At 70.5% G+C, this 57,671-nt stretch carries 41 protein-coding genes, 1 tRNA gene and 1 pseudogene (2 of these 43 cut by a window edge); 11 read left to right on the top strand and 32 right to left on the bottom strand.

The window, feature by feature from the left end:
* The 8 genes and pseudogenes from H9Y04_RS38100 to H9Y04_RS38065 form a co-directional block, all read right to left on the bottom strand.
* Window positions 1–472 carry the 5' portion of a TetR/AcrR family transcriptional regulator gene (locus H9Y04_RS38100; RefSeq protein WP_187818782.1) on the bottom strand. The gene continues 167 nt to the left of window position 1, outside the view, so 472 of the gene's 639 nt are visible here — the first part of the coding sequence; it begins with the start codon at window positions 470–472; its stop codon lies beyond the left edge, outside the window.
* Window positions 473–777: 305 nt separating this feature from the next.
* Entirely contained in the window at window positions 778–1,644 is an 867-nt protein-coding gene (locus H9Y04_RS38095) for a cytochrome c biogenesis CcdA family protein (RefSeq protein WP_187818781.1), read from the bottom strand.
* A 7-nt stretch (window positions 1,645–1,651) separates the two neighbouring features.
* Window positions 1,652–2,230, bottom strand: a complete 579-nt coding sequence (locus H9Y04_RS38090; RefSeq protein ID WP_187818780.1) for a redoxin domain-containing protein — start codon at window positions 2,228–2,230, stop codon at window positions 1,652–1,654.
* Between the two features lie 71 nt (window positions 2,231–2,301).
* Complete coding sequence (locus tag H9Y04_RS38085; RefSeq protein WP_308801701.1) at window positions 2,302–2,865, bottom strand: S41 family peptidase; 564 nt, start codon at window positions 2,863–2,865, stop codon at window positions 2,302–2,304.
* Window positions 2,866–3,178: 313 nt separating this feature from the next.
* A pseudogene (locus H9Y04_RS38080) lies at window positions 3,179–4,472 on the bottom strand (ArsB/NhaD family transporter).
* A 269-nt stretch (window positions 4,473–4,741) separates the two neighbouring features.
* Window positions 4,742–5,797 carry a PucR family transcriptional regulator gene (locus tag H9Y04_RS38075; protein ID WP_187818779.1) on the bottom strand — a complete coding sequence of 352 codons (1,056 nt, stop codon included), beginning with the start codon at window positions 5,795–5,797 and terminating at the stop codon, window positions 4,742–4,744.
* Between the two features lie 141 nt (window positions 5,798–5,938).
* Window positions 5,939–10,858: a DNA repair ATPase gene (locus H9Y04_RS38070; protein ID WP_187818778.1), complete on the bottom strand. Its 4,920-nt coding sequence runs from the start codon at window positions 10,856–10,858 to the stop codon at window positions 5,939–5,941.
* A gap of 112 nt (window positions 10,859–10,970) precedes the next feature.
* The gene (locus H9Y04_RS38065) at window positions 10,971–13,019 is read right to left on the bottom strand and encodes an SPFH domain-containing protein (protein WP_187818777.1); all 2,049 of its coding nucleotides are present in this window, start codon (window positions 13,017–13,019) and stop codon (window positions 10,971–10,973) included.
* Between the two features lie 363 nt (window positions 13,020–13,382).
* Between H9Y04_RS38065 and H9Y04_RS38060 the strand changes: the two genes are divergently transcribed.
* The 3 genes from H9Y04_RS38060 (at window position 13,383) to H9Y04_RS38050 (ending at window position 16,658) form a co-directional block, all read left to right on the top strand.
* On the top strand, window positions 13,383–13,841 hold the full coding sequence (locus H9Y04_RS38060; RefSeq protein ID WP_187818776.1) for a CBS domain-containing protein: 459 nt from the start codon (window positions 13,383–13,385) through the stop codon (window positions 13,839–13,841).
* A gap of 176 nt (window positions 13,842–14,017) precedes the next feature.
* Window positions 14,018–14,941, top strand: a complete 924-nt coding sequence (locus H9Y04_RS38055) for a hypothetical protein (RefSeq protein ID WP_187818775.1) — start codon at window positions 14,018–14,020, stop codon at window positions 14,939–14,941.
* A 229-nt stretch (window positions 14,942–15,170) separates the two neighbouring features.
* Window positions 15,171–16,658 carry an MFS transporter gene (locus H9Y04_RS38050; RefSeq protein WP_308801726.1) on the top strand — a complete coding sequence of 496 codons (1,488 nt, stop codon included), beginning with the start codon at window positions 15,171–15,173 and terminating at the stop codon, window positions 16,656–16,658.
* A gap of 94 nt (window positions 16,659–16,752) precedes the next feature.
* Here H9Y04_RS38050 and H9Y04_RS38045 read toward each other — a convergent pair whose 3' ends face one another.
* The 4 genes from H9Y04_RS38045 to H9Y04_RS38030 all read right to left on the bottom strand — a co-directional run bounded on the left by H9Y04_RS38045 (window position 16,753) and on the right by H9Y04_RS38030 (window position 21,142).
* A complete protein-coding gene (locus tag H9Y04_RS38045) occupies window positions 16,753–18,459 on the bottom strand; it encodes a DUF4153 domain-containing protein (RefSeq protein ID WP_187818774.1) in 1,707 nt (568 codons plus the stop codon).
* Window positions 18,460–18,775: 316 nt separating this feature from the next.
* A complete protein-coding gene (locus H9Y04_RS38040; RefSeq protein ID WP_187818773.1) occupies window positions 18,776–19,699 on the bottom strand; it encodes an ADP-ribosylglycohydrolase family protein in 924 nt (307 codons plus the stop codon).
* Window positions 19,700–19,784: 85 nt separating this feature from the next.
* Window positions 19,785–20,453 carry a histidine phosphatase family protein gene (locus H9Y04_RS38035; RefSeq protein WP_187818772.1) on the bottom strand — a complete coding sequence of 223 codons (669 nt, stop codon included), beginning with the start codon at window positions 20,451–20,453 and terminating at the stop codon, window positions 19,785–19,787.
* Window positions 20,454–20,536: 83 nt separating this feature from the next.
* Window positions 20,537–21,142: a YdbC family protein gene (locus H9Y04_RS38030; RefSeq protein WP_187818771.1), complete on the bottom strand. Its 606-nt coding sequence runs from the start codon at window positions 21,140–21,142 to the stop codon at window positions 20,537–20,539.
* A 154-nt stretch (window positions 21,143–21,296) separates the two neighbouring features.
* On the opposite strand from H9Y04_RS38030, the gene H9Y04_RS38025 reads away from it, so the two are divergent.
* The 3 genes from H9Y04_RS38025 to H9Y04_RS38015 all read left to right on the top strand — a co-directional run bounded on the left by H9Y04_RS38025 (window position 21,297) and on the right by H9Y04_RS38015 (window position 23,454).
* Window positions 21,297–21,827: a TerD family protein gene (locus H9Y04_RS38025; RefSeq protein ID WP_187818770.1), complete on the top strand. Its 531-nt coding sequence runs from the start codon at window positions 21,297–21,299 to the stop codon at window positions 21,825–21,827.
* 91 nt (window positions 21,828–21,918) lie between these two features.
* On the top strand, window positions 21,919–23,292 hold the full coding sequence (locus H9Y04_RS38020) for a hypothetical protein (protein WP_214662036.1): 1,374 nt from the start codon (window positions 21,919–21,921) through the stop codon (window positions 23,290–23,292).
* Window positions 23,293–23,381: 89 nt separating this feature from the next.
* Window positions 23,382–23,454 (top strand) — tRNA-OTHER (locus tag H9Y04_RS38015).
* Window positions 23,455–23,466: 12 nt separating this feature from the next.
* On the opposite strand, the gene H9Y04_RS38010 is transcribed toward H9Y04_RS38015, so the two are convergent.
* The 3 genes from H9Y04_RS38010 to nrdR all read right to left on the bottom strand — a co-directional run bounded on the left by H9Y04_RS38010 (window position 23,467) and on the right by nrdR (window position 28,329).
* The gene (locus tag H9Y04_RS38010; protein ID WP_187818769.1) at window positions 23,467–24,504 is read right to left on the bottom strand and encodes a hypothetical protein; all 1,038 of its coding nucleotides are present in this window, start codon (window positions 24,502–24,504) and stop codon (window positions 23,467–23,469) included.
* Between the two features lie 203 nt (window positions 24,505–24,707).
* Complete coding sequence (locus tag H9Y04_RS38005) at window positions 24,708–27,602, bottom strand: vitamin B12-dependent ribonucleotide reductase (RefSeq protein ID WP_187818768.1); 2,895 nt, start codon at window positions 27,600–27,602, stop codon at window positions 24,708–24,710.
* 178 nt (window positions 27,603–27,780) lie between these two features.
* Window positions 27,781–28,329, bottom strand: coding sequence for a transcriptional regulator NrdR (nrdR, locus tag H9Y04_RS38000; protein WP_187818767.1), 549 nt, complete (start codon window positions 28,327–28,329; stop codon window positions 27,781–27,783).
* A 536-nt stretch (window positions 28,330–28,865) separates the two neighbouring features.
* On the opposite strand from nrdR, the gene lexA reads away from it, so the two are divergent.
* Window positions 28,866–29,651, top strand: a complete 786-nt coding sequence (gene lexA / locus H9Y04_RS37995; RefSeq protein WP_187818766.1) for a transcriptional repressor LexA — start codon at window positions 28,866–28,868, stop codon at window positions 29,649–29,651.
* A 458-nt stretch (window positions 29,652–30,109) separates the two neighbouring features.
* Here the strand turns inward: lexA and H9Y04_RS37990 are convergent, their stop codons facing one another.
* The 5 genes from H9Y04_RS37990 to H9Y04_RS37970 all read right to left on the bottom strand — a co-directional run bounded on the left by H9Y04_RS37990 (window position 30,110) and on the right by H9Y04_RS37970 (window position 39,753).
* Window positions 30,110–32,101 carry an ATP-dependent DNA helicase gene (locus tag H9Y04_RS37990; RefSeq protein ID WP_187818765.1) on the bottom strand — a complete coding sequence of 664 codons (1,992 nt, stop codon included), beginning with the start codon at window positions 32,099–32,101 and terminating at the stop codon, window positions 30,110–30,112.
* A gap of 61 nt (window positions 32,102–32,162) precedes the next feature.
* Window positions 32,163–33,998 (bottom strand): IucA/IucC family protein, encoded by a 1,836-nt coding sequence (locus tag H9Y04_RS37985; RefSeq protein ID WP_308801696.1) that lies wholly within the window; start codon window positions 33,996–33,998, stop codon window positions 32,163–32,165.
* A gap of 350 nt (window positions 33,999–34,348) precedes the next feature.
* Window positions 34,349–35,341: a GNAT family N-acetyltransferase gene (locus H9Y04_RS37980; protein ID WP_308801695.1), complete on the bottom strand. Its 993-nt coding sequence runs from the start codon at window positions 35,339–35,341 to the stop codon at window positions 34,349–34,351.
* 27 nt (window positions 35,342–35,368) lie between these two features.
* Window positions 35,369–37,714, bottom strand: coding sequence for an IucA/IucC family protein (locus H9Y04_RS37975; RefSeq protein ID WP_236071962.1), 2,346 nt, complete (start codon window positions 37,712–37,714; stop codon window positions 35,369–35,371).
* A gap of 488 nt (window positions 37,715–38,202) precedes the next feature.
* Entirely contained in the window at window positions 38,203–39,753 is a 1,551-nt protein-coding gene (locus H9Y04_RS37970; RefSeq protein WP_187818826.1) for a diaminobutyrate--2-oxoglutarate transaminase family protein, read from the bottom strand.
* A 452-nt stretch (window positions 39,754–40,205) separates the two neighbouring features.
* Between H9Y04_RS37970 and H9Y04_RS37965 the strand changes: the two genes are divergently transcribed.
* Window positions 40,206–41,429 carry a trypsin-like serine peptidase gene (locus H9Y04_RS37965; RefSeq protein ID WP_236071960.1) on the top strand — a complete coding sequence of 408 codons (1,224 nt, stop codon included), beginning with the start codon at window positions 40,206–40,208 and terminating at the stop codon, window positions 41,427–41,429.
* A 202-nt stretch (window positions 41,430–41,631) separates the two neighbouring features.
* On the top strand, window positions 41,632–42,822 hold the full coding sequence (locus H9Y04_RS37960) for a trypsin-like serine peptidase (protein WP_187818824.1): 1,191 nt from the start codon (window positions 41,632–41,634) through the stop codon (window positions 42,820–42,822).
* Window positions 42,823–42,884: 62 nt separating this feature from the next.
* On the opposite strand, the gene hflX is transcribed toward H9Y04_RS37960, so the two are convergent.
* The 6 genes from hflX to miaA all read right to left on the bottom strand — a co-directional run bounded on the left by hflX (window position 42,885) and on the right by miaA (window position 50,960).
* A complete protein-coding gene (gene hflX, locus H9Y04_RS37955; RefSeq protein ID WP_187818764.1) occupies window positions 42,885–44,393 on the bottom strand; it encodes a GTPase HflX in 1,509 nt (502 codons plus the stop codon).
* A 197-nt stretch (window positions 44,394–44,590) separates the two neighbouring features.
* Window positions 44,591–46,039: a M1 family metallopeptidase gene (locus H9Y04_RS37950; RefSeq protein WP_187818763.1), complete on the bottom strand. Its 1,449-nt coding sequence runs from the start codon at window positions 46,037–46,039 to the stop codon at window positions 44,591–44,593.
* A 79-nt stretch (window positions 46,040–46,118) separates the two neighbouring features.
* On the bottom strand, window positions 46,119–48,227 hold the full coding sequence (locus H9Y04_RS37945) for a RelA/SpoT family protein (protein ID WP_187818762.1): 2,109 nt from the start codon (window positions 48,225–48,227) through the stop codon (window positions 46,119–46,121).
* A 196-nt stretch (window positions 48,228–48,423) separates the two neighbouring features.
* On the bottom strand, window positions 48,424–49,287 hold the full coding sequence (gene dapF / locus H9Y04_RS37940; protein ID WP_187818761.1) for a diaminopimelate epimerase: 864 nt from the start codon (window positions 49,285–49,287) through the stop codon (window positions 48,424–48,426).
* A 116-nt stretch (window positions 49,288–49,403) separates the two neighbouring features.
* Entirely contained in the window at window positions 49,404–49,904 is a 501-nt protein-coding gene (locus H9Y04_RS37935) for a hypothetical protein (protein ID WP_187818823.1), read from the bottom strand.
* 105 nt (window positions 49,905–50,009) lie between these two features.
* Window positions 50,010–50,960 carry a tRNA (adenosine(37)-N6)-dimethylallyltransferase MiaA gene (gene miaA / locus H9Y04_RS37930; protein ID WP_187818760.1) on the bottom strand — a complete coding sequence of 317 codons (951 nt, stop codon included), beginning with the start codon at window positions 50,958–50,960 and terminating at the stop codon, window positions 50,010–50,012.
* A gap of 181 nt (window positions 50,961–51,141) precedes the next feature.
* Here miaA and H9Y04_RS37925 point away from each other — a divergent pair, with 181 nt between their 5' ends.
* Together H9Y04_RS37925 and H9Y04_RS37920 are read left to right on the top strand one after the other, a co-directional pair.
* Window positions 51,142–51,399, top strand: coding sequence for a hypothetical protein (locus H9Y04_RS37925; protein WP_187818759.1), 258 nt, complete (start codon window positions 51,142–51,144; stop codon window positions 51,397–51,399).
* A 43-nt stretch (window positions 51,400–51,442) separates the two neighbouring features.
* A complete protein-coding gene (locus H9Y04_RS37920) occupies window positions 51,443–51,769 on the top strand; it encodes an antitoxin (RefSeq protein WP_187818758.1) in 327 nt (108 codons plus the stop codon).
* 179 nt (window positions 51,770–51,948) lie between these two features.
* Here H9Y04_RS37920 and H9Y04_RS37915 read toward each other — a convergent pair whose 3' ends face one another.
* The 6 genes from H9Y04_RS37915 to H9Y04_RS37890 all read right to left on the bottom strand — a co-directional run.
* Window positions 51,949–52,650, bottom strand: a complete 702-nt coding sequence (locus tag H9Y04_RS37915) for a class III extradiol dioxygenase subunit B-like domain-containing protein (protein ID WP_187818757.1) — start codon at window positions 52,648–52,650, stop codon at window positions 51,949–51,951.
* Between the two features lie 197 nt (window positions 52,651–52,847).
* The gene (gene miaB, locus H9Y04_RS37910) at window positions 52,848–54,344 is read right to left on the bottom strand and encodes a tRNA (N6-isopentenyl adenosine(37)-C2)-methylthiotransferase MiaB (RefSeq protein WP_187818756.1); all 1,497 of its coding nucleotides are present in this window, start codon (window positions 54,342–54,344) and stop codon (window positions 52,848–52,850) included.
* Window positions 54,345–54,560: 216 nt separating this feature from the next.
* Complete coding sequence (locus tag H9Y04_RS37905) at window positions 54,561–55,496, bottom strand: amino acid ABC transporter permease (protein WP_187818755.1); 936 nt, start codon at window positions 55,494–55,496, stop codon at window positions 54,561–54,563.
* Complete coding sequence (locus H9Y04_RS37900; protein WP_187818754.1) at window positions 55,493–56,161, bottom strand: amino acid ABC transporter permease; 669 nt, start codon at window positions 56,159–56,161, stop codon at window positions 55,493–55,495. Before H9Y04_RS37900 ends, H9Y04_RS37905 begins: the two co-directional genes overlap by 4 nt.
* A 129-nt stretch (window positions 56,162–56,290) precedes the next feature.
* Complete coding sequence (locus H9Y04_RS37895; RefSeq protein ID WP_187818753.1) at window positions 56,291–57,142, bottom strand: glutamate ABC transporter substrate-binding protein; 852 nt, start codon at window positions 57,140–57,142, stop codon at window positions 56,291–56,293.
* 52 nt (window positions 57,143–57,194) lie between these two features.
* Window positions 57,195–57,671, bottom strand: partial view of an amino acid ABC transporter ATP-binding protein gene (locus tag H9Y04_RS37890; RefSeq protein ID WP_187818752.1) — the 3' portion only. It continues 300 nt past the right edge of the window; the window shows 477 of its 777 coding nt (coding positions 301–777); the start codon falls outside the window, past its right edge — the gene reads right to left on this strand; its stop codon occupies window positions 57,195–57,197.

Below are 57,671 nucleotides of genomic sequence, written 5' to 3'. Positions count from 1 at the left end.
CGCCCTGGCAGAGCACCTCGCGGATGGCCTCGATCGCGGGCTGCATCACGCGCCCGAAGATCACCGACTGGAAGCGCTCGGCCAGGCTGCCGTCGCATTCGTGAAGTACCGCGCGCAGGGCGAACCCGGGCCTCGAGTACATCGCGTCGCGCATGGCCAGGCAGAGGGTCAGGAGGTCCTCGCGGACGCTTCCGGTGTCGGGGGGCTGCGAGAGCGGGGGCATTCCGGCCTCGAGTGCGTCGGCGACCAGGTCCTCCTTGGAGGGCCAGCGCCGGTACACCGCCGCCTTGCCGGTCTGGGCGCCCGCGGCGACGCCCTCCATCGTCAGACCGTTCCAGCCGACTGTGCTGAGCTGCTCGAGCGCGGCGTCGAGGATGGCGCGTTCGAGCACGGCTCCGCGGCGGCGCGGGACCGCCACCTGGGCGGGGACGGTGGACTGGGCGGGAGCGGCCGTCCAGCGCGAAGTAGCCATGTTCATCTCTCCGTTGAGACCAGTCGCGCCGCGCCCGGTCTCAGGCGCGCCGCGCCGGAAGCGGAGCCGGCGCGTGGGGGCGCGCCGACGGGGACACTCCACTGCCGGTACAACGTGGGGTCACTCCAGCATCCCAGGCGCGCGCAAGGCCCGCGACGGGCCGAACGGGACAATCGTGCGCGGGTGTGGCGACGGGCGGTGCCCGGTGGGGCCGGCCGCGGACGTCCGGGCGGATTCGGCCTCGGAGGTCCGGGCGGATTCGGCCGCGGGTGTCCGGTCGGTTCAGCCGCGGGTGTCCGGTCGGTTCAGCCGCGACCGGAGAGGCGCTCGCGCCGGTCTCGCCTGCGCCGCCGGATCAGCAGGGCGACCAGGAGAAGGGCCGCGCAGAGCGCGGCGAGTACGGCCGGCCCCGCGGCGTCCAGGGTGTCGGCGAGGGAGCGCTGGATGCTGCCCGCCGTATCGATGACGGGGTCCGTGGTGGCGGGATCGTCCAGGGCGCGGATCTCGTACCGGCCGTAGTACGCGACGTACAGGCCGACCAGGAGGAGCAGGCCGCCCCCGAGGCGCGGGGCGATCGAGCCGAAGCGGCGCAGACCGGCGGCGGCCGTGGTGCGGGTGAGGGCCACGGTCAGGGAGGCCGCTCCGACGATCAGGCCCATCCCGGCGGCGTACGCGGCGAAGAGGGCCACGCCCTCCGCCGTCGAGCCGCTGCGGAAGGCGGAGACGACGATGGCGAGGAAGGGGGCGATGGTGCAGCCGAGCGAGGCGGTGGCGTACGCGATGCCGAACAGCATCATCGAGGGCACCGAGCGCACCACCTTCGGCGCGCGGCGGAGTTTCGGTGCGAGGGAGGGCAGTGGGCGCCCGGCCAGGATCCAGCCGCCGGCCGCGGCGATGAGCAGGCCGAAGGCGATGGTGAACCAGGGCAGGTGCTCCTGGACCTGCCCCGCGACCGGCTGCACGGCAAGGCCGAACACCGCGAACAGGGCGGCGAATCCCAGGGTCATCGCGGCGGTCGCGGCGAGCGCCCGGCCGATGGCGACCTGCCGGCTCGGGTTGTCGTCACCGAGGACAAGGAGGGAGAGATACGCGGGGAGCAGGGCGAATCCGCACGGGTTGACGGCGGCGAGCATGCCCGCGCCGAGAGCGAGGGCGAACGGAACGTCGGCCACCGCGCGGTCAGCCCGTGAGCGCGGCGAGCTTGCCGGCCAGGCCCTCGCCGCCGGGCAGGACGCCCTCGTACGTCGTCCTGCCCGACTTGTCGAGGATCACGTAGCGGCTCTGCTCGGTGACCTCGAACCGCTTCCACACCTCGCCCTTCTCGTCGGAGAGTTGGGGGAAGCCCTCGATTCCCGTGTCGGAGACGAAGGTGCGCATCGCGGCGTTCTTGTCCAGGCCCGCGACCCCGACGACATGCGCCTTGCCCGCGTACTCGGCCGCGACCTTCGCCGTCTCGGCCGCCTGGGCCTTGCACTTCGGGCACCACGGCGCCCAGAACCACAGGACGGTGGGCTTGCCGGCGAGCGTCTTGGCGTCGAACTCCTCGCCGTCCACCGTGGTCGCAGTGAAGTCCAGCGCCTCGGGCACCTGCCCGGCGTCGGACCCGTCCGTACCGGCGTCGGATGCGGTCGGCGACGGGGTGGAGGCCGGGGCCTTCGAGGACGGGGCTCGCGTCTCACCACTCGAATCGGAGCCGCACCCCACGACGGCGAGAGCGGCGGCAGCCAGAACGGCTGGGAGCAGGGTGCGAGCGCGCATGACGAATCTCCTGAGTCCGGAAGCGCTGCGAGGCTAGCCCGAACGACCCGCCCCGGCACCGGGCGGAGGCCTTACGGTTCGGTGACGTCAGGGTTCGGCTCCGCGCAAGCGGGCTGCCCGGACAGCCACTCCGTCGCCGCGTCCAGGACCGGATCGCTCTTTCGCGCACGCCCGAGGTGGTGGACCACCACTTGGTCGGGCGGAATCGGGCCGTCGTACGCACGCCCCGTACGGTCGGCGTCCTCGAACTCGGTCAGATTGAGGAGCGCCCCGTCGGAGAGGTGATGCGGCGCGTTGCCGGTGGGGACACCGGAGGTGGCCGCGCCGAAGGACCGCGTGTCGGGGCGCCCTCGGAAGGCCACCGTCACCGCCTCCCCGGAACTGCCGGTGGAAGCGCCCGTGAGCACCGCGACGGGCGCTGATCCCTTGCCTATGGGCGAGCTCGCACCCCAGCCCATGGGTGCGCCGTCCACACGAGGGCTGCCCTGTTCGACGGACCACCCGGTCTTCTTTCCGGCCGCATCGACGAACGCTCCGACGTCACCGTCCCCGAGGATCGGACCCACCACGGCGAGCATCGGCCACATGTTTCCGCCGCGGTTGCGGCGCGGGTCGATCGCCCAGCCGCAGGCCACTTGATCGCCGGATACGTGTCGGCAGGCCGCTGTGCATCGCCCGCCTCCGCGAAAGCCGCCCGCCGCACGTCGGCCCAGTCGACGTCTCTGCTGCGCAGCGCGTTCTTCTCCATGACGGTCAGGGCGGCGGACAGGTAGGACCGGGCCTCCTCGGACATGGCTGCCCCTGGAGGGGCGGAACTCCCGCCGGAGCACCCCGCGGCCCCGGCGGTGAGAACACACACCAGCCCGGCAACGCCGAAACGTAGCAAGCGCTCCCGGACCATTCGCCCTCCGCCAGGCCAGAGCTCGATCATTTGATGCCCCCTGTCTCTCACAGAGCGAAGTAGCGAAGCCACACGTAGAACGTCGAGATGCCCACCGTCACCGCGGTGACGACGAGGCCGTACTTGGTGAACTGCCAGAAGGAGATGGGCTGTCGGTTGCGTTCGGCGATGCCGAGGACGACGACGTTCGCCGAGGCGCCGATCGCCGTGGCGTTGCCGCCGAGGTCCGCGCCGATCGCAAGCGCCCACCACATGACGTGGTCTCCGCTGCTGCCCAGCGCGGAGACGAGATCGCTGGTGATGGGGGCCATGGTGGCGACGTAAGGGATGTTGTCGACGATGCCGGAGAGGCCCGCGGACGCGCCGAGCATCAGCATCGTGCCGCCGAACTCGCTGTCGCCGATGGTGTCGGCGAGCGTGCTGGAGACCTCGCCGATGACTCCGGTCTCGATCAGTCCGCCGATCATGATGAACAGGCCGGCGAAGAAGGCCAGCGTGGGCCACTCGACTTCGGCAAGGACCTCACCGGTGTCGACGGTGGAGATCGCCACGAGGAGCCCCGCACCGAGCAGCGCGACCACGCTCGGCTCGAAATGCAGCACGGGGTGCAGGACGAAACCGGCGACCACCAGGGCGAGGACGACGAGGCCCTGGACGAGGAGGCGGGGTTGCGGATCGCCTCGCGCTCCTCCAGCGCCATGACCTCCTCGGCCCGCGACTCGTCGTAGGCGATGGACTTGCGGAACCGCACGCGGCAGAGCAGGACGAGGACCACGATCAACACCGCGGACAGCGGCGCCAGATGGACCAGAAGTCGTTGAAGCTGAGCCCGGCCCGGCTCGCGATGATGATGTTCGGCGGGTCGCCGACCAGCGTGGCCATACCGCCGATGTTGGAGGCGAAGACCTCGGCGATGAGGAACGGGGCGACCGGCAGCGCCAGCCGTTCGCACACCAGGAACGTGACCGGTGCGATCAGCAGCACTGTGGTGACGTTGTCCAGAAGCGCCGAGGCGGAACCCGTGATGACGATCAGCGTGACCATCACGCGGAAGGGTTTCGCACGGGCCTTCTTCGCCGACCAGATGGCCAGGTACTCGAACATGCCCGTCTTCTTCAGCACTCCGACGATCAGAATCATGCCCAGGAGCAGGAAGACGACGTTCCAGTCGATGCCCGAATGCTCCGAGTAGAAGGCCGCCTTGTCGTCCGTGGCACCGATGGCCAGCATCAGGGCCGCGCCGCCGAGCGCGGCGGCGACGCGATGGATCTTCTCGCTGATGATCAGGGCGTATGCGCCGAGGAAGACGGCGAGCGCGGCCCAGCTCTGCCAGTTGTTCACGCTGCCCCGCCGATCTTCGTGTACGAGATCTCGGCGTGGTCGGCCATGGGCCCCACGGCGGCGACGAGCACCATGGCGTGTTCCCCCGATCGGCAAAGACAGCTGTCCCTTGATCGCCGACCAGACTTCCCGGCACGTCACGGCGGACAGTACACGTTCCGTACGCCGCGCTGACAGATCCTTGATGCGCAGCTGCGCCGCGCCTTGGCTGCCGGACCCCGGCAATCACGAATCCGCGGACGAAGAGACTGCAACCGAAGGCCCCGCCGTCAGAGCTCCTGCTCGGGCCACCGGAGCAGCCTGGCTCCGATCACCGCCGTCTGCAGCGTGTACCGGTGCTGCGGGTCCGCCGGGTTGTGACCGGTGAGCCGGTGGATGCGTTCGAGACGGTAGGTCAGCGCGCGCACGCTGAGCGAGAGCCGGCGGGCGGCCTCGGCCGCGATGCATCCGGCGTCGAAGTAGGCGCCGAGCGTGTCCAGGAGGGGTCCGGCTCCGCCGCGTGCCTGTTGCATGGGCCCGAGCGTGCTGCGCACGAGGTCGGCCATGGCCTCGCGGTCACGGGTGAGGACCGGGTAGACGAGCAGGTCGGCCGCGTGCAACACCGGCTCGTCCAGGTGCATGCGCTCGGCGAGTTCCAGGGCGTTCAGCGCCTCCTCGTAGGAGTGGACGACTCCGCCGGGACCGGGGTGCGCACGGCCGATCGCCGTGCATCCGCCGTCCGTTGCCGCGTGTGCCTGCTTGGCGAAGTAGGCGAGCACGTCCTGCTGATCGCCGGGGGCGATACAGATCAGGAGACCGTCCTTGGTGGTGAGCAGGATGCTGCGTTCCCCGAAGCGGGCGACGAGCGCGCCGTCCAGCTGCCGCGTCACCGGGTGCGTGTCGTCGTACGCGTCGGGGCCGCGGGTCACCGCGACGGCGTGCGCATGCGTGAGCACCAGGCCGAAGCGGACGGCGCGCTGGGAGAGCCGGCCCAGGTCGCTGCGGCCGTAGAGGAGATCGTCGATGAACTCCCGCCGGGCGGCTTCCTCCTGGCGTACGGCGAGGCGCTGGGCCCGCTCGTAGCCGTACATGAAGGCGTCCACGGCCTGCTCCACAGCGGCGAGGACGCTGTCGACGCCGCCCGGCCTTACCGAACGGGCCGCGGTGAGGTGCGCGAGGAGCAGCGGGCGCAGTGGTTGCCCGGACTCGGCAGCGAGCAGTCCGAGGGCGCGCCGCGACTCGAGCTCGTCCCGGGTCAGCCTGCGGCCCGTGGTGACGGCCTCGTCAAGGATCTTCGTGAAGCCCTGCAGGTACTCCCCGAGCTCCTCGCCTGCGTCGTTCGTCACCAGTTCGCCCCCACCTCATGTCGTGCGTTGACACCTTCTTAACGCATGACATGAGGGCGCGGACAGGGCCGGGTCACTGCAGGTGAGGGTGCACAGAGCGCGGAAGGTCTGCTGAGGTCGGGCAAGTCACCACGTGGGCGTTCAGTCGCCGGCCGCGTTCCGGGAGTCGTTGCGCACGGCATGCCGGGCCCGAGAGCCGGCGATCAGGTGGCGGGGGTCGGTGGCGCGGGTGATCGCGGACTCGACGGAGGCGACCCGGTCGGCGAGCAGACCGAGCGCGGCCACGGCCCGTACGAGGGGGTCCTCGTCGGAGCCGCCCATTGTCTGCGTACGGACGTAGGCGGCCTTCAGGGCTGCCCAGCGCGCCGCCTCGGCGGCGCGCTGGGTTCCGCGCAGTTCGGCGAGCTTGAGGAGGTTGGCCTCGGCTCCGGTGGTGAGGGTCTGGGCCTCCGCGGCGTAGTGGTCGGTGAGGACGGCGTCGAGTTCGGCCTCGTTCATGACGGGCTCGATCCGGGCCGCGATCCTGTTCATGTTGCGGTAGGAGCCCTGGAGTCGGAACGGCGGCTCGGTGCGCGTGGCGTCGCTCTGCGAGGCGGAGGCGATGTACGCCTCGTTCACGGCGAGCACGGTGGCGCGTGCGCTCAGGAGGTGCCGCAGGACGGCGAGGATCCGGTCGAGTTCGGCGGGTGCGTACGGGTGGCCGAGGCGGTCGCGGCGGGCCGTGGGGTCGCCCTCGGCCAGGCGCACCATGAGGTCGAGGTCCTCACGGGAGCGTCCGGCGAGCGGGGCGAGCGTCGGGTTCGAGGTGAGGGCGTTCTCGATGAAGCTGTAGGCGAAGACGTCCTCCTTGCCGGTCAGGACGTCGCCGAGGTTCCACACGTCGGCGCGGTTGGCGAGCATGTCGGGGATGCGGAAGCGCCCGCCGGACTCGGTGTACGGGTTGCCGGCCATGCAGACCGCGAAGCGCTTGCCGCGCAGGTCGAAGGTCTGCGCCCGGCCGTCCACGACTCCCTCGATCCGGCGCTGGGCGTCGCACAACGGGATGAAGCGCTGCAGGAGTTCGGGCGAGACGTGCTGGATGTCGTCCAGGTACAGGAGAGAGTTGTTGCCCGCCCGCAGCGCGAAGTTGATCTTCTCGATCTCCTGGCGTGCCGTGGCGTCGGTCGCCTCCGCGGGGTCGAGCGAGGTGACCGCGTGCCCGAGCGCGGGCCCGTCGACCTTGACCAGGACGAGTCCGAGGCGGTCGGCCACGTACTCCATGAGCGTCGTCTTGCCGTAGCCCGGGGGCGAGACGAGCAGGAGCAGTCCCCCGGTGTCGGTGCGCTTGGCGTCGCCGGTGGCGCCGATCTGCTTGGCGAGGTTGTCGCCGACGAGCGGCAAATAGACCTCGTCGATGAGGCGGTTGCGGACGAAGGAGGACATGACCTTGGGACGCAGTTCCGGCACGCGGAGCCGGGTGCGCTCGGCGGTCACGAGCTCGGCGCGGTGGCGCTGGAAGGCGCGGTACGCGGGCACATGGCGGCGGTGGAACTGCCCGGTGCGGGCAAGGAATTCGTCCAGCCGCAGGGTGAGTTCGCGCCCCTCGAGGCGCGGGTGCGTGCCGAGCAGTCCGGCCACTACGGTGGTGAGCTCGGCGTCGTGCTCGTACCGGGGCAGGCCGGGGCAGAGCTCGATGGCGACCGCCTCGTCCAGATCGCCCGCGTCGACGGTGATCCCCTGCGTGGTGGTGAAGGCGTGCAGCCAGCTGCGCAGGAGCTGCTGCCCTGCGGCCAGGTCCTCGCCGAGTGCGTCCAGGTCGGGGCGGTAGGCGCTTTCGCCCACGGTCTGACGGAACTTGTCGAGCAGGGTGCGGGCGCCGGGTCCCGCCACGAAGCCGCCGCCGGCCGCGAGCTCGTCGAGGAGGTAGGCGGCAGACAGGTCGGCTTCCCCCGATCCCGCCGCCTCCCCTATGGCTGCGGCGAGTTCCCCGCCGAGCTCGTCCATGCCCGGTGCCGTGCCGAAGGTCTCCCGTACGCGCGCGAGCGAGACCGCCCGGCGTGCCCAGGCGTCCCGCGCGCCGGCCGGTGCCTGGCGCGCCCAGAAGATCTGGGCGGTGGCGCGCGCCCGGGCCGAGTGGCGCAACAGCCCTGCCGTCGCGTGCAGTTCGAGCAGCGCGCCGAGGATCGCCGTCGCGTCATGGTCGTGCACGCCGCGCTCGTAGCCCTCGTCGTACGCGGCTTCGGCGGCCGCCCGGACCAGGGAGGGGAGGTCCGCGTCGGCGAGGGCGTCCGGGCCGTGTTCGTCGAGGAGGCGCGCGGCCAGATACTCCGCGCGGTACACGCCGGCCGTCTCGGAGACCAGTGTCTGGTCCCAGAACGGCCGGGTGTCCGCGAACGCGGGGTCGGCGACCGGGGCGCGGTAGTCGGTGCCGGTCAGCGCGAAGGCCAGGCCGTCCGCGTGCGGGACCAGGGTCAGGTCGACCGGCTGGGTGTTGACCGCGAAACGGTGGCGGCCCAGGCGGAGGGTGGCACCGCCGTCGGCGTAGAGCTCGGCGCGGTCGCGCAGGGCGCGCCCGGCGTCCTGGCGGGCGGACTTCAGGCGCCCTTCGAGCTCTTCGGCCCTTACCTGGTCCCCGAGTTCGCGCAGGTCGTCCGCGGTACGGCGGACTTTGGCGACCATCGGGTCGGAGGCGAAGTACGTGTTGACCGCGTCGGTGTCGTCGAGCGCGGACGCCCGGCGCAGGACGGTGTCGAGCACACGGGATGCCGACTCGGCGAGGCGTTCGGCGCGGCGTGCCCGTACGTCCTGGAGGGTCTGCTTGCGGCTGGAGAACGCTTCATAGATCTCGGCGCGCCGGTCGGTGAGCCGGGTCAGGAAGTCGTCGTGGTCGGCGAAGCGTGCTTCCAGGTCCTCCACGCGCAGCAGCAGCCGGGCGAGCTGCTCGTCGCACAGCTCCGGGGTGCCGGCCGCCGCGAGGGCGCCGGTGACGGCCTGGCCGAGCAGGGCGAACTCGGCGCCGAACGCGGCCCGGTCCTCCGTGCCGCTCAGCTCGCGCCGGCGCGCGTCGAGCAGGGCCCGCACCCGGTTGAAGCCGCCGAGCACGGCGCCGACGCGTTCCAGGATCGCCGTACGGACGGTCGCGTCCTGGAGGTCGAGGCCCGCGATCGTCTCGGTGAGCACCTGCAGGCCCTCGACCCGCTCGTCCAGACGCTCGCCGACCGGGGCCGCCTCGGCGACGGTGGCGACCGTCTCGGCCTCGGCGGTCAGGCGCTCGACATCGGCGTCGTAGTCGGCGAAGGCATCCGCGCCACTGAGGAAGGCGACGGCCCTGCGGGCGGTGGCGGTGAGGTCGCCCGCCACGTCCTCGGTGAGCGCGTCGATGCGCTCGGTGTCCGCGTACCGCAGCTCCTTGAGCGTGACCAAATGCCCCTGCGCCCGGCGCAGTTCGGTCAGCTGCGCCACCCACACATCGGCGCTGCGCGGAGCCTCGCCGCGGACGCGGCGCACCAGCGTGGCGATGTGCGCGGCCGCATCGGCCAGCGCTTCGGCGGCCTGCCGGCGCAGGGTCTGCACGGTCTCGAACTCGGTGACGACCTGCTCGGCCGTCGCGCGGATCTCCGCCAACGTGGCCCGCAGATCCCCGAGTTCGGCCTCGCCCAGCCAGTGGTACTGGTCCATCGCCCGGACGCAGGCGCCGACCAGCGCCTCGTACACGGCGGACGTGGGCGTGGTCTCGGTGACGCCGCGCGCGAGGGACAGGCAGTCGGAGATGCCGCGTACCAGATCGGCGTTGCCGACCCGGGCCAGCGGCCCGGTGCCGGTGGGCGTACGGGCGGCGTGCGTGTCGGAGACGTACGGGGTCGCCCAGATCTGCAGCGGGTGCACCCGCGCCGGCTCGTCGGACTCGGCCCGCAGGACCATCAGCTGCCCGTCGTCGAACAGCGCCCAGCCGTGGCAGGACAGCGGGCTCGCGACCTCCTTGCGGATCACGTTGTACGGCAGCAGCAGGCCCCGGCCCTCCACGCGCGCATGGAACGCGAAGAGCACGTCCTCGCCGTTCGGCGAGCGGACGGTCCGCTCGTACTCCAGACCTTCGGTGTCGAGGTCGAAGGTCTTCGCGGTGCCGGTCGCGGCCAGGTAGTAGCCGCCGGGGAAGACGATGCCCTGGTCCTCCGGGAGCCTGAGACAGGCCTGTCCGATGCCGTCGAGGCGTACGACCGTCCTGGTCAGGGTGTTGAAGACCAGGTGGCGGTCGTGGTCCTCCTTGTACGGGCGGATCCGCAGCAGGATCAGCGGTCCGACGCGGGCGTGGGCCACGTCGGCGTCGGCGAGCGACTGGAGCGGGTCGTTCACCGGCTCCTGGTAAATGCCCTGCCCGGTCTCGGTGTTGTTCTCGACCTTCACGGTCAGCGTGCCGCCGAGCGTCTCGACGAACACCTCGCCGCCGATGGAGATATGCGGGTGACGCCCCAGGACGTGGTCCTCACGGTCCGCGTCCGTCCATACGACGTCGTGGGCGGGCGGGAAGACATGGTCGCGCTCGCCCTGCGCGTCCAGGAAGCGTGCGCCCCCGTCGCCGTCGAGCGCCCAGCGCAGGACGCGGGTGTCGCCGGCCTTCTCGCCGGTCTGGAAGACGGCGAGCAGCTTGCCGTCCACGTGGCGCAGCTGGAGGAGGTGGGCCTGGCGGTAGTAGCGGTAGAGGGCGGCGAATTCGCGTACGAAAGCCGGGTCGTCCAGCAGACCGGGCACCGCGTCGTCGGGCAGCCGGTTCAGGTCCCGGTCGTGCAGCGCGAACACATCGCCGACCGCCGTCCCGGGCTTGAGCCCGAGGAACACGTTGTACCCGAACAGCAGGACCTCGCCGACGGCGACGATGTCCCGGGGTACGCAGGTGTGCTCGGTGCGGATCCGCTCGGTGCCGGTCAAGGCGAGCTCGCCGCTGCCGAACTCGGCCATCCGGCGCGTGTTCAACTCGCCGGCTCGGCGGGCGAGTTCGGCGGCCTGTACGCTGAGCCGGTCGCGCAGCACCTCGTACGTACCGGCGTCGACGGCGGGCTGCTGCCCGGTGCGGTCGGTGGTCATGGCGAAGGTCTCCTGAAGAGAAGTGCGGGCGTGACCGGAGCTGCCGCCCCCTGTGTACGGCAGCTACGGTCACGCCCGGGTCTGCGGCGGCACTGGATCCGAAAGAGACGCCCTAGTGGTGCGCGGTGCCGTTCAGCTGGGTGAGCGGCAGGTCGGCGAGGCCCAGCTCACCCGCCTTGTCGAGCAGTTCCTTGAGCTGCCCGGAGGCACCGCCGCCGCCCGCGTTCATGAGCTTCATCAGGAGCGCGGAGACGGTCAGGTTCTGCACGTCCTTCGTCGACACCGAGCCGAGCAGCCCCACCAGGTCCTCGGGAAAGCTCGCGGAGCCGTCCAGCCAGGGACCGGCCAGGGCCTGCGCGGTCTGCGAGTTCTGCACGAACCCGTCGACGCTCCTGCCCAGGGCGATCGAGCCGACGAGCCGGTCGAAGAACATCGACTCACCGCCGACGATGTTGATGTCGGCGCTCTCCAGACCCGTCGCGAGCACCGTGGCCTGGGCCTCGGCGACCTGGCGCTGCACATCGAGCCCCGCCAGGCGGATGTCCTTCTCCGCTTCGAGCCGCAGGCGGTACTCCTCGTGTGTACGGGAGGCCTCGTCCAGGGCCGCCATCGCCGCGGCCTTGTCGGTCAGACCCGCCGCCTCGGCCTTCAGCTTCGCCTCGATGCCCTCGGCCTCGGCACGCATCCGGGCTTCGACGCCCTCGGCGTCGGCACGCATCCGGGCCTCGGTGGCCGCGGCCTCGGCACGCCCTGCCTTCTCGATCGCGTCCGCTTCCTTCTCCCGCACCTGTACGGCGGCGAGCCCGGCCGCGGCCGACTCGGCCTGGATGCCCTCGGCGAGCCGGATCTTGGCGCGTGCGTCCAGATCCGCGGCCTTCACGCGGGCCTCGGCGAGCGTGACCTCCTCGGCGGCGCGGTGCGTGGCCGCCGCCTCGGCCGCCTCCGCGGCCTTGATGTCCTTGACCAACTTCTCCTGCGCCTCGGCCTCCGCCGCGATGATCACGGCCTGCCGCTGCCGCTCGGCCTCCTCGACGGCCCGCAGCTTCAGAATCGACTCCTCCTGCTCGGCGACCGTACGGTCCACCGCCACACGCTCCCGTACGACCTCGGCGATCTCCCGCTTCTCCGCCTCGACTTCCTTGTCGGCGGAGATCCGGGTCAGCGCGGTCTCCCGCTCGCGGGCGATGACTTCGAGCATGCGGTCCTTCTCGATGCGCTCGCTCTCGATGGCGATCACGCGCTCGCGGTTCTTCGCGGCGACCGCGACCTCACGCGCCTGGTTCTCCCGCTGCACACCGAGCTGCTGCTCGGTCTGGAGGAACGCGCTCTGCGAGCGCAGCCGCTCCTCCTCCATCACCCGGGCCGTCTCGGCCTCCTCGCGGGCCCGTACGGTCTCGATCTCCCGGCGCTGTTTGATCTCGGCGTCGGCCTGGCGGCGCTCCAGCTCCAGGATGGCCTCGCGGGCGTCGACGTTCTGCCGGGTGATCTCCTTCTCCTCGTGCCGCTGGTACTCGTTGGTACGCACGTGCTCGATCGCCGTCAGCTCGGTGATCTTCCGGATGCCCTGTGCATCAAGGATGTTGGAGGCGTCGAGGTGGGTGAGCGGGGTCTGCTCCAGATAGTCGATCGCCGCGTCCTCGAGGCTGTAGCCGTTGAGGTCGATGCCGATCAACTCGATGATTTTGAACCGGAGTTCCTCGCGCTTGGTGTAGAGATCGGTGAAGTCCATCTGCTTGCCGACGGTCTTCAGGGCCTCGGAGAACTTGGCGCTGAACAGCTCCTGCAGCGTGTTCTGGTCGCTGGCCCGGGTGGTGCCGATGGCCTGCGCCACGCGGATCACGTCCTCGGCGGTCTTGTTGACCCGTACGAAGAAGGTGATCCGGATGTCGGCGCGGATGTTGTCACGGCAGATCAGACCGTCACGGCCGGTCCTGCTGATCTCGATGGTCTTCACCGAGATGTCCATGACCTCGGCCTTGTGCAGCACGGGCAGTACGACCTGACCCGTGAAGGTCACATCGACCTTCCGCATCCTGGAGACGATCAGAGCCTTGCCCTGCTCCACCTTGCGGAACAGGCGCGTGACGATCAACAGCAGCAGTACGGCGACGAGCAGGACGGCGGCGACGGTCACGCCGATGCCCAGGGTCATGGCATCCATGTGAAGACCTCGAGTGATTCGGAGCGAAAGGATCGGTGAAAGGACCGGAATCCCGTGAGGACGCGGGGACGGCGGACCGGCCGCTCGCGTGCTTGTCTCGTACTTCCGTAACCCGGCATCCGGGGCGCCCCCGTTTCCCCGGCAGGGGCATCGTGGCAGCGAAGGAGTGGCGCTCGCATTGCCGGAATCCGGCAGCGTTTAACGCGTCTTTGATGCCGCTCTGCTGCACAGGATCACGAGGGGGCCGCGCCCCGACTGCGCCGGCGCTCCCCTTGCGTACATTCCGCGTCAATGGGCTGGCCTGCACCCTTGAGGTGGTCGACCCTGGACCAGGAAGCACTTCGGCAGCGACGGGAACCCGCAATGCGCGCACGCGATCTGGCAGTGGACTACGAGTCGGTCGGCGTGGACGACGACGCCCTGCAGGCGGCCCGGTTGATGGCCGAGCACAAGCTGCCCGGCCTGCTCGTGCTGGGCCCCGGGTCCGAGCCGAAGGCGATCCTGCCCGCCTCTCAGCTGGTCAAAGTCCTCGTCCCCGGCTACGTGCTGGAGGACCCGACCCTTGCCGCGGTAGTCGACGAGAAGCATGCCGACCGGCTGTGCCAGGCGCTCAGAGGGCGCACCGTGGGCGACTGCCTGCCCAAGGACGCACCGCCGCCGCCCGTGGCCGCACCCGATGACACCGCGCTCGAGGTTGCCGCGCTCATGGCCGGCGTCCGCAGCCCTCTGGTCGCGGTGGGGGAACGCGACAAGGACGGGCTGCGACTGCTCGGTGTCATCACCGCCGCTCATCTCCTCAGCCGCCTCCTGGAGGTCGACTGAACACCCCTGGTGCACAGGGCGGTTCGTTCCGTGACGCCTCAGCGCGCTCAACACCCTGTGGTCCGGGCATGCCCTGTGCAACGATGCTTCGGGGAACGTGCGACATGACGGACGTTCCTGGCGCGCCGGGAAGTCTGGTCGGCACCTGAACGACTCATGTCACCACAGGAGTTCAGATGACCGCTGCCGAACTCGCCCGCGCCTGCCAGACCGTGGAGGCCGACTGCGACGCGGTGGTCGCGGCAAGGCTGCTCTCCGTCAGCCCGGAGCCCTATCTCGTCGTGGTCGACAGCGGCGGCGAGCCGTTCGCGCTGGCCCTCGCCGAGGAGGTGCTGCGCCGCCTGGTTCCGGACTCGCTCGCCACGCACGGCGGGCTCGTCTCGCTGTCCGGGCCGTTCGCGCAGGCGCATCTCGCCAAGAGCCTCGGCGGCAGGACTGTGCAGGATCTGCTGCCCGAGATGCCGGAACCGCCCTGCGTCGCCCCGGACACCCTCATCTCCCAGCTCTACGTACGCCTCACGCGTTCCCACAGCCCAGCGGCGGTCGTCGTGGACCGGCGCGATGCCAGACCGCGGGTGCTGGGCATCGTGGCCGTGCAGAGGATGCTCCGCCGGCTGCTCGACCAGCCGGCGCCCGACCGGCACGCTCTGCACGACTCCGCGTCGGCCGTGCTCACCGCGTCACGTCTCCTGGTCGCCGTCTCGGCCCAGTCCCTCGCCTCGGTGGAGGAGACGCTCACCATGCTCCAGTTCCGCATGATGGTCCTGCTGCGCGTCGACAGCGATCTCACCCCGTCCCGTGCCGCCGCCCTTCTGGGGGTCGACCAGCGCGCGGCAGAGCGCATGGCCTCGGCCTTGCGCACCATGGGACTGCTGTCGCACCGGCACGGCGGCGAGGACGGCGAGAGCGTGCTGACTCTGTCCCACCGAGGGCAGGACCTCGTCCACGACGTGACACGGCGCCGCATGCAGGCCATCACCCGCATCGTCGAGTCCATGCCCGTCGCCGAGCGCGCGACGCTGGTGAACGCCCTGCGGTCCTTCACACGAGCGGGCGGAGAGCCGTCGGTGGAGCTCCTCGCCACCCAGCCGGAACCCTGACCGGCGCCGGTGCCCCAGTCGAGCGCCGCCCCCCCTCCGAGGCCCCAACTTGCCAAGAATTTCCTTGTGTTCAAGAGCTGACGCTCGCTAGGGTCCCGCCTAGTGAACGCTGCCGTTCACTAGACAGCCTCTGGGGGAGCAACCCGTGACACAGCCAGACGAGGACGTACGCGTCGTCGAGCCGGATCCGAAGGGCGAAGCGGCTGCGGCCCGCTCCCCGCATGCCGGAATTGCCCTGTTCATCATCGCGGCCTGTCAGCTGATGGTCGTGCTCGATGCCACCATCGTGAATATCGCGCTGCCGCACATCCAGGACGCGCTCAAGTTCTCGACCACCGACCTGACCTGGGTGGTCAGCGCCTACACCCTGACCTTCGGCGGTCTGCTGCTGCTCGGCGGCCGCGCGGGCGACATCCTGGGCCGGCGCCGGGTGTTCATGTTCGGCATCATCCTGTTCACGTTCGCCTCGCTGGTCGGCGGTTTCGCGCAGGAGCCCTGGCAGCTGCTCGCGGCCCGTGCGCTGCAGGGCGTCGGCGGTGCGATCGCCTCGCCCACCTCGCTCGCGCTGATCACCTCCACGTTCCCCGAAGGCCCCGAGCGCAACAAGGCGTTCGGTGTCTTCGCCGCGGTCTCCGCGGGCGGTGGCGCGGTCGGTCTGCTCGCCGGCGGCATGCTCACCGAGTGGCTCGACTGGCGCTGGGTGCTCTTCGTCAACGTGCCGATCGGTGTGCTGATCGCGGTGCTCACCCCGAAGTACATCCAGGAGTCCGAGCGCCACCCCGGCCGCTTCGACATCGCCGGCGCGATCACCTCGACCCTCGGAATGGCCGCGCTCGTCTACGGCTTCATCCGCGCGGCGGGCGACGGCTGGAAGGACGGCGTGACGATCGCCTCGTTCGGCGCGGCCGTCGTCCTGCTCGCGGTCTTCATCTTCATCGAGACCAAGGCCAAGGACCCGATCACCCCGCTGAAGATGTTCCGCGACCGCAACCGCTCGGGCACGTATGTGATCATGCTCAGCCTCGCCGCGGCGATGTTCGGCATGTTCTTCTACATCGTGCTCTTCGTGCAGAACGTGCTCGGGGACACCCCCATCGAGGCCGGTCTGAAGTTCCTGCCGGTGACGGTGGCGATCGTGTTCGGCGCGGGTCTGTCGCAGGCGCTGCTGCCCAAGCTGGGCCCGAAGCCGTTCATGGTGGTCGGCTCGTCGTTCGTGATCGCGGGCCTGGCCTGGCTGACCCTGATCGACACCAGCAGCTCGTATCTCGGCGGCGTCCTCGGCCCGATGCTGCTCTTCGGCTTCGGTATGGGCCTCAACTTCGTCACCCTGACCCTCACCGCGGTCTCCGGCGTCGCCCAGCACGAGGCGGGCGCGGCCTCCGGCCTGCTCAACGCCACGCAGCAGGTGGGCGGTTCACTCGGCCTCGCGATCCTCACCACCGTCTTCGGCACCGCGAGCCGCGACGAGGCGAAGGTCCAGGTCGCCGACTTCATGGCGAACGCGACGCCCGAGCAGCAGGCCGCCTTCGCCAAGACCGGCGAACTGCCCAAGGACTCGCCCTGGGCCAAGGAGATCCTCTCCGAGGGCATCTCCACCGGCTTCATCCCGGCGGTCGCGATGGCCGTACTCGCCCTCATCACCGCGATCTTCGTGATCAAGGTGCGCAAGAGCGACCTCGAAGCCCTCAGCGGGACCGGCACACCCATGGCCCACTGACCTTCACGCGGATACGCGAAAGGGGCGGCCCTCACTTGGAGGGCCGCCCCTTTTTTCGTGCTCGGCAGGTGCGAGCAGTCCGTGCGGCTCGCGCTCAGTACTCCGAGCGATCCGTCCCCGTGTCGATCACGTCAAGGTCGTAGCAGTCCACGCCCTCGCGCAGCGGACGCTCCGCGATGATCGACCGCGCCCGCGACTCCCCGTAACTCATCGCGTACCAGGGCGCCTCGTCCTCGCCCAGCGACTGCATCAGCGGCGCGAGCGCACAACTGCGGACGGGCTCGGGGAGTTTGTCGAGTGCGGGCACGGCGTCGGCCGAGAGCCCGGAGACGTAGTAGACGTCGAACTTCTTGGTGTCCAGATACCGCTGTACGTTCTGCTCGGCGACCATCCCGTCCGGCGAGACCAGTCCGAAGACCAGCACACCGCCCGCCGCACTCGCGATGACCGCGCGGGGCAGCCAGCGGGCGCCCCACACCCCGGCCGCCATGATCAGCACGATGACCAGGCCGAGCCACAGCTCCATGGCGGTGACGGAGATCCTGAGGCGCGTGAGTCCGTACGCATCGACGTACATCTGCATCCGGCGCAGCGCGGAGGCGACCACGATCAGGGTCATCACGCACAAAGTGCCCAGCACGGCGCGCACCAGGGTGCGGTCGCGCTGTCCGTCGCGCGGCGACCAGCGCAGCGCGACGGCGATCACGGCGAGGGTGAGCAGCGTGGCGAACAGAAGCTGCCAGAAGCCCTGCCGGGCGTACTCGGAGTAGGTGAGGCCGTCCTTGAGCGCGGCCTTGTAGCCACCGAAGAGCACCGCGAGCTGGATGACGTTGAAGACGGCGAAGAGCAGGTTGAGGACGACCAGCGGCAGGGCCCACTCGACCCGGCCGCGGGCCCGTCCGGGCTTCACCTCGATCCTGTCCCAGCGCAGCGGGGCCGCCGCCGTGTACGCGGCCGCCACCGCGCCGATCACGCCGAGCGCGAAGAGCAGGAACCGCAGCGGTCCGTCGGACAGGTCGGAGTCCGGCAGCAGACTGCCGAGCAGTTCCGCGAACGTGGAGTCCGCGGCGGCGAACAGCCCGCCGAAGACGAGAAGGAGCACGATCGCCACGGCGACGGCCCGCACGATCGGCGCGAGCGAACCCCGCGGTCCCCCGGCCCGCGCCCGCAGGCCCCGCCAGGCCCAGACCGTGCCGGGTCCCACGGCGCCCACCAGACCGAGCGGGTTGAGCAGCACGCCCGGCCAGCGCCGCGCACCGTGCAGAGCGAGCGAGCCGAGGCCGAACGCGGCGGCCACGGCGAGGAACGACGGCCAGTCGGCGTCGCGCAGCGCCGGCACAGCGAGCAGCGCCAGACCGCCGGCCGCCCAGGCGAGCGTCCAGCCGCGGGGCAGCCGGCCCGCGGCCTGCGCGGCGAAGTACGCGGCGAGGGCGAGCGGTACGGCGACGATGAGCAGATTCACCGCCACACCGTCGGCGAGCAGCAGCGCGCTCAGGACACCGGCGGCCAGCGCGGCGACCAGGGTCGCGGTGCGCACGGGGGCGGCATCCGCGGCGGTGATGCCGTCGAAGACCGAGGGGGGGCGCTGGTGCGTGCCCCAGGTGGCCCCCGGTGAAACGCTCGCGGCCTTGGTGCGCGGCGGCGGGGCCGCGCCCCGGGCGACGGCGGCCTCGGCGGGGGTACGGGCCGGCGGCACGGCGTCCTGCGGTTCTTCCGCGGGCGCGCCGGACGCTTCCCGTACGTGCTCCGGATCCGGTTCGGGCTCGGACTCGGACTCGGGTATGGACGGTGTATCGGACACGGGACCCCCTCCCGACCGGCCTGGACCTGGCTGAGAGCCCCTGCCGGTGTCTCGTCGGCACCCGCCCGTCGAGCGTCACTGGCTCATGGATCAGTCGAAGAGGTCCGAAGATCATCGGGCGGCGTGGGCCGTCAGAGTAGCCCCAGGGCAGCACAGGGGGCGCGCTTCTGCCCCGTATGCGAGGGCTCTGTGGCAGGACCGTGACAGTGGTGCCAGCCGGCTACGCGGGGCCGGGGGCAGCCCGCCGGCCCAGGGGTCAGCCGACGAGGCAGGGGGTCAACCGGCGACGCAGAGGGTCAGCCCGCAACGCAAGGGGTCACCCGGCGGCCGGCGCCCACGCGGGCAGGGCCTCCGTGCGCCGCGCCCACTCGCCCGGCGGCGCACCTGCCTGCGCGGCCGCGACAACGCCGCCCGCGATCGCGCACGTGGTGTCCACATCGCCGCCGACCTGGGCAGTTGTCCAGAACGTCGTGGCGAAGTCGCCGAGCCCGCGCGCAGCCGACCACAGCGCGAACGGCACCGTGTCGTGCGCGGACGTCCGCCGGCCGCAGCCGAGCACGGCGGCGACGGTGCTCGCATCGCTGTAGTCGAGCATGTCGGCGGCCCGGCGCAGACCGGCCCCGACGGCGCTGCGCGGCACCAGGTCCACCACTCCGTCGAGCAGCGCCCGGCCGGTCAGCGGCTCCTTGGCGCCGGCCACGAGCGCGGCCGCAGCGGCCACGGCCATCGCGCCGACGACTGCTTCGCGGTGCTGATGCGTGGTGTACGCGGAGATCTCGGCCTGATGGGTGGCCTGCTCGGGATCGTCGGCGTACCAGGCGCCGAGCGGCGCGATCCGCATGGCGGCGCCGTTGCCCCAGGAGCCCTGGCCCTTGAAGAGCCCGGCCGCCAGCTCCCGCCAGTCGCCGCCTTCGCGGATCAGACGCAGCATGCGGTTCACGGCGGGCCCGTAGCCGCGGTCGAAGTCGTGGTGGTGCGCGAAGGACTGCGCGAGCGCGTCCTGGTCGATGCGGTGGTGTGCGACGAGGACGGCCACCACGGAGCAGGCCATCTCGGTGTCGTCGGTCCACTGCCAGTCGCCTTCGGGGACCTCGCGGCGCTTGAGCAGCGGATAGTTCTCGGGCACGAAGTACTGCGAGCCGAGGGCGTCCCCCACGGCCAGACCGCGCAGGCTGGCCAGGGCACGGCCGAGGCGGGCGTCGGCGGAACCTGCGGCAGGGGAGGAGGATTCAGCGATCATCGCGCCCCCACTCTAACGAATCCGCCCATACAGCTCGAATAAATTGACGATCACCTTCCCCCGCGCCCTCTCGGCAGCAGCACCGTCACCTGCGGCCCCGCCCCCGCTCGTACTCCTCGGGCTCACGCCATCTGTCGAAGGGCCGGTCGAGCACATAGCGCCCGTCCTCCCCGAGCACGAGCACCCGCATCTCGGCGTTGCCCGGATTGGACAGCGCCTCGAACTCCGCGACCGACCAGTGGAACCACCGCATGCAGAACAGCCGCATGGTCAGCCCGTGCGTCACCAGGAGCACGTTCGGCGGGTGCTCCGGGTCCTCGAAGCTGCGGTAGAGGCTCTCCAGAAAGGCCCCCACCCGGTCGTACACATCGGCTCCGGACTCCCCCTGGGCGAAGCGGTAGAAGAAGTGCCCGTACGCGTCGCGGTAGGCCTTCTGCAGGCGCACGTCGTCCCTGTCCTGCCAGTTCCCCCAGTCCTGCTCGCGCAGCCGCGGCTCCTCGCGCACCCGGACCAGAGCGGGGTCGAGCCCGAAGGCCTCGAAGGTCTCGAGGGTGCGTCGATACGGTGATACGTAGACACTCACGCGCTCCTCGCCGAACAGCTCGCGCAGCCGCTCCCCCGTCTCCTCGGCCTGCTCCCAGCCCCGGCCGGTGAGCATCAGCGCATGGTCGGGCTCGCGCTCGTACACGGAGTCGTCGGCATTGCCCTCCGACTCTCCGTGCCGGACGAGGACGATGCGCCGAGGTCGAGCCATGCCGAAACCCTAGATCGCCGCACTGCGGCGCGCGCGACGGTCTGCTCCCCTCGTCGGGCCCCGGCACGATCCGAAGGGATGCCCTAGACCGTCCACTGCGGCAGCAGCCGGACGATGTCCCCGTCGAGCCCGATCAGATCCTTCTCGGTCCCGGCACGCAGCGAAAGGCGCTCCACCCGTTCCTGGCGGTACTTGCCGTGCTCGGCCTCCGACTGCCACATCGACAGGATCAGGACCTCGCTGCCCGGCGCCTCGCAGAACAGCCCCCGCACCATGCCGGGCGAGCCGGCCATCGCCGGATTCCACACCTTCTGCTGCATCAGCGCGAAGTGCTCCGCCTGCTCCTCGTGCACACGGCAGTGCGCGATCCGCACCAGATCCGCGTCGGTGAAGCGCGGCTCGAAGCCGGTCTTCACATCGAAGCGGTGGTCGAACAGCTTGACCTGCATGTTCGTGTACGTGCCGGCCTGGGCGGAGGCAAGGCGGTCATGGGAGCGGGCCATGAACGAGTCGTAGAACGACCGGCTCTCCCAGAAGGCGAAGAGGTGCACGACATCGTCCCGCCGCGTGCTCCATCCCCCGCCCTGTCCACGAAATCCCGGCTCCCCCAGAAGCCCCGCCCACCGCCGCTGCCCCTGTTCGAACCCCCTGCGGTCCGTCACGGTGCAACGCATCCACTTGACCAGCACGGGCGCCATAGTACGGCGCCCGGCGTGGTACGGGTCACGCTCCGCAAAGGAGCACCCACACGGGAGTGACGGTCAACTGATCCCACCCCCAAGCCAGTTGTCCGCGCCGCGTCGTAGCGTGTCCCCCAAGGGAGAACGTTCCAGGGGAGATTTCATGAGCAGTTTCAGCAAGGGCCTGACCAAGGTGGAAGCCGGCCTCAAGTGGGACCCGGCACCGACGGGCGGCCCGAAACACGACCTGGACCTGGTGTGCGCCGTCTACGAGGCATCGGACCCGCACGGCAAGCCGGACTATCTGGTCCACTTCGGCAGCCGCTCCCCCGACGGCACCATCACGCTGAACCGCGACAGCCAGACGGGCCAGGGCTTCGGCTACGACGAGGTGATGACGCTCGAGCTGAACCGTCTGAACGAGCGCTATGTACGGGTCGTCCTCGGCGTCGCGATCCAGCAGACGCATGCGGACCTCACGTTCGGGGAGACCGTCAACTCCTCGGTCCGTCTGCGCGAGGGCCACACAGACCTGGCCCACTTCGACTTCGCGGCCATCCCGCAGTGCACCGCCGCGGTCCTCGCGGAGTTCACCCGCGACGGCGCCCACACCTGGCAACTCCGCCCGACCTTCAAGGGATTCGAACTGGATCCGACGGCGTTCGCGCTGGCGATGGGTGCGGAGGTGTCCTGAGGCCGGACGGGTCCGGGAGCGCCCGAGGGCGTCCGAGAGCGTCCGGATAAATGAGTGGAGATCGGGAGTTGCCGCTGCCATGGTGTGGCGCATGCCGTCCCCGATGGTCGAACAACTGCTCCATGAACTCCACTCCACACTGACCCTGCGCAAGCGCCCCGAGGACATCGCCCAGCTCGTCCTCGATCTGCACGCGGCGCAGGGCAGCACGCTCGACGCCGCGGCCGAAGAGGCACTCACCAAGGCCGCACGGAACGCCCTGCGCAACATCTGGCACGGCTACACCTCGATGCGCGAGGACTTCGCCCGCCCGGTCGGCGCACAGCGCCAACTGGGCCGGGCGGCCGAGCTGTTCCCCGATCTGCCGGCCGTGCCCGCCGGCGCCGGAGACGATCCGGCACGGATCGAGGCGCTGATCCGCCGGGCCGGCGAGCAGATCGGCCGCTCGTACGGGGAGAACGACTTCGGCTTCGACCGCATGAACCGCGCCGAACGGGAGGAAGCCGGACTCGGCGAACTCTCCAAGCGCCGCTACAACAAACGCTTCCGGCTGCTGCGCCGCATGGAGGCCAAGCTCGCCCGCCTCCTCCATGAACAGCAGCGCCGCGAGATGACGCTCACCGGCAAGGGCGCCCTCGCGCACACCCTGCCGTACGAACTGTTCGCCGCCGATCCGGACAGCGCCGCCTTCATCGCGTACATGACGGCCCGCGGCTACATGCGCAGCATCTTCACCAACGGCAAGCAGCGGCGCCCGTACGACGAGGTCGCTGCCGCCCTGTTCCAGCGCCTGCTCGCCGAGCCCGAGCGGACGAACTGGTACGCGGTCGCGCATGTCCACCCCACGGCCGAGGTGCTCGCCCAGGTCTCCGACGAGGACCTCACACAGCTCCTCGTCCGCTGGAACCGCTTCCTGCGCCAGGTCGCCGACCTCCTCGAGGACACGTGGAACCGCGCGCCGCTGGAGCGCGGCACGATGATCGTGCGCCCCGGCAACGACTCCTCGACCTGGAACCAGGCGGCCCAGGCCTGGAACACCGCCCGCGCGCACTGGTTCGCCGTGCTCGTGGAGCTGGGCGAGGACGCGATCCTGGACACGGTGTGCCCCGGCAAGGTCCCGCGTCTGATGGCGGCCGACGTGGCGTACTGGCACCGCAAGAGTGGCGGCGGCCTGCACCCGGACACGCTCGTCTGGTCCGAACTCCCGCTCCCCTGGGAGGTCCTGCGCGGCGAGGAGCCCTGCCCGCGCTCCCTCGTGGCCCAGGTCTGCGCCCGCCACAGGGTGGACCCGGTGGCGGGCGGCTGGACGGCTCCCCGCCCGGCGGCCGAGGCCGTTCCGTACCGCCGGACCCCGGAGCTGGTCCACGGAGTCGCGGTCGCCGACCCACTGATGGCGAGCGCCCTGCGCTCGGCAGGCTTCTTCTCCGGCAGGCACCAGAAGGCCGCGGCCGACGAATGGCTGTGAGCAACCCTCGTACCCGGTGAGGGGATCAACACCCGCACCCGATAAATGGGTTGCCCCCTCTCCCCACCACCGGAGAGGATCGAACCGGCGACGAGGAAGCTCTGCGGAGGAGCGCCCGGCTCGTTCTCCGGGTGGCCGCAGGTTCGAATCCTGCCCTCGTCGCCGTTCGCTTTCTCAGTGGCCCGCGAAGGCCCTCAGCCGGCATCCCCACTCCTGTTCCAGCAGCCAAGCGATGCCTCGATCCCCGTCCATACGACCTGCGCGAGCCACCTCGCACCAGTCGTCCCGGTCGAGTAGGGCTTCGTATGCATCGGCGTGCCTGCGCCACCGTTCGACCGGTCCCACCGAGTGCATATCGATCTCCCCACGCAGGCCGCGCACAAGCCAGGCGGCACCGCAGTAGTTCCGCACGCTGGGCTGCTCACGCGCCAAGTGACGCAGATGCTCGGTCAGCACCGCCTCCGAGTGGGGATAGTCCTGGAGCGTCATGCCCGCTCCAGCGCACTCGGTCATCGTCAGGAGCATCCGGCCGGTGTGGGCGATGATCTCCGGATCGACGTGGGGTTGTGACAGAACCTCGTGGAGGCGTGTGGCTTCGGCGACTTCACGGACGACATAGGCGTTGAGGAAGTCCCCGTCGAAGGACTCACGCAGCAGCCACTCCCTGACGGCCGCATCATCCACGCGGCAGAGCGACCGCACGACCGAAACCCGCCCCCAGCCGTCGACCCGCTCGGCCAGCCGGAGCAGACTTCCCGCTCTGCCGGGCAGTCGCTCCAAACCGTGTGCGGCAAGCGCACCGAACGGGCTGGACAGCAGCCCGATCAGCTGCATCAGGGGGATATCGTCCTCGGTCCCCGTCTCCGCCACGAGTGCGAGCCCCACGGCGACCGCACAGTGATCGGTCCCGTTCCTGACCAGCCACCGCCCTGTACGCCGCACCCGCCGTACGTCCGCGCGCTGAACTGCCGCACGGATGTGTTCGTTCGGATGAATCGGGACGTGGATCTCATGGAACGCATGGAGCAGTTCGCGGGAATGGGCGGCGGGCCGGGTGAAGTGCCTGCCGAGGAGAGCCGCGACAGGCGCACCGGCAAGCCGATAGTCCTCGGCAGAATTCTGCTGTGGATGCGCAGAATCCTTACGCTCCAGTTCCAGCTGCGCCTTCCGCGGGAGCGGATCGTCGGGCGTGGACCTGTGCAGCGCCGCCACCCGCTCGTACAACGGACTCTGCGATCCGGGAGCTTGCCTCCCGGTCGTCTCGCTCACCGGCGGACGGAGTGCTCGTTTCTGTTGATCATGCCCGCAGGCTGCCATGCCCGCGCAGCCTCCGCAAGGAGATTGCCGGGGCAAGCCAAAGGGGACCGGCTCAAAAGCCGGTCCCCTTAGGTCAGTTACCGCTCAGCGGTGGCAGCTCAGCTGCAGCCGCTGGTCGAACCGCAGCCCTCGCAGATGTAGCAGGAGCCGGCCCGCTGCATCTTCGTACCGCAGGAGAAGCAGAGCGGGGCGTCCGCCTGGATGCCCAGCTGCATCTCTACGAGCTCGGCGCTGGTGTGCGCCTGCTTCGGAGCCGGCACGGCCACCGCGGACTCCGCCTTCGGGGTCTCGACGGCCTTCAGCTCCTGGGCACGCGGCGCCGACTGGGCCAGACCCTGGACGTCGAGCTCTTCCTCGGTGGGCTCGTACGAACCCGTCTCCAGGTGACGCTGACGCTCCTCGGCCGAGTGGATGCCGAGCGCGGAGCGCGTCTCGAAGGGCAGGAAGTCCAGCGCCAGGCGGCGGAAGATGTAGTCGACGATCGACTGCGCCATCCGCACGTCCGGGTCGTCCGTCATACCGGCCGGCTCGAAGCGCATGTTCGTGAACTTCGAGACGTACGTCTCGAGCGGCACGCCGTACTGCAGACCCACCGAGACGGCGATCGAGAAGGCGTCCATCATGCCCGCGAGGGTCGAACCCTGCTTGGACATCTTCAGGAAGACCTCGCCGAGACCGTCGTCCGGGTAGGAATTGGCGGTCATGTAGCCCTCGGCGCCACCGACCGTGAAGGAGGTGGTGATGCCCGGACGGCCCTTGGGCAGACGCTTGCGGACCGGACGGTACTCGACGACCTTCTCGACCGCGGCCCGGATCGTCTCCTCGGCCTTCTCGGTGACCTCGGCCTTCTCCTTCTCCTTGGTCTTGGCGGAGAGGGGCTGGCCGACCTTGCAGTTGTCGCGGTAGATGGCGAGCGCCTTGACGCCCATCTTCCACGCCTCGAAGTAGACCTCTTCGACGTCCTCGACGGTCGCCGTCTCCGGCAGGTTGACCGTCTTGGACAGGGCGCCGGAGATCCATGGCTGGATCGCGGCCATCATGCGGACGTGGCCCATCGCGGAGATGGAACGCTCGCCCATCGCGCAGTCGAACACCTCGTAGTGCTCGTGCTTGAGGCCCGGGGCGTCGACGACATTGCCGTGCTCGGCGATGTGGGCGACGATCGCCTCGATCTGCTCCTCCTGGTAACCCAGGCGGCGCAGGGCCTGCGGCACGGTGCCGTTGACGATCTGCATCGAGCCGCCGCCGACCAGCTTCTTGAACTTGACCAGGGCGAGGTCGGGCTCGAGGCCGGTGGTGTCGCAGGACATCGCGAGACCGATGGTGCCGGTCGGGGCGATGACCGAGGCCTGCGAGTTGCGGAAGCCGTTCTTCTCGCCGAGGCGGATCACGTCCTGCCAGGCCTCCGTGGCGGCGGCCCAGACGGGGGTGTCCAGGTCGTCCACGCGGATGGCCTTGGCGTTGGCGTCGGCGTGCTGCTTCATGACGCGCTTGTGCGGCGTGGCGTTCTTCGCGTAGCCCTCGTACGGGCCGACGACCGCGGCCAGTTCGGCGGAGCGCTTGTACGAGGTACCGGTCATCAGCGAGGTGATGGCGCCGGCGAGCGCACGGCCGCCGTCGCTGTCGTACGCGTGGCCGGTCGCCATGAGCAGGGCGCCGAGGTTGGCGTAGCCGATGCCCAGCTGGCGGAAGGCGCGGGTGTTCTCGCCGATCTTCTGCGTCGGGAAGTCCGCGAAGCAGATGGAGATGTCCATCGCGGTGATGACCAGCTCGACGACCTTGGCGAAGCGCTCGGACTCGAAGGACTGGTTGCCCAGGCCGTCGTCCTTGAGGAACTTCATCAGGTTCAGCGAGGCGAGGTTGCAGCTGGTGTTGTCCAGGTGCATGTACTCGGAGCACGGGTTCGAGCCGTTGATCCGGCCGGACTCCGGGCAGGTGTGCCACGCGTTGATGGTGTCGTCGTACTGGATGCCGGGGTCGGCACAGGCCCAGGCGGCCTCGGCCATCTTGCGGAAGAGCGACTTGGCGTCGACCTCCTCGATGACCTCGCCCGTCATACGGGAGGTGAGGCCGAACTTGCCGCCCTCCTCGACCGCCTTCATGAACGTGTCGTTCACGCGGACCGAGTTGTTGGCGTTCTGGTACTGGACGGACGTGATGTCGTCGCCGCCCAGGTCCATGTCGAAGCCCGCGTCACGCAGCGCGCGGATCTTCTCCTCTTCCTTCACCTTGGTCTCGATGAAGCCCTCGATGTCGGGGTGGTCGACGTCGAGGATGACCATCTTGGCCGCGCGGCGCGTGGCGCCACCCGACTTGATCGTTCCTGCGGAGGCGTCGGCACCGCGCATGAAGGAGACCGGACCCGAGGCGTTGCCGCCCGAGGACAGGAGCTCCTTGGAGGAGCGGATACGGGAGAGGTTCAGGCCGGCGCCGGAGCCGCCCTTGAAGATCATGCCCTCTTCCTTGTACCAGTCGAGGATCGACTCCATGGAGTCGTCGACGGACAGGATGAAGCACGCGGAGACCTGCTGCGGCTGCGGCGTACCGACGTTGAACCACACCGGGGAGTTGAAGCTGAAGACCTGGTGCAGGAGGGCGTAGGCCAGCTCGTGCTCGAAGATCTCGGCGTCGGCGGGCGAGGCGAAGTAGTTGTAGTCCTCGCCGGCCTTGCGGTAGGTCTTCACGATCCGGTCGATCAGCTGCTTCAGACCGGTCTCGCGCTGCGGGGTGCCCACGGCGCCGCGGAAGTACTTGCTGGTGACGATGTTGACCGCGTTCACCGACCAGAAGTCGGGGAACTCGACGCCACGCTGCTCGAAGTTGACCGAGCCGTCGCGCCAGTTGGTCATGACGACGTCACGGCGCTCCCACTGGACCTCGTCGTACGGGTGCACGCCGGGGGTGGTGTGAATGCGCTCGATACGCAGACCCTTGCCGCCCTTGGATCCCTTGGCGCGGGAACCTCGTGCCGGGCCGCTCGTCGTCTCGGTCATGCCGCCTCCCTATATCGGGCTAAAACGCCCCAGAGTGCCCCGCTCTTCCCGAGGCATGGTGTGTGTCTGATGCCGCGAGCGCCGCTATACCGCCCGCAACAGGTCTTCTGGCCGCCGATCGGCCGCCGGCCCGGCCCCGCGAAAGGCCCCCGAAGGGGCTCGCGGCCCGGCCCGCCGGTCAGTCGGCGGCGGTGGCGGGCACGGGGACCTCAGCAGTCCCCGTCGGCCCGCCGTCAGCTTGTTCGCCTTCACAGGCGCCTTCGTCGCCGGCTTCGGCAAAGTCCTGCACATGCCGCAGCTCGGTGATGGCGCTCTCGAAGTCCTCGAGCGAGTCGAACGCCCGGTACACCGACGCGAAACGCAGGTACGCGACCAGGTCGAGCTCCTGCAGCGGGCCGAGTATGGCGAGCCCCACGTCGTGAGTGGTCAGCTCGGCGCTGCCGGTGGCGCGCACCGCTTCCTCGACCCGCTGGCCGAGCTGGGCGAGTGCGTCCTCCGTGACGGGCCGTCCCTGGCATGCCTTGCGCACGCCATTGATGACCTTGGTACGGCTGAAGGGTTCGGTCACTCCGCTGCGCTTGACCACCATCAGCGAGCAGGTCTCGACGGTGGTGAAGCGACGGGTGCAGTCCGGGCACTGCCGGCGCCTGCGGATCGACGTGCCGTCGTCGGTCGTACGAGAGTCGACGACCCGGCTGTCGGGGTGCCTGCAGAAGGGACAGTGCATCGCTCCCAACCCTCCTTCACAGCACGACTGAATGGCCTGTCACAAGGCGCGGTTACCCACCGCCGCCCCGCTCGAAGCGACCCCCAGCATAGGCGATGGCCGAGGCTCACAGGACCAGGGACCACAACTTCTGGGCGGCTGCGCCAATCCAACCACTAGATCTGGGGTTTGGGCGAAATCTCGGCACCATCGCGTGTCGCGGACGGAACCGTCGCGAATCGCGCACGGAAGGCCTCGAATGCAGTCCCGCGGAAGTCATGGTCATTGCGCGCGGGAAGCCTTGAAGAGGGTACGCGACGAGGGCGGCGAACCCGTCCGCCGGGAGTCGGCACGCGCACCGGTCGCAACAGAAACCACAGCCGATGGCAGACTGTGACGCTCACGGGAACAGCCCCTGTTCGAGCTTCGCCAGTACACCCGAGCACATGATCACGTCAGGCAATACAAAGTTTTTCACTCGAACGTGTGTTTGGCGCAACCTTTCGAAAGCAACTACCGTTGTCCGACTAGGGAGACCATTCTCGGAAGGGGCCGCCGTGACCACCACCGCAGACAGTGCCAGCATCACCGCCCAGGACCGCTCCCAGGGCCGACTCGAGGCGGTGCACGCCATGAATGACTCCGGTATGACCCCGGAGGGCCAGAAGCCCGCACGCTCGCTCCCTGGCCGACCTCCCGGGATCAGGGCGGACAGCTCGGGACTCACGGACCGGCAGCGCCGGGTGATCGAGGTGATCCGGGACTCCGTGCAGCGGCGTGGCTACCCGCCGTCGATGCGGGAGATCGGGCAGGCCGTGGGCCTGTCCAGCACGTCCTCCGTGGCACACCAGCTGATGGCTCTCGAGCGCAAGGGCTTCCTGCGCCGCGACCCCCACCGCCCCCGTGCGTACGAGGTGCGTGGCTCCGACCAGGGCAGCAGCCAGCCCACGGACACCACCGGCAAGCCGGCCGCGTCCTATGTCCCCCTCGTCGGCCGGATCGCGGCCGGTGGCCCGATCCTCGCGGAGGAGTCCGTCGAGGACGTCTTCCCTCTCCCCCGCCAGCTCGTCGGCGACGGTGAACTCTTCGTCCTCAAGGTCGTCGGCGACTCGATGATCGAGGCCGCGATCTGCGACGGCGACTGGGTCACGGTCCGCCGCCAGCCCGTCGCCGAGAACGGTGACATCGTCGCCGCCATGCTCGACGGCGAGGCCACGGTCAAGCGCTTCAAGCGCGAGGACGGCCATGTCTGGCTGCTCCCGCACAATGCGGCCTACCAGCCGATCCCCGGCGACGAGGCCACCATCCTCGGCAAGGTCGTGGCGGTCCTCCGCCGCGTCTGACCCCACGACGGGCCCCGCCCGTCCGCCCTGACCGGGCCCCGGAACCACCTGCGCCGGTTCCGGGGCCCTGTGTTTTGTTCGGGCTTTGGCGGGGCGGGGGCTGGGGCTGGGGTCGAAGCCCCCGGGGGTCCTCCCACCCGCGGCCCGGCTCAAGGGGGCACAGGGGCGGAGCCTCGGGGCTACCTACTGGGGGTGCACGGGGCGAAGCCCCCGCCAGGCCAACCGACCCGGGGTCCGGGGCGGAGTCCCGGTTTCGGGAAGGGGCGGGTAGGGGAAATCGGCCCGCCGCAGGCGCACCACCCGCACCCCCACCCGCAGAGGACAACGCACCCGCATCACCCGGCCCAGGCCCCGACCGCCCCGCCCAAGGGCACCACCGCCCCGCCCAAGACCCGCACCCACCCGACCAAGGACTCAACCGTCCCTCCCGGGCCCCCCAGCCAGCCCCACCGCCAGCCCTACTCCCCCGCCTCCCCCACCTTCGCCACGGCATCAATCGCCGCCAACGACCGCCGCACCTGATTGCGATCCGTCGTGTACCAGAAGTCCGGCATCGAGGACTTGAGGTAACTGCCGTACCGCGCAGTGGCCAGCCGCGGATCGAGCACCGCCACCACCCCCTTGTCCCCCGTCGCCCGCACGAGCCGCCCCGCACCCTGCGCCATCAGCAGCGCCGCATGCGTGGCCGCGACGGCCATGAACCCATTGCCCCCGTTCTCCTCGACCGCCTTCTGCCGCGCACTCATCAGCGGATCGTCGGGCCGCGGGAACGGGATCTTGTCCATGACCACCAGCTGACAGCCCGTACCGGGCACGTCCACGCCCTGCCACAGCGACAGCGTGCCGAACAGACAGGTCTTCGGATCAGCGGCGAAGGCCTTGATCAGCTCGCCGAGCGTCTCCTCGCCCTGCAGCAGGATCGGGTACTCGGGAATCCGCGACCGCAGCTCCTCCGCCGCCTGCTGAGCAGCCCGCATCGAGGAGAACAGCCCGAGCGTGCGCCCGCCGGCCGCCTGGATCAGCTCCGTCAGCTCGTCGAGCATGTCGGCACGGTCACCGTCCCGCGCCGGGCGGGACAGATGCTTCGCCACGTACAGGATTCCCTGCTTGCGGTAGTCGAAGGGCGAGCCGACGTCGACGCCCTTCCACACCGGCAACTCCTCGGCATCCCCCGTACCCGCCGTGCCTTCGGGGGCGAGCCCGAGCGAGGCACCCACCCCGTTGAAGTCGCCGCCGAGCTTCAGCGTCGCGGACGTGAGCGTGACCGAGCGGTCGGTGAAGAGCTTCTCGCGCAGCAGGCCCGAGACCGACATGGGAGCGACGCGCAACGACGCCCCGAACCGGTCATGCCGCTCGTACCAGACGACATCCCATTCGGACCCGTTGGTGATCCGCTCCGCCACATCGTGGACGGACTCGACCGAGGCCTGGGCCTGCTTGCGTACCGCATCCTCGTCCTGCACGGACCTGTCGCGCGTCGAACCGAGCGCGGAGATCACATTGCGGGCCGCATCGCGCAGCGCCAGCAGCGCGTAGCCGAGGTCCTCGGGGATCTCCTCCAGTCGGCCCGGCAGCGCCAGCTCCATCAGCCGCTCGAACCCCTCGGCCGCGGTCTGCAGCTGGTCAGCGACCTTCTCGTTGACCAGCTTCGCGGCGCGCTTCACCGCACGGTTGACCTGCCCCGGGGTGAGCTCGCCGGTGGCCACACCCGTCACCCGCGAGACCAGCTCGTGCGCCTCGTCGACGATCAGGACCTCGTGCTGCGGCAGCACAGGGGCGCCCTCGATGGCGTCGATGGCGAGCAGCGCGTGATTGGTGACGACCACATCGGCGAGCTTGGCGCGCTCGCGGGCCATCTCGGCGAAGCACTCCGCGCCGTACGCACACTTCGTGGCGCCCAGACACTCCCTCGACGAGACCGAGATCTGGGCCCAGGCGCGGTCGGACACGCCCGGGGTCAGATCGTCGCGGTCACCGGTCTCGGTCTCGTCCGCCCAGTCCCGCATCCGCAGCAGGTCCTGGCCCAGCTTGCTGGTGGGGGCGGCCGCCTCGAACTGGTCGAAGAGACCGTCCTCCTCTTCCTGCGGCACCCCCTCGTGGAGCCGGTGCAGACACAGATAGTTGGAGCGGCCCTTGAGCATCGCGTACTGCGGCTTGCGGCGAAGCAGCGGGTGCAGCGCCTCGACTGTGCGCGGCAGGTCGCGCTCCACCAGCTGGCGCTGGAGCGCGAGCGTGGCCGTGGCGACGACCACGCGCTCCCCGTGGGCGAGGGCCGGCACCAGATAGCCGAGGGACTTTCCGGTGCCCGTGCCCGCCTGGACAAGGAGATGCGAGCCGCCGTCGATGGCTTCGGCGACCGCCTCGGCCATCGTCACCTGGCCAGGACGCTCCGTGCCGCCGACGGCTGTGACGGCGGCATGCAGGAGTTCGGGGAGTGAGGGTTTCGTCATAGGCCGACCACCTTAAACGGGTCCACTGACATCCCTCCGCCCAGAGGCTCCGCGGAGGCGCTCACGGCCGGTGCAGGGGGTTCGGGACCGTGCCGTGCACCGCCGCGTGCGGGCGTTCGGGCCGGTCGCGGTAGCCGTCGAGGTGCAGGCGGTTGCGGTTGAGGCAGAGCCGGGCGATCCGCTCGCCCAGCAGGTCGAAGGTTTCGAAACGATCCTTGAGCTCGGGGAAACGTGCCTGATAGCGCAGGATCTCCGCACGTACGAGGGACCAGAAATCGCCCTCGGACACGCCCAGTTGCTGCTCGCACAGCGGGGCGAGATAGCGGAAGACCCCGACGAACAGACCCGAGTGGATGAACTGGGTGAGGAAGGCCGGCGGCTCGGTCAGGAGCACCGCCCGTACGTCCTCGGGCATGGAGTCGTGCTCGGGCAGCGGCTCCGCGCTGACGTTCACGTCGTCGACGAAGTCCTTGACCGCGAGACGTACGGGGATGTCCTGCTCGTCGAAGACGACGATCGCGTTCTCGCCGTGGGGCGAGAAGACGGTGCCGTAGCGGTAGAGGAAGTGGAGCAGGGGCGGCAGGAGCGCGCCGAAGAGCCGGCGCAGCCAGACCTCGGGGGCGAGGCCGGAGCGTGCGACGAGTTCGGCGGTGAAGGCCCTGCCGTGCGGGTCGACGTGGAGCAGGGAGGCGAGGGTGCGGGCGCGCTCGCCGCGGTCGAGATGGCGGCAGAGCGGCTCGCGCCAGATCGCCCCGAGAAGTTCCTTGTATTGGTATGGGACTTCGGCGAGCACGTCGTACACCGGGTGCTCGACGGTGACCGAGGCGACCTCGCCGAGCAGGACGGCGCGTGTCTCGTCCCGCAGGAAGGGGTCCCCGTCGCGCAGCGCGTGCACCCAGGCGGTGACCGCGGGGGCTGCGGCGGTGCGCTCGGTGGGCAGTCCGCGCCAGACCAGGGTGTTGAGGATGGACAGGGGCAGCTTCACGGTGTGCCGCTCGGGGCGGGACACATTGAGGAAGGTGCGGATGGACTGCTGCGGCAGCCGCAGATCGCCGTCGGGCGCCAGCGGCACGATGTCCCCGGCCGCGACGGAGGAGGCGAACAGGGGCAGCACGATCTCGTCCCACTGCCAGGGGTGTACGGGGAGCAGCAGATAGCGGGCGGGGTCCAAGCCCCGTTCGCGCAGCTTCTTGTCGAACGCGGCACGGGTGGTCGTGTCCAGTTCGCGCGCGTAGAGCTGCTCGGGGGTGTCCAGGCCGCGCACACCTCGGTACGAGGCGAGGTCCTGGCTGACCGCGATCCAGGGCAGCTGGGCGGGCTTGCGCGCCTCGGGGGCCCACTGGGCGCAGTCCTGGGCGGAGAAGCCGAGCCGACCCTTGTTGAGGACGAGCCAGGGGTGTCCGGTCTGGTGGCCCTCGAGCTCGGCGTAGTCGAGCTCGGCGAGGGCCGCGGCGGTCAGGGCGGTGTGGTCGAGGCGGGTGTCGGCGGCGAGGGTCGCGTTCAGCTCGCGGATGAGGTGGCCGAGGGTGGAGCCGTCGAGGCCGAGGGTGCGGCGGCAGTCGGTGACGAAGCGGATGGGGTCGTCGTACGGGTCTTCGCCGTCCGCGTCGAGGGTGATGCTGTCCGCGTCCACTCGCCAGGAGTCGTAGGCGCCCCGTGTTGCCTGGAAGGCGAGTCGGCGGGCGTCGTCCAGGGGGACGGTGTAGCGGCGGGGGGTACGGGTTGCGGGCGTTTCGGGCGCGGCGGCCGGCCTGATGATCTCTTCGTGGGCGAACTCGCCCAGCATCTTGGCCAGGAGGCGGCGGCCGGCCAGGTGCCAGGCCGCCCGGTTGAGTTCCGGCGGATCGTGGAGCGTGGGGCGCTCTGCCGAATCGGGGGCGGCGGCGGAATTGTGCACGTGGGCTCCGGGATCGGAAATTCGTGGACCGGCAGGGGGAACCTGCCCGGCCCGAGCGGTGTACCAGTAGTGAAATCAAGCGAAGGCCGGTGGGGATCCGGCCGGTCGGGGAGGCAATGCGTGAGTGCGGCGACGAGGGATGTGCCCGCGGGAGCGAGGGAACTGCCTGTGGGAGCGATGAATCTGGCTGCGGAGGATCTGACAGCGGGGTGGGGTCTGGCTGCGCGGCGGGGTCTGGCTGCGGTGCGGGGAACTGCCTGTGGGGGAACGGGATTTGGCTGCGGCAACGAGAGCGTCGGGGGCGGTGACGGGGATGTCGAGAGTGGTACGTGAGGTCGGCGCGGTGGCGGTCAGAGCTGGGCGCGCAGCGCGCGGTCGCGGATCATGAGCGCGGCGCGTTTGCCGGGGAGGTCCACCTCGGCACCGAGACGGAATCCCGCACTCAAAAAGGCTGACACAGAAGGGGTGTTGCGCAGGTCCGGTTCGGCGACTACGCGGGTGCACGCGGGCCTTCGGTCGAGCACGAGGTCGGCGACGGCGCGCAGCAGGGTCGTACCCACGCCCCTGCCGCGGTCGGCGACACCTCCGATGAGCAGGTGGATCCCGGTGTCGTGGGGGCGCGCCGGATAGTGCCGGGCGAGAGGGTCGAGGTCGGCCCGGTAGATCTCCCAGTAGCTCATCGGGGTGCCGTCGAGCAGACCGACGCACGGCACGCTGCGGCCGTCGCCGTCGAGTTGGGTGCGCAAGTGGTCGGCGGTGACGGAGGTATCTCCGTCGAGCTCCCAGAAGGCGGCCACGGCGGGGTCGTTCATCCAGCGGCTGATCAGGTCGAGGTCACGCTCGATGCGCACCGGTACCAGCTGGAACACACCGACGGACGTGGACGCGGATCCCCAGCCGGAGACACCGTCGAGCAGATCCTCGAGGGGAGGGAATCCGTGGACGGGGTCGGTGGGCCAGGGGCGGACCGGTGGGTGCTGGCGTGGGTGCTGGCTGCCGGCCGTTCCTGACTCGGCCGGCCGGTCGTGCACTTCGGCGACGGCTGTCCGGCTGTGCGGGGCCGGGTCGGCCGTCCGGTCCTGCGGGGCACGGAAGGTCGTCCGGTCGTGCGCGTCGGTGAGGGGTGCCTCGTCGTGCGCGTAGGTGAGGGGCGTCTCGTCGTGCGCGGCGGTGTCCGCCCGCGCCGGGCTCGGCTGCGGGGCGGTGTCCTCGTCCTCCTCGCGCGCGAGCAGGGCGAGGAGCTCGGCGGGCAGGCGCAGTTCGAGGGTGTCCTCGGAGGTGTTCCGTGTGTCGGTGCCGGTGGGGGTCGGCTGGGGGTCGGTGCTCGCGTCGGTGGGCGGCACGGCGACGCTCCTCTCACGGTCGGATGGTCATGTACGGGAGGAATGAAGGGGGTTGGGGATGGTGACGTAGACGGACTGGGTATCGACGGGGCCGATGAGCTCGTCGAGGCCGTGCAGCCGGGTCAGCAGGTTGGCCTTGCAGCGCAGCACCGGGGTGTCGAGCAGCTGGCCCGGCAACGGGCTGCGCGGCGCGTCCCCGCCGGAGGCGCACTCGGCAAGGAAGCGGCGGAAGGCGGCGAGCAGCAGCCGCTCGTCCGCGAGCTGCTGTGAGCCGAAGGCGCCGATGAGACCCAGGACGTTGTTGATGCCGAGGTAGTAGGCGAAGCGTTCGTCGGTGACCGCGTCGGCGACGAAGGTGTCGCTGTGCAGTCCGATGCCGGGGAGGCGTTTGTCCAGTTCGGAACGGCGTGACGCACGGAAGTAGTAGCCCTGGTTGTCGCGGTAGCGGCCGCCGACGGGCCAGCCGTCGGGGTCGAGGACGACAAGGGTGTTCTGCTGGTGGGCTTCGAGCGCGATGCCCGCCACGCCGTCGAGCCAGAGAACGGGGCGTACGACCTGTTCGAGGTAGCGCAGGAACCACTCGGCGGCGACGGCTCCGCGGGGGCGTCCGGTGCGGGCGGCGAGCGTGCCGACGAGCTCGGCGAGACGGGAGCGCATGGGAGCGCCCGGCTCGGCGGCCGCTTCGCCGTCCGCTCGCACCGGACGGGGTGAGACGAGGCCCGCGATGCAGGTCACGTCGTCGTCGGGGGCGAAGGGGTTGTTGCGGATGACGGTGTCCAGGCCGGGCACAGGGGCGCCGTCGGCGTCCACGACCGCAAGCCAGGCCGGGTCGCGGACGATGTCGAACCCGGGGTGCGCCGACTGCCACTCGGCGGACAGACCCGAGCGCAGCAGACGGTGGACCTCCACGCCACGGTGGAGTTCCTTGTGCAGGTTCTCGCGACGGGAGTTGGTGATGCGCAGGCCGAGGGAGAGCTTCAGCATGGCCGGGGCGCCCGGCCGGTAGACCGTACGGACGGAGGAGGTGGGGTACCAGGAGTCGCCCAGGGGGCCGAGATCCCTGATCAGGCCGCGGTCCATGAGGTCGGCGACCTCGGGCCGGTGGGCCAGATCGCTCGCCTGCCAGGGATGGAGGGGCAACAAGGCGTACCCGTCCGGCAGTTCGGCACCAAGCGCAGACGCGGCCTGCTCGGCGGCCGGTCCTGCGAGGCGGGCCGCGAGCTGCTCGGCGGTGACCGTGCGTCCGCGTTCGGTCCAGGCGGAGTCGGCGGCGAGCGCGTCGGGCGCGACGGCCATCCAGTGCAGCGCGAACGATCCGTATGCCTCCGGCGAGTACCGCACGGCCTCGGCTTCGGACAGTCCTTCGCGGCTCTTGGGGGTGGGGTGCAGGGGGTGGCCGAGGACCAGGGATTGTTCGGCTGTGAGGAAGAGGTCGGGGGTGGTGGGGTCAGGGGTGGGGAGGTCCGTGGAGGCGGGGCCTGGGGCGGAGAGGTCCGCGGTGGCCGGGCCCGTGGCGGAGAGGTCTGCGGCGGCGAGGTCCGCGGTGGCCGGGCCCGTGGCGGGGAGGTCCGCGGTGGCGAGGTCTGTGGCGGCTGGGCCCGGGGCGGAGAGGCCGGGAAACGTGGCCGGTGTGGGTGCGGAGTCGGGGGACTTCGTGGCCTGGCGGCGGTGGGTCAGGAAGGCCGCCGTGCGACGGACGGAGTCGGCGACGCGGCCCACCAGGTCGCTGGTGTCGCCGACGTCCGGCCATGCCGGGGCAGGTGCCGGCTCGGGCTGCCCGGCGCCGTCGCTGTGCCCCTGCCCGGCGCCGTCGGTGTGCCCCTGCCCGGCGCCGTCGGTGTGCCCCTGCCCGGCCCCCGTCGTCTCGCGGCCCAAGAGGGCCGCCAGCGTCACCGCGTCGACCGGTGGTGCGCCCGCGGGGGCGGTCTCGAAGGCGGGCGGGCCGAGGCGGTGCCAGCCGGTGGGAGACCAGTAGTGCACGGGGACCAGCAGGGTCAGATGGCTCGCCGACAGGGCGATCCGCAGGGTGGCACCGCTTGACTCGGGGGTGAGATTGCGTTCACGGATCCAGCAACGGAGGAGGTTCTCCACACCGGCCGCATTGGCCGCCGCGGCCGGGTCCGGGTGCTCCAACAGATCGGCGAACCGCGGGAGTCCGGCGGGCCGCAACGCTTCTTGCGCGGGGTCGCCCTGATGCGTCAGCGCTTCTTGCGCGGGGTCGCCCTGATACGTCGCCGTGGGTACGGAGGCGTTCGCCGTCCTGTTCTTCTGGCGGGGCACGGACCCCGGGTCCGCCGTGAGCGCGCCGGGCATGGGGGCCTGGCCGCGTTCGGGAGTGTGGGGACGGCCGTCTGGAGCGGGTGTGCGGTTCAAGAGGGTTTCCTTGTGCGGTTGTAGAAGCTTGTTGTAGCGGCTCGTCAGCCGGACTCTCCATGTACGGATGGACGTTGCCGCCGGGCTGGGCATCCGCCTGCCGTCCACGCCCGGCATCGGCCCGCGGCCCAGCCCGGGCACGCGCCCGCCGCCCGGCTCAGGCATCTGCCGGCAGTCCGGCTCAGGCGTCAGTCCGCGGACCACCCCGGGCATCTGCTCGCCGCCCGGCTCAGGCATCAGCCCGCCGCCCGGCCCAGGCACGTGCCGGCCGTCCGGCCCGGACATCACCCCGCCGCCCGATTGGGGCATCTGCCCGCCGTCCGGCCCGGGCATCTGCCCAGCGCCCAACTCAGGCACCCGCCCGCCGTCCGGCGCAGGCGTCCGCTCGCCGTCCAGCGCAGGCGCGGACAGGCCCTCCGGCCGTGGCGTCGACGGGCCCTCCGGACGCTGTGCGGACCGGCCCACCGGCCGGCCGTCGGCTGCGCGGGTCATCGGGCGGCGCCGGCCCCGGCAGCGGGCCGCCCGGCGCCGCATACCGAACTCACCGCGTCCGCCAGCCGGTCGAGGACCGCCGTGGCCTGTTCGTCCGTGATCGTGAGCGGGGGCAGGAGGCGGACGACGCTGGAGTGGCGGCCGCCGAGTTCGACGATCAGGCCCCGTTCCAGACAGGCCCGCTGCACGGCGGCCGCGACCTCCGGCGCAGCCGGCAACGGCCTCGCCAAGCCACCGGACGACGTACCGGATTCCTTACGAACGCCCTTACCGGAAACCTCGCCGGATCCCGTACCGGCTTCCTCACCGACACGCGTGCCGGAACCCTCACGAACACCCGTACCGAAAACCTCGCCGACGCCCGCACCGGACCCCGCACCGGACCCCGCACCAGCCCCCGCCCCACCCTCCGGATCCACGAACTCCACGCCGATCATCAGCCCCCGCCCCCGCACATCCCCCACGCACCCGTACGCCCCGGCCAGCTCCCCCAGCTGCGCCAGCATCCGCTCCCCCAACGCCTCGGCGCGCGCGGCCAGTTGGTTCTCGCGGACGAAGGCGAGCGTCGCCGCACCCGCGGCCATGGCGAGCTGGTTGCCGCGGAAGGTGCCCGCATGAGCGCCGGGCTCCCATACGTCGAGGTCGTCGCGGTAGACGAGGACCGCCAGCGGAAGACTGCCGCCGATGGCCTTCGAGAGCACCATCACATCGGGCACGACCCCGCTGTGCTCCACACCCCAGAACGCCCCGGTCCGCCCGACCCCCGTCTGCACCTCATCGGCGATCAGCGGAATCCCGCGCTCGGCGGTGAGCGACCGCATCCGCCGCAGCCACGCATCCGGCGCCGGCAGCACCCCGCCCTCGCCCTGCACCGGTTCCACGATCATTCCGGCTGGCAGCGGCACCCCGGACTTGGGATCGTCGAGGAGGGACTCGGTCCAGTGCGCGGCGAGTTCGGCGCCCCGCTCGCCGCCCACCCCGTACGGACAGCGGTAGTCCTGTGGGAACGGCAGCCTGGTGACCCGTACGTCCTGGGCACCGCCGGAAGCCTCGAGCGCCCCGGCGGTCATGCCGTGATACGCGCCCGTGAAGGCGAGCAGACCGCTGCGCCCAGTGGCCGTGCGCACCAGTTTCAGCGCCGCCTCGACCGCGTCCGTGCCCGCGGGACCGCAGAACTGCACGCGCCCCCGGTCGGCCAGTTCCTTCGGCAGCGTGGCGAACAGCTCGGTGGTGAAGGCGTCCTTGACGGGCGTGGCCAGGTCGAGGACGTGCAGCGGCGCACCCGAGTCGAGCACCTGGCGGATCGCTTCGAGTACCACCGGGTGGTTGTGTCCGAGGGCCAGCGTCCCGGCGCCGGACAGGCAGTCGAGATAGCGCCGCCCGTCCGCCCCCTCGATGGTGAGCCCGCGTGCCCGCACCGGCACGATCGGCAGGGACCGCGCATACGTACGCGCCGCCGACTCGCGCGACGACTGCCGCCGCAGAATCCCCTCGGCCCCATGGGCCGCGGCTCCCTCGCCGAAGGAGCCCTGCCGCGCGTGCGGCACCTCACCTCCGGCGCCACCTGCCTCGGCATTCCATCCCCCGGCACTCCATGGCGGCGCGTCGGCGCTCACCGTCGGCTCGGTCACGGCCACGGCGTTCGGTCCTCCCCTGGTGCGGCGGCATAACGGAAACGCGGACCGCGGCCCCGTACGAAGCACGACGCACAACGGTCGGCGTACGACGCACGAGCGGGGACGGAAATGTCCGCGGGACAAGGGGAGTTGAACGCAGTTTGCGAATCCCCCGTACGTACCAACGACGAGGGGCCCGGGGGATCACGGCCGTGGGGAAGATCCTTGCCGTGACGGAACCGTTGCCGATCCGTCGGAAGTCCCCAACGGCACAGGCATAGGGTGGTTGCCGCCCGACCGGCCGAACACACCGGCCGGCGAACACGCTGCACACACCGACCGCACCGACAGTCAAGTGCTTCCGACCAGGGGGAGATCCGGATATGCGACCCATACGCCCGCTGCACGCCGTACGCGCGAGGAGGGGCGCGGGCAGCACCACCGCACGCCGTCGCAGCACTCCCCTCTCCGCCCTGGCGCTCTGCGCCGCCCTCGCCCTGACCGCCACCGCCTGCAACGGCGACGGCGGCGGCGACTCGGCGGGCAAGGGCCCTTCCGCCACCGCCGACGACAGCCTCCAGATCCCCGACGGCCTCAAGGACCGGCTCAAGGAGCACGGGATCGATCTGGACGAGTGGAAGGACGGCGCCTGGAAGGACTGGAGCAAGGACGACTGGCTGCGCGAGGCCGAGGACTTCGTCAACCCGATCATCGAGGATCTGTGGGACGAGGACCGGATGCGCGACGCGGACAAGCAGCCCGCGAAGCCCGTCGAGGACGACATCTCCGGTGACCAGGGCAAGACCGACCCGACCCCGGCGCCGGTCGACGCCGCCCCGCTCAACACGCCCTACACGGAGGCCTCCCCCGCCACCGGCAAGCTCTTCTTCGACGGCCCCGAGGGCTCGATGGTCTGCTCCGCGACGGTCGTCACGGACCCGGCCAACCCCGGCAAGTCCAACATGGTGTGGACGGCGGGCCACTGTGTGCACGCGGGTGCCGCGGGCGGCTGGTACCGCAACATCATGTTCGTGCCCTCGTACAACAACGAGGGCAAGGCGGCCGCCGAGCTGGAGGGCGCGCCCAAGGAGGAGATGGCTCCGTACGGCCTCTACTGGGCGGACTGGGCGCAGACTTCGCAGCAGTGGATCGAGACCGGCGGCCCGACGGGCGGCGCGGGCGCCCCGTACGACTTCGCCGTGCTGCACGTGAAGCCGGAGACGGACAACGGCAAGTCGCTCGAGGAGACGGTGGGCGGCGCGCTCCCGGTGGAGTTCAAGGCCCCGGCCGTGTCCGGTATCGAGTCGATCACCGCGACGGGCTACCCGGCGGCGCCGCCGTTCGACGGCCAGCGCCAGCTGTCCTGCGCGGACAAGCCCGGCCGGCTCTCGCTGACCGCCGAGGACCCGACGATGTACCGCATCGGCTGCACCATGACCGGCGGTTCGTCCGGTGGCGGCTGGGTCGCCGAGGGCGCCGACGGCAAGCCCGCACTCGTCTCCAACACCTCGATCGGCCCGGTCACCGCGGGCTGGCTCGCGGGGCCGCGGCTCGGCGAGGAGGCCAAGGGGATCTACGACGCGGTCAGCGAGAAGTTCGCGGGCTGACGTCCCGGCAGGGCGCGTTCCTTCGGGAGCGCGCCCTGGCCGATATCTTCACCTGCCCGCCGCCGGGCACCCACAACTCACCGTGCATAGTGGGTTCTCGTGCCTGGAGGCGGGTGTATCCGCACCGCAGCATGACGCATCCATGACACACACCGAAGCGACGCACACCGAAGCGCCGAACGACAACGGGGGTCACACCACCATGCGCTCCAACCGACCAACTGCCCTGAGACTGGCCGCGATAGGCCTCGTCTCGGCCCTCGCTCTCACCGCCTGCGGCGGCGAGGACGACCCGAAGGCCGCGGACAAGCCCGCCACTTCGCAGGGCGCCGACAAGGGCTCGGGCGAACTGCCCGAGCTCCCCGCCGACCTGACCGACCGGCTCAAGAAGCACGGCATCGATCTGGACGAGTGGAAGGACGGCGGCTGGAAGAACTGGGACAAGGACCAGTGGCTCCGCGAGGCCGAGGACTTCGTCAACCCGGTCATCAAGGACCTCTGGAAGCCTGAGCGCATGGAGGACGCCAAGGACCCGGTCCAGACGATCGACACCAAGGCGGCCTCGGCCGACGACGCGGGCGTGAGCGACCCGGAGCCTGCCTCCGTCGAGGCGCAGGAGGAGAGCAAGCCCTACTGGAAGTACGCGGCTCCGGTCGGCAAGATCTTCTTCGACACCCCCGAGGGTCCGGCCGTCTGCTCCGGCACGGTCGTCAAGGACCCCAACAACCCGGGCAAGTCCAACCTGGTGTGGACCGCGGGCCACTGTGTGCACGCGGGCGCCGAGGGCGGCTGGTACCGCAACATCGCCTTCATCCCCGCGTACAACAAGGACGGCAAGTCGCCGGCCGATCTGCAGAACGCGGGTGCCCAGGAGATCGCTCCGTACGGCCAGTTCTGGGCCGACTGGGTCTCGACCTCCGGTGAGTGGATCGACGGGACCACGGCGGCCACCTCCGGTGCCTCGTACGAGTACGACTACGCCGTGCTGCACGTGAAGCCCGAGAACGGCGGCAAGTCCCTGGAGGAGACGATCGGCACGGCGCTTCCGGTCGACTTCGACGCGCCCTCCGCGACCCAGATCGGCACGATGGGCGCCTGGGGTTACCCGCAGGCTCCGCCGTTCAACGGTGTGCAGATGTTCAAGTGCCTGGACAAGCCGGTGCGGCTCTCGCTGACGGAGACGGCCCCGACGATGTTCCGTATCGGCTGCACGATGACCGCCGGCTCCTCCGGCGGCGGCTGGTTCCACGTCAAGGCCGACAAGAAGACCTACCTGGTCTCGAACACCTCCATCGGCCCGGCGGGCAGCGCGGGCTGGCTCGCGGGACCGCAACTCGGCCAGGGCGCCGAGCAGTTGTTCCTGCAGATGAGTGAGAAGTACGGCGACAAGTAGGTCCCGGTCATGTGAAAGGCCCGCACCCCGGACGGGGTGCGGGCCTTTCACCTGTGCGCAGGTCAGCCCTTGGCCGGCACGAAGGTCGACAGCTCGGCCGCCAGCTCCTCGTGCACCAGCGCCTTGAGCAGCGTGCCCTCCGCGGTGTGCTCCTCGGAGAGGACCTCGCCCTCGGCGTGCGCGCGGGCCACGAGCGCGCCCTGCGTGTACGGCACGAGCGCGTCGATCTCGACCGCGGGGCGCGGCAGTTCGGCGTCGATGAGCGCGAGCAGCTTGTCGATGCCCTCGCCCGTACGGGCCGAGACGGCGATCGCGTGCCGCTCGTTGCGCAGCAGGCGCTGCAGCACGAGCGGGTCGGCCGCGTCCGCCTTGTTGATCACCACGATCTCCGGTACGTCGGTGGCGCCGACATCCCGGATCACCTCGCGCACGGCGGCCAGCTGCTCCTCCGGCACCGGGTGCGCACCGTCGACCACGTGCAGGATCAGGTCGGACTCGCCGACCTCCTCCATCGTGGAGCGGAACGCCTCGACGAGGTGGTGCGGCAGATGCCGGACGAACCCGACGGTGTCGGCGAGCGTGTACACCCGGCCGCTCGGCGTCTCCGCCTTGCGGACGGTCGGATCGAGGGTGGCGAACAGCGCGTTCTCCACCAGCACACCCGCGCCCGTGAGGCGGTTGAGCAGCGAGGACTTGCCCGCGTTGGTGTAGCCCGCGATGGCGACCGAAGGCACCTTGTTGCGCTTGCGCTCCTGGCGCTTGATGTCGCGGCCCGTCTTCATCTCCGCGATCTCACGGCGCATCTTCGCCATCTTCTCGCGGATCCGTCGCCGGTCCGTCTCGATCTTGGTCTCACCGGGACCACGGGTGGCCATGCCGCCACCGCCGCCGCCACCCATCTGACGGGACAGCGACTGACCCCAGCCTCGCAGTCGCGGCAGCATGTACTGCATCTGCGCGAGCGCGACCTGCGCCTTGCCCTCACGGGACTTGGCGTGCTGGGCGAAGATGTCGAGGATCAGGGCGGTCCGGTCGACCACCTTGACCTTGACGACGTCCTCGAGGTGGATGAGCTGGCCGGGGCTGAGCTCACCGTCGCACACGACGGTGTCGGCGCCGGTCTCGACGACGATGTCGCGCAGTTCGAGGGCCTTGCCGGAGCCGATGTACGTGGCCGGGTCGGGCTTGTCGCGGCGCTGGTAGACACCGTCGAGCACCAAGGCGCCCGCGGTCTCGGCGAGCGCGGCGAGCTCCGCGAGGGAGTTCTCCGCGTCCTGCAGCGTGCCGGACGTCCATACGCCCACGAGCACCACGCGCTCCAGCCGGAGCTGGCGGTACTCGACCTCGGTGACGTCCTCGAGCTCGGTGGACAGACCCGCCACACGACGCAGGGCCGCCCGCTCGGATCGGTCGTACTGCTCACCGTCCCGCGCAGAGTCGATCTCCTGGCTCCAGGCGACGTCCTCTTCCATCAGGGCTTCGGCCCGAAGTCCTTCGGGGAGGCTCGGCGCGAGGTGGGTGGTGTGGTCCTGCGGGTCCTGCGCGTCCTGGGAAGGGGAAGAGAAGGTCAAGTGGATCCTTTACGTCGATATGGATACGGGTGCCTCGGTTCGTACGGCTCCCGTGCTTGAGTCAACGTCTCCGTCGGCGCCAGGATTCCCGGCGCCCCGTGTCCGTCGACGGCATCGATGGTCGCACGGGACGGGGCGTCTCGGCATCCGGCTTTTCGCCGCCCGGTCATCCGAGGTCTCCCCGCCCCGGAGCGGCCCTACTCCACGGGCTGCACCTTCCAGTCCGGCTTCCCCGGCATGACCGGCGTCTTCTCCCCGTACAGCCATCCCTTGAAGAACCCGGAGAGGTCCTCTCCCGCGACGCTGGACGCGAGGCGTACGAAGTCCGCGGTCGTGGCCACGCCGTCGGCGAAGGAGGCGACCCAGGCGCGCTCCAGGCGGTCGAAGGCCTTCGCGCCGATCTCCTGGCGCAGCGCGTACAGGACCAGGGCGCTGCCGTCGTAGACCACCGGCCGGAAGATGCTGATCTTCTGGCCGGGCGAGGGCCGCTTGGGCGCGGCCGGCGGGCCGCCCATCACGCGCCACCGGTCGGACTGCCGGTAGGCGTCGCGCATCCGGTCCTCCAGGGACTGACCGGCCTTCTCGTCCGCGTACAGGGCCTCGTACCAGGAGGCGTGCCCCTCGTTCAGCCACAGGTCGGACCAGGTGCGGGGGCTGACGCTGTTGCCGAACCACTGGTGGGCCAGCTCATGGACCATGATCGAGTCGACGTACCACTCGGGGAACTCGGGCCGCGTGAACAGCGAGCGCTCGAAGAGCGACAGGGTCTGCGTCTCCAGCTCGAAGCCCGTCTCGGCGTCGGCGATCAGCACCCCGTACGTCTCGAAGGGGTAGCGCCCGACCTTCTGCTCCATCCACTCGATCTGGCCCGGCGTCTTGCGCAGCCAGGGCTCGAAGAGCTCGCGGTCCTCGGTGGGCACCACATCGCGCACCGGCAGCCCGTGCGGCCCCTTGCGGTGCACGACCGTCGACTGCCCGATCGCGACCTGGGCGAGCTCGGTCGCCATCGGATGCACGGTGCGGTACGTCCAGGTGGTGGCGGAACCGGACCGTTCACGGCCGGTCGCGAGCCCGTTGGTGACGGCGGTGTACTCGCGCGGCGCCTTCACGCGGAAGGTGAACTGGGCCTTGTCGGAGGGGTGGTCGTTGCAGGGGAACACCAGGTGGGCCGCATCCGCCTGGTTCGCCATGACGAGCCCGTCGCCGGTGCGCACCCAGCCGCCCTCGTACCGCTTGTCCGGGGTCGGGTCGCTGGTGTGGCGCACGGTGATCCGCATCCGGCTTCCGGCCGGCACGGCCTTGCCGGGCGTCACGATCAGGTCCTCGCCCATGCTCGTGAACCGGGCCTCGGCGCCGTCGACCTCCACGGAGCGCACCTCGCCCTGCGCGAAGTCGAGGTTGACGCGCTCCAGGCGCTCGGTGGCCACCGCGTCGATCTTCGTGACGGCGTCGAGCGGCTCGGAGTTGGAGCCACCGTAGGTGAACGAGATGTCGTACGACTGGACGTCGTAGCCGGGGTTGCCGAGGTGCGGGAAGAGCGGGTCGCCGATGCCGAGGGGCGCGGGGGGCGAGGGGGCGCTCGCGGCGAGCAGGGACAGCGAGGCGGCAGCCAGGAGCGCGGCCTTGAGACGGGGCTTGAGCAGCATGGATTACGGCTATCAGCGCGCGCTCCGCTGACGAAGACGGCGCGAGCGTCACCCACTCGAACGAGGCCCTCGCACAGGGCTACGAGGTCGCCGCCGCCCGGTGCTGCGCCCGGCTCACGTCGTACACCCCGGCGACCTTGCGCATGGCGCGCATCAGGCCGGGAAGGCGGGCGGCGTCGGGGAGTTGCAGTGTGTACGTATGGCGTACGCGGCCTTCGGTGGGCGGCTCCACGGTCGCCGAGACGATCGCCACACCTTCGACCGCGATGGCCTCGGTGAGGTCGGCGAGCAGATGCGGGCGGCCGAAGGACTCGGCGGTGAGCGTGACGCGGCACTGCGCCGAGTCCACCCAGCGCACCCCGACCGGGCCGCGGCCGAGCGCGGCCATCCGGCCCACGGCGGGGCAGCCTTCGCGATGCACGGTCACCACGTTGCCGCGGACCGCGAAACCGATGACGGCGTCGGGCGGCACGGGCGTACAGCAGCCTGCGAGCCGAACCGAGGCGCCGGGCAGGTCGACGACGGCGTTGGCGGCGCTGTGGCGCGCTCCGGCGACCGTGAGCCCGGGGCGGGGCTCGGCGGATTCGGGGGCTTCCAGGCCGTCGGGGTGTGCGGCGAACCAGCTCTTGATCGCGATACGGGCCGCGGGGGTACGGGCATGGTCGAGCCACTCGGCGTCGGGACCGGACCCGGTCTCGCGCGGGGCGAGCAGGATCTGCACGGTGTCGCCGTCGCGCAGGGCCGTACTGAGCGTGGTCAGCCGGTCGTTGACCCGGACGCCGATGCAGAAGTGCGCGCCCTCGCCGTACTGCGCGTAGGCCGCGTCCACGCACGTCGCGCCCGCGGGCAGACCGAGGGTGCCGCCGTCGGCGCGGTAGACGGTGATCTCCCGGTCCTGGGCGAGCTCTTCGCGCAGCGAGCTCCAGAACGTGTCCGGATCGGGCGCCGCCTGCTGCCAGTCGAGCAGCCGTGAGAGCCAGCCGGGCCGGGTGGGGTCGGCGCGTTCGCCGTCGGGCGCGGGCTCCTCCGACGCTGCCTGCGCATAGGGGTTGCCGAGGGCTACGACGCCGGCCTCGGCGACCTTGTGCATCTGGTGCGTACGGATGAGGACTTCGGCCACGTCGCCGCCGTCACGGCCCACCACGGCCGTGTGCAGCGACTGGTACAGGTTGAACTTGGGGACGGCGATGAAGTCCTTGAACTCCGAGACCACCGGCGTGAAACAGGTGTGCAGCTCGCCGAGCACGCCATAGCAGTCGGCGTCCTCGTTCACCAGCACGAGCAGGCGCCCGAAGTCGGCGCCGCGCAGCTCGCCCCGTTTCATCCGCACCCGGTGCACGGAGACGAAGTGCCGTCGCCTGATGAGGACTTCGGCCTCGATGTCGGCCTCGCGCAGCACCTGCCGTACGTCGTCGGCGATGGCCGCGAGCGGATTGCGGCCGCGCTCGTTCTCCGCGATCAGCGCCCTGGTCTTCGCGTACTCCTCCGGATGCAGGATCGCGAAGACCAGGTCCTCCAGCTCGGTCTTCAGGGCCTGGACGCCGAGCCGTTCGGCGAGCGGGATCAGGACGTCCCGGGTCACCTTGGCGATACGGGCCTGCTTCTCGGGGCGCATCACGCCGAGGGTGCGCATGTTGTGCAGCCTGTCGGCGAGCTTGATGGACATCACGCGCACGTCGTTGCCGGTGGCGACCAGCATCTTGCGGAAGGTCTCGGGCTCGGCGGCGGCCCCGTAATCGATCTTCTCCACCTTGGTCACGCCGTCGACCAGATAGCAGACCTCTTCGCCGAACCCCTCCCGCACCTGATCGAGGGTCACATCGGTGTCCTCGACGGTGTCGTGCAGGAGCGAGGCCACCAACGTCGTGGTCTCCGCACCGAGTTGGGCGAGGATCAGGGTCACGGCGAGCGGGTGCGTGATGTACGGCTCGCCGCTCTTGCGCATCTGTCCGCGGTGCGAGGACTCGGCGAGTACGTACGCGCGGCGCAGGGCGTCGAGGGCTTCCTGCGAGGCGTCGGGGTGGTGGGCGCGGTGGGCCTCGACCACATGGCCGATGGCATCGGGCAGCCGGTCGCGCGCCGCGGAGCCGCGCATCGCGACCCGCCCGAGGCGGCGCAGATCGAGACGGGACCGGACACGCTTGCGGGGCGCGCCCGGGCTGACGGGGCCTGTCGCCTCTGCACTCATCCTGTGCACCTCCGGCTGCGTCGACCGGCACCCTCGTGAACGGGGCGGCGCGTCCATGGTGCGGACGCCGACGAACGAGCCGCATCGTCGAAACGCACCGCATCGCCCGGGCCGGTGCTTGATGCTACCGACCTCATCACGCGCTGCTCACCCGCTCTCGCCCAGCGTGAAACGGATCACCCATTCGAGCGAAGGTTCAGGCGCCAAGAGTTTCGAACCATTCGGAGCTGATCTCGCCTTCCGCGACGATCACGGCCGATCCCGTCATCTCGATCTCGCCGTCGACCCGCTCGGTGATCACAAGGCGGCCGCCGGGCAGATCGATCGTGTACGTGACGGGGGTCCCGGTCACCGCCGGGTCGAGCCCGTCGCGGCGAGCCGTGGCCACGGCCACCGCGCAGGCTCCCGTACCGCAGGAGCGGGTCTCGCCGACGCCGCGCTCGTGCACGCGCATGGCGACGTGCCGCTCGCCGCGGTCGACGACGAACTCGACGTTCACACCGTCCGGGTACACCGTGGCGGGGGTCGTCTCGGGGGCCGTGAAGAGGTTGCCCGCCTGGTCGAGGTCCTCGACGAAGGCGATGGCGTGCGGGTTGCCCATGTTCACGTTCCGCGCGGGCCAGCTGTGCTCGCCGACGGTGACGGTGGCCTGTTCCTCGGGGAGGGCGGCCTTGCCCATGGAGACGGTGATGTCGCCGTTCTTGGCGATGTGGACGCGCTTGACGCCACCGCGCGTGGCAACGGCCAGATCGCCGGCCTCGACGTGCCCGGCCTGCTGCAGGTAGTGCGCGAAGACCCGTACGCCATTGCCGCACATCTCGGCGACGGACCCGTCACCGTTGCGATAGTCCATGAACCACTCGGCCTCGCCCGCCACGTGCGCGGCCTCGGGGTGCGCGGCCGAGCGCACCACGTGCAGCAGACCGTCGCCGCCGAGTCCGGCGCGCCGGTCGCAGAGCACGGCGACCGCGCTCGGGCTCAGCTCGATGGCATTGTCCGGGTCGGGCACGATCACGAAGTCGTTCTGCGTGCCGTGACCCTTGAGGAAGGCGATGCTCATTCCTCGATCGTACGGGGTGGGCGCCTGCTGCCTTCGGCCACGGTCAGGGGCGGCCGAAGCCGCAGGTCGGCGCGGCCTGCGCTCGCCGATCAGCGCGGCGCCGCCGGAGTTGCCGGTCAGCGCAGCCGGGCGACGCGCCACACGGCCAGGACGGCGAGCACGCCGACCACCGCGGTGTACGCGAGGACCACGCGCCAGTCCGGACGCTGTCCGGATCCTCGGACAGGCAGACCCGGCCAGGTGTGGCCGACCCGCCGGGCGGCCATCACGCCCCAGCCGGCGGCGCAGCAGCTGATCAGGAGACCGAGCATGGCGACCACCGCGCCGCCGTCGCCGAACTCGAAGGCGAGGGGGAACGCGAACATCAGCGAGCCGAGGGTCGCGAGGACCACGATCGGGGCGATCTGCCAGATCCGGAGCTTGCGCTGCGGACGCAGCTCGACCTCGACCTCGGAACCGGCCAGCGCGGCCGCCTCCTCGGCGGGGTCGGGACCGTCGGGCACCACGCCGCCGCCCTCGACGGGCAGGTCGGATCCCTGCTCGGGCCCCGCTTGCGGGCCATCGGAGCTCAGCTGTCCCTGCTCCTCATGTGCGGTGTCGCGAGGGCCGGCCTCCATCGCCACGCGCCCTCCCAACTGGACTCCACGGTCGATCGAAGCTCGATGATGGCACGGGCGGTCAGGCCCGGATGACCGCCGGAGCGTCCCGATGCCATCACGTGATCAGGCTGTAACCGCTCGTTCGACCAACGCCATTGCACGGGCGGGGAGTTCCCCGCGGTCGGCAGCGGCGCCACTGAGCCAGTGCACACGCGGGTCGCGGCGGAACCAGGAGTCCTGGCGGCGCGCGAAACGCTTGGTGGCGCGCACGGTCTCGGCACGCGCCTCGTCCTCGGTGCACTCCCCCGCGAACGCGGCGAGCACCTGCTGGTAGCCGAGCGCCCGCGAAGCGGTGCGGCCCTCCCGCAGTCCCTGGCCCTCCAGGGCGCGCACCTCGTCCACGAGGCCCGCCTCCCACATACGGTCGACCCGCAGCGCGATCCGCTCGTCCAGCTCGGGACGCCCGACGTCCACGCCGATCTGGACGGTGTCGTACACGGAGTCGTGGCCCGGCAGATTCGCGGTGAACGGCTGCCCGGTGATCTCGATGACCTCCAGGGCGCGCACGATGCGCCGGCCGTTGCTCGGCAGGATCGCCTTGGCCGCGTCCGGGTCGGCCGCGGCGAGCCGCGCGTGCAGGGCGCCCGAGCCGCGCAGGGCGAGCTCCTCCTCCAGGCGTGCGCGCACCGCCGGATCCGTACCGGGGAATTCGAGCTGGTCGACGGCGCCGCGCACATAGAGGCCGGAACCGCCGACGAGGACCGGCCAGCGGCCTTCGGCGAGCAGCCGGTCGATCTCGGCACGGGCCAGCTTCTGGTACTCGGCGACGCTGGCCGCCTCGGTCACGTCCCAGATGTCCAGGAGGTGGTGCGGGACGCCCGCGCGCTCCTCGACCGTCAGCTTGGCGGTACCGATGTCCATCCCACGGTAGAGCTGCATGGAGTCCGCGTTGACGACTTCTCCGCCGAGTTCGCGCGCGAGGAAGACGCCGAGATCCGACTTTCCGGCGGCGGTGGGCCCTACTACGGCGATGACACGGGGCCCTGAAGCGGGCGCGACTGCTGCGGTACTCACCGGACCAGTCTGGCAGGCGCCCGGCAAGTCCTCGAACGAGGTACGTGACACCACGCGTTCCCCTTCGTTGCCTGTTGCGAGGTTTCGGCCGCCGGTTTCGAGGACCGGAGACCCGGATGTCGCAAGCAGACGCACCGGGCGGCGCGGTACTTCGCTCACACGAGTACGGTTTGGAGTAGAAATGGGCGTTTTTTCACGGTTCCGTCGCAAGGACAAGGAGACCGAGGCCGCGTCAACGGCGGAGGGTTCCACGGCCACTCTGACGGCCGAGCCCGAGGCGGAGGCCGCGACCGAGGCGACCGCCGAGGCCGAGGCCGCGCAGGAACCGGCGGCCGAGGAGGCCGCCGAGGAGAAGGCCGCCGAGGGTGTGGAGATCCCGAAGCAGCAGTCGGCCGAGCAGGCGGCGGACAACGAGGCCGGTGAAGGCGCCCGCAAGTAGCCGTCCGCGCACGCGGCGGTCCGACGAAGAAGGTGCGATAGCCATGGGCCTCCTTGACACGCTGAAGGCCAAGCTCGCCCCGGCCAAGGACAAGGCCGCGGGCCTTGCCAAGGAGCACGGGGGCAAGATCGAGCAGGGTCTGGACAAGGCCGCGAAGGTGGTCGACGAGAAGACCAAGGGCAAGTACAGCGACAAGATCCAGTCGGGTACCGGCAAGGCGAAGGACGCACTTGACCGGCTCGCCGACGGATCGGAGTCCGGTGCCGCCGGCGGTCCCGGTACGTCCGCTTCGCCGGGGTCCGGTACGTCCGCACAGTCGCCTGGTACGCGGCCCACCGCCGGCGGGACGCCGACTCCGCCGGCCTCCTGACGGGCTGCACGACCGACGGCCGCGGGGCGCTTGCGCTCTGCGGCCGTCGAGGCGTGTGCGGGTCGCGTGAGGCCGGGGCGTGTGCGGGTCGCGTCAGGCCGGGACGTGTGCGGGGCGCGTCAGGCCGGGACGTGTGCGGGTCGCGTGAGGCCGGGGCCTGTGCGGGTCGCGCGAGGGGCTCAGGACCAGCCGGCGACCAGGTACCCCACGCCGTACGGCGCATCGTCGTACAGGAGCGTGCCGCCGAGCCCCGCCCCCTCGGCAGCGCCCGCGAGCACCTGCCAGGGTGCGCGGCCGGCCGCCTTGAGCTCGTACGCGAGTTCCGGATCGATCCCCTTCAGGGCGTCGACGTCCGCCGCACCCAGCGCACGGGCGGCCTCGGCGTCGAAGTCCGCGGCGCGCTCGTCGAGATACCCGGGCGCCTTGAGCGTCCGGCACGCGCTGCCGTCCCCCATCACGAGCAGAGCCACGCGCCCGGCCTGCACGGCGAGCTCGGCGCCGGCCTCGAAGCAGCGCTCGGGGGCGAGCGGCTCGCCCACGCCGAGGCCTTCGACGGGCCCCTGCCACCGCGCCTGCTCGAGAAGCCATGCGGCGACGGCCAGGGAGGTCGGCAGGCCGGCCTTCCCGGGACCGTCCCCGAGCCGGACCTCGACATCGACCCCGTAACCGCGGAAGTCGCCCCGCGCCCCCTGCGGATGCGGGCCCCGGCCGCTCTGCTCGGCGGGCCCGACCACGATCAGCCGCTCGGGACGAGCGGCCGCGAGCACCCCGATCGCGTCGGAGCAGGCCTTGCGGACCTCATCGAGCTCGGGCGCCGCACCTGCGGCGACGGCGGGCACGAGAAGCGGCGGACAGGGGCAGATGGCGGCGGCTACGAGCATGGCGGCAGAGTACAACCAGGCTCACGTCAGCCCCTGCGGCGTTTGAGCAGATCTTCCAGCCCCTGCGGCGTTTGAGCAGATCCGAACGAAGTTCGGATGCGGGGTCCGGGGCGAAGCCCCGGTTTCGGGAAGGGGCGGGGCGGGGAGAAGAGCCCGCCGCAGGCGCCACCCACCCGCACCCCAGCGCACCGGGAGCCTCAGTCGCAACCGCAGCCCGACCCCGCGGGCGCGGGCGACGGAGCCGGGGCGCCGATCGTCGGCAGGCCCAGCATCACGCCCGCCGGGGCAGGCGCCGGGGCGGCGTTGCGCTTCTCCCACGCGTCGCCCGCCCGCGTACGACGGACCGCGAGCACCGGCCCCTCGGCGAGCAGGTGGTGCGGCGCCGCGTAAGTGATCTCGACGGTCACCACGTCACCCGGACGTACCTCCTCGTCCGGCTTCGTGAAGTGCACGAGACGGTTGTCGGGCGCGCGGCCCGAGAGCCGGTGCGTGGAGTCGTCCTTGCGGCCCTCGCCCTCGGCGACCATGAGGTCGAGCGTGCGGCCGACCTGCTTCTTGTTCTCGTCCCAGGAGATCTCCTCCTGGAGCGCCACGAGCCGCATGTAGCGCTCCTGGACGACCTCCTTGGGGATCTGGCCCTCCATGTCGGCGGCCGGCGTACCAGGGCGCTTGGAGTACTGGAACGTGAACGCGTTCGTGAACCGCGCCTCGCGCACCACGTGCATCGTCTGCTCGAAGTCCTCCTCGGTCTCCCCGGGGAAGCCGACGATGATGTCGGTCGAGATCGCGGCGTCGGGCATGGCGGCCCGCACCTTCTCGATGATCCCGAGGAAGCGCTCCTGGCGGTACGAGCGGCGCATGGCCTTGAGGATCGGGTCCGAACCGGACTGGAGCGGCATGTGCAGCTGCGGCATCACGTTCGGCGTCTCGGCCATCGCCGCGATCACGTCGTCCGTGAAGTCGCGCGGGTGCGGCGAGGTGAAGCGCACGCGCTCCAGGCCCTCGATCTCGCCGCAGGCGCGCAGCAGCTTGCTGAAGGCCTCGCGGTCGCCGAGGTCGGAACCGTAGGCGTTGACGTTCTGGCCGAGCAGCGTGATCTCGGAGACACCGTCGGCGACCAGGGCCTTCACCTCGGCGAGGATGTCGCCGGGCCTGCGGTCCTCCTCCTTGCCGCGCAGGGCGGGGACGATGCAGAAGGTGCAGGTGTTGTTGCAGCCGACGGAGATCGACACCCAGGCCGCGTACGCGCTCTCGCGGCGCGTCGGCAGGGTGGAGGGGAAGGCCTCCAGGGACTCCGCGATCTCGACCTGGGCCTCTTCCTGGATCCGCGCGCGCTCCAGGAGCACCGGCAGCTTGCCGATGTTGTGCGTACCGAAAACCACATCGACCCAGGGGGCCCGCTGCACGATGGTGTCGCGGTCCTTCTGCGCGAGGCAGCCGCCGACGGCGATCTGCATGCCGGGGCGCGTGGTCTTGCGGGGAGCGAGCCGGCCGAGGTTGCCGTACAGCTTGTTGTCGGCGTTCTCGCGCACCGCGCAGGTGTTGAACACGACCACGTCGGCGTCGCCGTCGGCGCCCTCGGGCGCGCGGACGTAACCGGCGTCCTCCAGGAGTCCGGAGAGCCGCTCGCTGTCGTGCACGTTCATCTGACAGCCGTAGGTCTTCACTTCGTACGTGCGCGGGGTTGCCGACATGCCAGAGATCAGTCCAAACGAGGGTCTACGGGGGGTGCGCGGCCGGGTCCGGAGGAGTCCGGGGGCTGCGTGGGCCGTCGCACGGACGGCGGCCGGTCATCCAGTTTACGAGGCCGGAGGGGCAGCCTGCTGCCGAGTGATCGGACCCGGGCCGGACATGGACGGAGGGCAGCGGTGTGGTGACCGCTGCCCTCCATCCCGTAGACGCCTCAACGGCTATGTGCCTGCGCCGCCACTGCCGTCTCCGTACGAGCCACGCACGCTGCCGGGGGGAATACCGCCGCCCGCAGCGATGTCCTCGACCGCACCCGTGCCGAGCACCGCACCCGTGCTCCTCTTCCCCCGCCGCAGCCGCTTCTCCAGCCAGGAGGCGAAGGTGGTCAGGATCAGATTGAGCACGATGAAGATCAGTGCGACGACGATGAAGCTCGGGATCACGTTGCCGTAGAAGGACGCCAGCGTCTTGCGCGAGTTCAGGAGCTCCGTGAAGCTCAGCATCGCGCCGCCGAGCGCGGTGTCCTTCACGATCACCACGAGCTGGCTGACGATCGCCGGCAGCATGGCCGTCACAGCCTGCGGGAGCAGGACGAACCGCATGGTCTGGTTCTTGCGCAGGCCGATCGCCTTGGCCGCCTCGGTCTGGCCCTTGGGCAGGGACAGAATGCCGGCCCGCACGATCTCCGCGAGCACGGAGGCGTTGTAGAGCACCAGGCCGGTGACCACCGCGTACATCGGGCGGTCCTCGGTGCTGATGGTCAGCGACCAGTAGTCCGCGAAGTACTGGTTGGCGAACACCATGAGGATCAGGACCGGAATGGCGCGGAAGAACTCCACGATGACCGTGGCGGGCCCACGCACCCAGATGTGGTCCGACAGCCGGGCTATGCCCAGCACGGCGCCGAGCGGCAGCGCGATGACCATCGAGAGGGCAGCGGCCTTGAGTGTGTTGGCCAGGCCCGGCAGCAGGTAGGTCGTCCAGGCCTCGGCCGTGACGAAGGGCTCCCACAGGGTCCACTCGAGCTGTCCCTTGTCGGCGAAGACGCTGATCGCCCACCAGGCCGCCAGCCCGAGCAGGGCAAGAAATACGGCCGAGACCAGGAGATTGCGACGCTTGGCCCGCGGCCCGGGGATGTCGTACAGAACGGAGCTCATCGCTTCACCGCCACGCGCTTGCCGATCCAGCCGAGGAAGATTCCCGTCGGCAGGGTGAGAATGATGAATCCGAGCGCGAAGATCGCGACCGTCACGATCAGCTGAGCCTCGGTCTCGATGATCTCCTTCATCAGGAGCGCGGCCTCGGCCACACCGATGGCGGCCGCCACCGTGGTGTTCTTCGTCAACGCGATCAGCACGTTGGTGAGCGGGCCCACCACCGAACGGAACGCCTGGGGAAGCACCACCAGAGTCAGGACCTGGGTGAAGTTGAGCCCGATCGCACGGGCCGCCTCCGCCTGACCGACCGGCACCGTGTTGATGCCGGAGCGGACCGCCTCGCAGACGAACGCGGCGGTGTACGCGGCGAGACCGAGCACCGAAAGCCGGAAGCCCTGGGTCTGGAAGTCGTCGGCCGCACCCATCGTCATGCCGAAGATGTCGGCGAGACCGAGCGACGTGAAGACGATGATGACGGTCAGCGGAATGTTCCGCACCACGTTCACGTACAGGGTCCCGAAGCCGCGCATCAGCGGAACCGGGCTGACCCGCATGGCCGCCAGGACGGTGCCCCACACCAGGGCGCCTATACCGGAGAAGACGGTCAGCTGCACCGTCGTCCAGAACGACCCGAGCAGGTCGTAGCCTTCAAGAAAGTCGAACACGATCTCCCGCGCTTCCGCGTGTCGTTGGCCGGACGCGCCACCCGGAGACCGGGTGGCGCGCCGTCGAAATGCCGCGGCCGCGGGGTCCGGCAGACGCCGGTCAGTTCCTCAAAGGCCGCTGGTCAAGGGTTACTTGACGATGTCGCCGATCTTCGGGGCGGGCTCGTTCTTGTAGCCGGCCGGGCCGAAGTTCTTCTTCACGGCCTCTTCCCAGGCACCGTCGGCGACCATCTTCTCGAGGGCCTTGTTGATCTGGTCCTTGAGCTTCGTGTCGCCTTCCTTGAGGCCGATGCCGTAGTTCTCGTTGCTCAGCTTCAGACCGGCGAGCTTGAACTTGCCCTTGTACTGCTCCTGCGAGGCGTAACCGGCGAGGATCGAGTCGTCCGTGGTGAGGGCGTCGACACTGCCGGACGCCAGACCCGCGATGCACTCGGAGTAGGTGCTGAGCTCCTTCAGGTTGGCCTTCGGCGCGATCGTCTTCTTGACGTTCTGCGCGGAGGTCGAACCGGACACCGAGCAAAGGTTCTTGCCGTTGAGGTCGGTACCCTCGGCGATGTCCGAGTCGGCGGCGACCAGCAGGTCCTGGTGGGCGAGCAGGTACGGACCGGCGAAGTCCACCTTCTGCTCACGCTCGTCGTTGATCGAGTACGAGGCGGCGATGAACTTGACGTCGCCGCGCGAGATCGCGGTCTCGCGGTCGGCGCTCGGGGTCTCGACGAACTCGATCTTGTCCTCGGCGTAGCCGAGCTCCTTGGCCACGAAGGTGGCGACATCGACGTCGAAGCCCGCGAAGCCGTCCGGCGTCTTCTGGCCGATGCCGGGCTGGTCGTACTTGATGCCGATCTTGATGGTGCCCTTGTCGCTGCCACCAGTGGAGCCCGAGTCGCCCTTGTCCTTCTTGCCGCCGTCGCCACAGGCGGAGACGGTCAGGGCGAGGGTCAGAACGGAAGCGGCGGCGATACCGGCCTTACGGAACTTCATGATGAACATCCTTTGCTTTTCGGTGAGTTGCAGCAGCTCAGTCGGCGTGAGCTCAGTGGTGCAGGATCTTCGACAGGAAGTCCTTGGCCCGGTCGCTGCGAGGCGCGGTGAAGAACTTCTCCGGGGTCGCCTGCTCGACGATCTGGCCATCCGCCATGAAGACGACGCGGTTGGCGGCCGAGCGGGCGAAGCCCATCTCATGAGTGACGACGACCATGGTCATGCCGTCGCGTGCGAGCTGCTGCATGACCTCGAGCACCTCGTTGATCATCTCGGGGTCCAGCGCGGAGGTCGGCTCGTCGAAGAGCATGACCTTCGGCTCCATGGCCAGCGCGCGTGCGATCGCAACGCGCTGCTGCTGGCCGCCCGAGAGCTGGGCGGGGTACTTGTCCGCCTGGGTGCCGACGCCGACGCGGTCGAGCAGGGCACGGGCCCGCTCCTCGGCCTCGGCCTTCGACTTCTTGCGGACCTTGATCTGGCCCAGCGTGACGTTCTCCAGCACGGTCTTGTGCGCGAAGAGGTTGAAGGA

It is taken from the genome of Streptomyces polyasparticus, from assembly GCF_014493765.1.
Lineage (GTDB): Bacteria > Actinomycetota > Actinomycetes > Streptomycetales > Streptomycetaceae > Streptomyces > Streptomyces polyasparticus.
This window is presented reverse-complemented; position numbering and strand designations above follow the sequence as displayed.

Coding starts and splice junctions, on each gene's coding strand:
- H9Y04_RS38090 (WP_187818780.1), bottom strand. CDS start 2,230: ATGCGCGCTCGCACCCTGCTCCCAGCCGTTCTGGCTGCCGCCGCTCTC.
- H9Y04_RS38070 (WP_187818778.1), bottom strand. CDS start 10,858: ATGACCACCGACCGCACCGGGCAGCAGCCCGCCGTCGACGCCGGTACG.
- H9Y04_RS38065 (WP_187818777.1), bottom strand. CDS start 13,019: ATGGATGCCATGACCCTGGGCATCGGCGTGACCGTCGCCGCCGTCCTG.
- H9Y04_RS38060 (WP_187818776.1), top strand. CDS start 13,383: ATGCGCGCACGCGATCTGGCAGTGGACTACGAGTCGGTCGGCGTGGAC.
- H9Y04_RS38055 (WP_187818775.1), top strand. CDS start 14,018: ATGACCGCTGCCGAACTCGCCCGCGCCTGCCAGACCGTGGAGGCCGAC.
- H9Y04_RS38040 (WP_187818773.1), bottom strand. CDS start 19,699: ATGATCGCTGAATCCTCCTCCCCTGCCGCAGGTTCCGCCGACGCCCGC.
- H9Y04_RS38035 (WP_187818772.1), bottom strand. CDS start 20,453: ATGGCTCGACCTCGGCGCATCGTCCTCGTCCGGCACGGAGAGTCGGAG.
- H9Y04_RS38025 (WP_187818770.1), top strand. CDS start 21,297: ATGAGCAGTTTCAGCAAGGGCCTGACCAAGGTGGAAGCCGGCCTCAAG.
- H9Y04_RS38020 (WP_214662036.1), top strand. CDS start 21,919: ATGCCGTCCCCGATGGTCGAACAACTGCTCCATGAACTCCACTCCACA.
- H9Y04_RS38005 (WP_187818768.1), bottom strand. CDS start 27,602: ATGACCGAGACGACGAGCGGCCCGGCACGAGGTTCCCGCGCCAAGGGA.
- nrdR (WP_187818767.1), bottom strand. CDS start 28,329: ATGCACTGTCCCTTCTGCAGGCACCCCGACAGCCGGGTCGTCGACTCT.
- H9Y04_RS37990 (WP_187818765.1), bottom strand. CDS start 32,101: ATGACGAAACCCTCACTCCCCGAACTCCTGCATGCCGCCGTCACAGCC.
- H9Y04_RS37965 (WP_236071960.1), top strand. CDS start 40,206: ATGCGACCCATACGCCCGCTGCACGCCGTACGCGCGAGGAGGGGCGCG.
- H9Y04_RS37960 (WP_187818824.1), top strand. CDS start 41,632: ATGCGCTCCAACCGACCAACTGCCCTGAGACTGGCCGCGATAGGCCTC.
- H9Y04_RS37950 (WP_187818763.1), bottom strand. CDS start 46,039: ATGCTGCTCAAGCCCCGTCTCAAGGCCGCGCTCCTGGCTGCCGCCTCG.
- H9Y04_RS37945 (WP_187818762.1), bottom strand. CDS start 48,227: ATGAGTGCAGAGGCGACAGGCCCCGTCAGCCCGGGCGCGCCCCGCAAG.
- dapF (WP_187818761.1), bottom strand. CDS start 49,287: ATGAGCATCGCCTTCCTCAAGGGTCACGGCACGCAGAACGACTTCGTG.
- H9Y04_RS37935 (WP_187818823.1), bottom strand. CDS start 49,904: ATGGAGGCCGGCCCTCGCGACACCGCACATGAGGAGCAGGGACAGCTG.
- H9Y04_RS37925 (WP_187818759.1), top strand. CDS start 51,142: ATGGGCGTTTTTTCACGGTTCCGTCGCAAGGACAAGGAGACCGAGGCC.
- H9Y04_RS37920 (WP_187818758.1), top strand. CDS start 51,443: ATGGGCCTCCTTGACACGCTGAAGGCCAAGCTCGCCCCGGCCAAGGAC.
- H9Y04_RS37915 (WP_187818757.1), bottom strand. CDS start 52,650: ATGCTCGTAGCCGCCGCCATCTGCCCCTGTCCGCCGCTTCTCGTGCCC.
- miaB (WP_187818756.1), bottom strand. CDS start 54,344: ATGTCGGCAACCCCGCGCACGTACGAAGTGAAGACCTACGGCTGTCAG.
- H9Y04_RS37905 (WP_187818755.1), bottom strand. CDS start 55,496: ATGAGCTCCGTTCTGTACGACATCCCCGGGCCGCGGGCCAAGCGTCGC.
- H9Y04_RS37895 (WP_187818753.1), bottom strand. CDS start 57,142: ATGAAGTTCCGTAAGGCCGGTATCGCCGCCGCTTCCGTTCTGACCCTC.